At 69.9% G+C, this 53564-nt stretch carries 57 protein-coding genes and 1 pseudogene (2 of these 58 cut by a window edge); 24 read left to right on the top strand and 34 right to left on the bottom strand.

What is annotated here, in order from left to right:
• On the bottom strand, positions 1 to 331 hold the 5' portion of the coding sequence (locus QM782_RS01580; protein ID WP_415201188.1) for a hypothetical protein. Its footprint begins 89 nt before the window's first position; only the first 331 of its 420 coding nucleotides appear in the window; it begins with the start codon at positions 329 to 331; its stop codon lies beyond the left edge, outside the window.
• Between the two features lie 146 nt (positions 332 to 477).
• On the opposite strand from QM782_RS01580, the gene rlmB reads away from it, so the two are divergent.
• On the top strand, positions 478 to 1215 hold the full coding sequence (gene rlmB / locus QM782_RS01575) for a 23S rRNA (guanosine(2251)-2'-O)-methyltransferase RlmB (protein WP_415201187.1): 738 nt from the start codon (positions 478 to 480) through the stop codon (positions 1213 to 1215).
• A 245-nt stretch (positions 1216 to 1460) separates the two neighbouring features.
• On the opposite strand, the gene QM782_RS01570 is transcribed toward rlmB, so the two are convergent.
• Together QM782_RS01570 and QM782_RS01565 are read right to left on the bottom strand one after the other, a co-directional pair.
• Positions 1461 to 2702, bottom strand: a complete 1242-nt coding sequence (locus QM782_RS01570) for a CaiB/BaiF CoA transferase family protein (protein WP_415201186.1) — start codon at positions 2700 to 2702, stop codon at positions 1461 to 1463.
• Positions 2703 to 2704: 2 nt separating this feature from the next.
• Positions 2705 to 3901, bottom strand: a complete 1197-nt coding sequence (locus QM782_RS01565) for an acyl-CoA dehydrogenase (protein WP_415201185.1) — start codon at positions 3899 to 3901, stop codon at positions 2705 to 2707.
• 163 nt (positions 3902 to 4064) lie between these two features.
• Here QM782_RS01565 and QM782_RS01560 point away from each other — a divergent pair, with 163 nt between their 5' ends.
• Positions 4065 to 5006, top strand: coding sequence for a LysR family transcriptional regulator (locus tag QM782_RS01560; RefSeq protein WP_415201184.1), 942 nt, complete (start codon positions 4065 to 4067; stop codon positions 5004 to 5006).
• On the opposite strand, the gene QM782_RS01555 is transcribed toward QM782_RS01560, so the two are convergent.
• The 4 genes from QM782_RS01555 to QM782_RS01540 all read right to left on the bottom strand — a co-directional run bounded on the left by QM782_RS01555 (position 4969) and on the right by QM782_RS01540 (position 8131).
• Positions 4969 to 5790 carry a LytR/AlgR family response regulator transcription factor gene (locus tag QM782_RS01555; RefSeq protein WP_415201183.1) on the bottom strand — a complete coding sequence of 274 codons (822 nt, stop codon included), beginning with the start codon at positions 5788 to 5790 and terminating at the stop codon, positions 4969 to 4971. The genes QM782_RS01560 and QM782_RS01555 overlap by 38 nt on opposite strands.
• A 211-nt stretch (positions 5791 to 6001) precedes the next feature.
• The gene (locus QM782_RS01550; protein ID WP_415201182.1) at positions 6002 to 7057 is read right to left on the bottom strand and encodes a sensor histidine kinase; all 1056 of its coding nucleotides are present in this window, start codon (positions 7055 to 7057) and stop codon (positions 6002 to 6004) included.
• A gap of 63 nt (positions 7058 to 7120) precedes the next feature.
• On the bottom strand, positions 7121 to 7417 hold the full coding sequence (locus tag QM782_RS01545) for a 2TM domain-containing protein (protein WP_415201181.1): 297 nt from the start codon (positions 7415 to 7417) through the stop codon (positions 7121 to 7123).
• A 39-nt stretch (positions 7418 to 7456) separates the two neighbouring features.
• A complete protein-coding gene (locus QM782_RS01540) occupies positions 7457 to 8131 on the bottom strand; it encodes a DUF6622 family protein (protein ID WP_415201180.1) in 675 nt (224 codons plus the stop codon).
• Positions 8132 to 8187: 56 nt separating this feature from the next.
• Here QM782_RS01540 and tssJ point away from each other — a divergent pair, with 56 nt between their 5' ends.
• From tssJ to tagF, 5 genes are read left to right on the top strand one after another with little or no spacing between them, the layout of a single operon-like run.
• On the top strand, positions 8188 to 8673 hold the full coding sequence (gene tssJ / locus QM782_RS01535) for a type VI secretion system lipoprotein TssJ (protein WP_415201179.1): 486 nt from the start codon (positions 8188 to 8190) through the stop codon (positions 8671 to 8673).
• Positions 8670 to 10046, top strand: a complete 1377-nt coding sequence (gene tssK, locus QM782_RS01530) for a type VI secretion system baseplate subunit TssK (RefSeq protein WP_415201178.1) — start codon at positions 8670 to 8672, stop codon at positions 10044 to 10046. The genes tssJ and tssK overlap by 4 nt, the downstream gene beginning before the upstream one ends.
• Before the next feature lie 5 nt (positions 10047 to 10051).
• Positions 10052 to 11392 carry a DotU family type VI secretion system protein gene (locus tag QM782_RS01525; RefSeq protein ID WP_415201177.1) on the top strand — a complete coding sequence of 447 codons (1341 nt, stop codon included), beginning with the start codon at positions 10052 to 10054 and terminating at the stop codon, positions 11390 to 11392.
• A complete protein-coding gene (tssM, locus tag QM782_RS01520) occupies positions 11389 to 14961 on the top strand; it encodes a type VI secretion system membrane subunit TssM (RefSeq protein WP_415201176.1) in 3573 nt (1190 codons plus the stop codon). Before QM782_RS01525 ends, tssM begins: the two co-directional genes overlap by 4 nt.
• Complete coding sequence (gene tagF, locus QM782_RS01515) at positions 14943 to 15509, top strand: type VI secretion system-associated protein TagF (protein ID WP_415201175.1); 567 nt, start codon at positions 14943 to 14945, stop codon at positions 15507 to 15509. Before tssM ends, tagF begins: the two co-directional genes overlap by 19 nt.
• Positions 15510 to 15662: 153 nt before the next feature.
• On the opposite strand, the gene QM782_RS01510 is transcribed toward tagF, so the two are convergent.
• Together QM782_RS01510 and QM782_RS01505 are read right to left on the bottom strand one after the other, a co-directional pair.
• Positions 15663 to 16334, bottom strand: a complete 672-nt coding sequence (locus tag QM782_RS01510; protein ID WP_415201174.1) for a TetR/AcrR family transcriptional regulator — start codon at positions 16332 to 16334, stop codon at positions 15663 to 15665.
• A 339-nt stretch (positions 16335 to 16673) separates the two neighbouring features.
• The gene (locus QM782_RS01505) at positions 16674 to 17111 is read right to left on the bottom strand and encodes a hypothetical protein (protein WP_415201173.1); all 438 of its coding nucleotides are present in this window, start codon (positions 17109 to 17111) and stop codon (positions 16674 to 16676) included.
• A gap of 223 nt (positions 17112 to 17334) precedes the next feature.
• On the opposite strand from QM782_RS01505, the gene QM782_RS01500 reads away from it, so the two are divergent.
• The 3 genes from QM782_RS01500 to QM782_RS01490 all read left to right on the top strand — a co-directional run bounded on the left by QM782_RS01500 (position 17335) and on the right by QM782_RS01490 (position 20257).
• Positions 17335 to 17781, top strand: a complete 447-nt coding sequence (locus tag QM782_RS01500; protein ID WP_415201172.1) for a type II 3-dehydroquinate dehydratase — start codon at positions 17335 to 17337, stop codon at positions 17779 to 17781.
• Between the two features lie 232 nt (positions 17782 to 18013).
• The gene (locus QM782_RS01495; RefSeq protein ID WP_415201171.1) at positions 18014 to 19063 is read left to right on the top strand and encodes a Gfo/Idh/MocA family protein; all 1050 of its coding nucleotides are present in this window, start codon (positions 18014 to 18016) and stop codon (positions 19061 to 19063) included.
• 204 nt (positions 19064 to 19267) lie between these two features.
• A complete protein-coding gene (locus tag QM782_RS01490) occupies positions 19268 to 20257 on the top strand; it encodes a Bug family tripartite tricarboxylate transporter substrate binding protein (RefSeq protein ID WP_415201170.1) in 990 nt (329 codons plus the stop codon).
• Between the two features lie 16 nt (positions 20258 to 20273).
• Here the strand turns inward: QM782_RS01490 and QM782_RS01485 are convergent, their stop codons facing one another.
• The 4 genes from QM782_RS01485 to QM782_RS01470 are packed head-to-tail and all read right to left on the bottom strand — an operon-like array spanning position 20274 to position 24111.
• Positions 20274 to 21023 carry a PP2C family protein-serine/threonine phosphatase gene (locus QM782_RS01485; protein ID WP_415201169.1) on the bottom strand — a complete coding sequence of 250 codons (750 nt, stop codon included), beginning with the start codon at positions 21021 to 21023 and terminating at the stop codon, positions 20274 to 20276.
• Between the two features lie 8 nt (positions 21024 to 21031).
• Positions 21032 to 22543, bottom strand: coding sequence for a type VI secretion system-associated FHA domain protein TagH (tagH, locus tag QM782_RS01480; protein WP_415201168.1), 1512 nt, complete (start codon positions 22541 to 22543; stop codon positions 21032 to 21034).
• Between the two features lie 45 nt (positions 22544 to 22588).
• Entirely contained in the window at positions 22589 to 22756 is a 168-nt protein-coding gene (locus QM782_RS01475) for a hypothetical protein (RefSeq protein WP_415201167.1), read from the bottom strand.
• Complete coding sequence (locus QM782_RS01470; RefSeq protein ID WP_415201166.1) at positions 22756 to 24111, bottom strand: TIGR02270 family protein; 1356 nt, start codon at positions 24109 to 24111, stop codon at positions 22756 to 22758. The genes QM782_RS01475 and QM782_RS01470 overlap by 1 nt, the downstream gene beginning before the upstream one ends.
• Positions 24112 to 24204: 93 nt before the next feature.
• On the opposite strand from QM782_RS01470, the gene QM782_RS01465 reads away from it, so the two are divergent.
• A complete protein-coding gene (locus tag QM782_RS01465) occupies positions 24205 to 25206 on the top strand; it encodes a LysM peptidoglycan-binding domain-containing protein (RefSeq protein ID WP_415201165.1) in 1002 nt (333 codons plus the stop codon).
• Between the two features lie 118 nt (positions 25207 to 25324).
• On the opposite strand, the gene QM782_RS01460 is transcribed toward QM782_RS01465, so the two are convergent.
• The 3 genes from QM782_RS01460 to QM782_RS01450 all read right to left on the bottom strand — a co-directional run bounded on the left by QM782_RS01460 (position 25325) and on the right by QM782_RS01450 (position 27182).
• On the bottom strand, positions 25325 to 26122 hold the full coding sequence (locus QM782_RS01460) for a hypothetical protein (RefSeq protein WP_415201164.1): 798 nt from the start codon (positions 26120 to 26122) through the stop codon (positions 25325 to 25327).
• A gap of 44 nt (positions 26123 to 26166) precedes the next feature.
• Entirely contained in the window at positions 26167 to 26550 is a 384-nt protein-coding gene (locus tag QM782_RS01455; RefSeq protein WP_415201163.1) for a glyoxalase superfamily protein, read from the bottom strand.
• A 194-nt stretch (positions 26551 to 26744) separates the two neighbouring features.
• The gene (locus tag QM782_RS01450) at positions 26745 to 27182 is read right to left on the bottom strand and encodes a hypothetical protein (RefSeq protein WP_415201162.1); all 438 of its coding nucleotides are present in this window, start codon (positions 27180 to 27182) and stop codon (positions 26745 to 26747) included.
• Positions 27183 to 27499: 317 nt separating this feature from the next.
• On the opposite strand from QM782_RS01450, the gene QM782_RS01445 reads away from it, so the two are divergent.
• Positions 27500 to 27688 (top strand): hypothetical protein, encoded by a 189-nt coding sequence (locus QM782_RS01445; protein ID WP_415201161.1) that lies wholly within the window; start codon positions 27500 to 27502, stop codon positions 27686 to 27688.
• Positions 27689 to 27735: 47 nt separating this feature from the next.
• Here the strand turns inward: QM782_RS01445 and QM782_RS01440 are convergent, their stop codons facing one another.
• Both QM782_RS01440 and QM782_RS01435 read right to left on the bottom strand, forming a co-directional pair.
• The gene (locus QM782_RS01440; RefSeq protein WP_415201160.1) at positions 27736 to 28731 is read right to left on the bottom strand and encodes a toll/interleukin-1 receptor domain-containing protein; all 996 of its coding nucleotides are present in this window, start codon (positions 28729 to 28731) and stop codon (positions 27736 to 27738) included.
• A gap of 45 nt (positions 28732 to 28776) precedes the next feature.
• Entirely contained in the window at positions 28777 to 28875 is a 99-nt protein-coding gene (locus tag QM782_RS01435; RefSeq protein ID WP_415201159.1) for a hypothetical protein, read from the bottom strand.
• A 467-nt stretch (positions 28876 to 29342) separates the two neighbouring features.
• On the opposite strand from QM782_RS01435, the gene QM782_RS01430 reads away from it, so the two are divergent.
• Complete coding sequence (locus QM782_RS01430; protein ID WP_415201158.1) at positions 29343 to 30392, top strand: IS110 family transposase; 1050 nt, start codon at positions 29343 to 29345, stop codon at positions 30390 to 30392.
• Between the two features lie 330 nt (positions 30393 to 30722).
• On the opposite strand, the gene QM782_RS01425 is transcribed toward QM782_RS01430, so the two are convergent.
• Entirely contained in the window at positions 30723 to 32354 is a 1632-nt protein-coding gene (locus QM782_RS01425; RefSeq protein WP_415201157.1) for a hypothetical protein, read from the bottom strand.
• 26 nt (positions 32355 to 32380) lie between these two features.
• Positions 32381 to 32983, bottom strand: a complete 603-nt coding sequence (locus QM782_RS01420) for a hypothetical protein (RefSeq protein WP_415201156.1) — start codon at positions 32981 to 32983, stop codon at positions 32381 to 32383.
• Between the two features lie 425 nt (positions 32984 to 33408).
• On the opposite strand from QM782_RS01420, the gene QM782_RS01415 reads away from it, so the two are divergent.
• On the top strand, positions 33409 to 33699 hold the full coding sequence (locus tag QM782_RS01415) for a hypothetical protein (protein WP_415201155.1): 291 nt from the start codon (positions 33409 to 33411) through the stop codon (positions 33697 to 33699).
• A gap of 214 nt (positions 33700 to 33913) precedes the next feature.
• Here QM782_RS01415 and QM782_RS01410 read toward each other — a convergent pair whose 3' ends face one another.
• Genes QM782_RS01410 through QM782_RS01395 form a run of 4 tightly spaced genes read right to left on the bottom strand, consistent with a single transcriptional unit; the run spans position 33914 to position 37898 of the window.
• Positions 33914 to 34474 (bottom strand): hypothetical protein, encoded by a 561-nt coding sequence (locus tag QM782_RS01410; RefSeq protein ID WP_415201154.1) that lies wholly within the window; start codon positions 34472 to 34474, stop codon positions 33914 to 33916.
• The gene (locus tag QM782_RS01405; RefSeq protein WP_415201153.1) at positions 34471 to 35520 is read right to left on the bottom strand and encodes a polysaccharide deacetylase family protein; all 1050 of its coding nucleotides are present in this window, start codon (positions 35518 to 35520) and stop codon (positions 34471 to 34473) included. The genes QM782_RS01410 and QM782_RS01405 overlap by 4 nt, the downstream gene beginning before the upstream one ends.
• Positions 35517 to 37376 carry a protein kinase domain-containing protein gene (locus QM782_RS01400; protein ID WP_415201152.1) on the bottom strand — a complete coding sequence of 620 codons (1860 nt, stop codon included), beginning with the start codon at positions 37374 to 37376 and terminating at the stop codon, positions 35517 to 35519. The genes QM782_RS01405 and QM782_RS01400 overlap by 4 nt, the downstream gene beginning before the upstream one ends.
• 45 nt (positions 37377 to 37421) lie before the next feature.
• Positions 37422 to 37898: a GNAT family N-acetyltransferase gene (locus QM782_RS01395; RefSeq protein WP_415201151.1), complete on the bottom strand. Its 477-nt coding sequence runs from the start codon at positions 37896 to 37898 to the stop codon at positions 37422 to 37424.
• Positions 37899 to 38107: 209 nt separating this feature from the next.
• Between QM782_RS01395 and QM782_RS01390 the strand changes: the two genes are divergently transcribed.
• On the top strand, positions 38108 to 38851 hold the full coding sequence (locus tag QM782_RS01390) for an SDR family NAD(P)-dependent oxidoreductase (protein WP_415201150.1): 744 nt from the start codon (positions 38108 to 38110) through the stop codon (positions 38849 to 38851).
• On the opposite strand, the gene QM782_RS01385 is transcribed toward QM782_RS01390, so the two are convergent.
• Both QM782_RS01385 and QM782_RS01380 read right to left on the bottom strand, forming a co-directional pair.
• Positions 38836 to 39057 carry a hypothetical protein gene (locus tag QM782_RS01385; RefSeq protein WP_415201149.1) on the bottom strand — a complete coding sequence of 74 codons (222 nt, stop codon included), beginning with the start codon at positions 39055 to 39057 and terminating at the stop codon, positions 38836 to 38838. The two genes, QM782_RS01390 and QM782_RS01385, sit on opposite strands and share 16 nt — an antisense overlap.
• A gap of 51 nt (positions 39058 to 39108) precedes the next feature.
• Entirely contained in the window at positions 39109 to 39351 is a 243-nt protein-coding gene (locus QM782_RS01380) for a hypothetical protein (protein WP_415201148.1), read from the bottom strand.
• Between the two features lie 32 nt (positions 39352 to 39383).
• On the opposite strand from QM782_RS01380, the gene QM782_RS01375 reads away from it, so the two are divergent.
• Positions 39384 to 39818 carry a hypothetical protein gene (locus tag QM782_RS01375; RefSeq protein WP_415201147.1) on the top strand — a complete coding sequence of 145 codons (435 nt, stop codon included), beginning with the start codon at positions 39384 to 39386 and terminating at the stop codon, positions 39816 to 39818.
• Positions 39819 to 39912: 94 nt separating this feature from the next.
• Here the strand turns inward: QM782_RS01375 and QM782_RS01370 are convergent, their stop codons facing one another.
• Positions 39913 to 40332 carry a type II toxin-antitoxin system VapC family toxin gene (locus QM782_RS01370; RefSeq protein WP_415201146.1) on the bottom strand — a complete coding sequence of 140 codons (420 nt, stop codon included), beginning with the start codon at positions 40330 to 40332 and terminating at the stop codon, positions 39913 to 39915.
• Positions 40329 to 40583, bottom strand: coding sequence for a FitA-like ribbon-helix-helix domain-containing protein (locus tag QM782_RS01365; protein WP_415201145.1), 255 nt, complete (start codon positions 40581 to 40583; stop codon positions 40329 to 40331). Before QM782_RS01365 ends, QM782_RS01370 begins: the two co-directional genes overlap by 4 nt.
• 144 nt (positions 40584 to 40727) lie before the next feature.
• On the opposite strand from QM782_RS01365, the gene QM782_RS01360 reads away from it, so the two are divergent.
• Positions 40728 to 41585 (top strand): DUF2569 domain-containing protein, encoded by an 858-nt coding sequence (locus QM782_RS01360; RefSeq protein ID WP_415201144.1) that lies wholly within the window; start codon positions 40728 to 40730, stop codon positions 41583 to 41585.
• A gap of 495 nt (positions 41586 to 42080) precedes the next feature.
• Here QM782_RS01360 and QM782_RS01355 read toward each other — a convergent pair whose 3' ends face one another.
• Complete coding sequence (locus QM782_RS01355; RefSeq protein ID WP_415201143.1) at positions 42081 to 42383, bottom strand: hypothetical protein; 303 nt, start codon at positions 42381 to 42383, stop codon at positions 42081 to 42083.
• A 172-nt stretch (positions 42384 to 42555) separates the two neighbouring features.
• Positions 42556 to 44664 carry a hypothetical protein gene (locus QM782_RS01350; protein ID WP_415201142.1) on the bottom strand — a complete coding sequence of 703 codons (2109 nt, stop codon included), beginning with the start codon at positions 44662 to 44664 and terminating at the stop codon, positions 42556 to 42558.
• 222 nt (positions 44665 to 44886) lie between these two features.
• Between QM782_RS01350 and QM782_RS01345 the strand changes: the two genes are divergently transcribed.
• A complete protein-coding gene (locus QM782_RS01345; protein WP_415201141.1) occupies positions 44887 to 45522 on the top strand; it encodes a hypothetical protein in 636 nt (211 codons plus the stop codon).
• A 54-nt stretch (positions 45523 to 45576) separates the two neighbouring features.
• Here the strand turns inward: QM782_RS01345 and QM782_RS01340 are convergent, their stop codons facing one another.
• Complete coding sequence (locus QM782_RS01340) at positions 45577 to 46131, bottom strand: hypothetical protein (protein ID WP_415205718.1); 555 nt, start codon at positions 46129 to 46131, stop codon at positions 45577 to 45579.
• 179 nt (positions 46132 to 46310) lie between these two features.
• Positions 46311 to 46733, bottom strand: a pseudogene (locus QM782_RS01335) (type II toxin-antitoxin system VapC family toxin); the annotation flags it as partial.
• A 227-nt stretch (positions 46734 to 46960) separates the two neighbouring features.
• Between QM782_RS01335 and QM782_RS01330 the strand changes: the two are divergent.
• From QM782_RS01330 to QM782_RS01315, 4 genes are read left to right on the top strand one after another with little or no spacing between them, the layout of a single operon-like run.
• The gene (locus tag QM782_RS01330; RefSeq protein WP_415201140.1) at positions 46961 to 48769 is read left to right on the top strand and encodes a di-heme-cytochrome C peroxidase; all 1809 of its coding nucleotides are present in this window, start codon (positions 46961 to 46963) and stop codon (positions 48767 to 48769) included.
• A 5-nt stretch (positions 48770 to 48774) separates the two neighbouring features.
• Complete coding sequence (locus QM782_RS01325) at positions 48775 to 50280, top strand: SRPBCC family protein (protein ID WP_415201139.1); 1506 nt, start codon at positions 48775 to 48777, stop codon at positions 50278 to 50280.
• Complete coding sequence (locus QM782_RS01320; protein WP_415201138.1) at positions 50277 to 51338, top strand: hypothetical protein; 1062 nt, start codon at positions 50277 to 50279, stop codon at positions 51336 to 51338. The genes QM782_RS01325 and QM782_RS01320 overlap by 4 nt, the downstream gene beginning before the upstream one ends.
• Positions 51335 to 51577: a hypothetical protein gene (locus QM782_RS01315; RefSeq protein WP_415201137.1), complete on the top strand. Its 243-nt coding sequence runs from the start codon at positions 51335 to 51337 to the stop codon at positions 51575 to 51577. Before QM782_RS01320 ends, QM782_RS01315 begins: the two co-directional genes overlap by 4 nt.
• Before the next feature lie 180 nt (positions 51578 to 51757).
• Here QM782_RS01315 and QM782_RS01310 read toward each other — a convergent pair whose 3' ends face one another.
• Positions 51758 to 52060 carry a BrnA antitoxin family protein gene (locus QM782_RS01310; protein ID WP_415201136.1) on the bottom strand — a complete coding sequence of 101 codons (303 nt, stop codon included), beginning with the start codon at positions 52058 to 52060 and terminating at the stop codon, positions 51758 to 51760.
• A gap of 269 nt (positions 52061 to 52329) precedes the next feature.
• On the opposite strand from QM782_RS01310, the gene QM782_RS01305 reads away from it, so the two are divergent.
• Together QM782_RS01305 and QM782_RS01300 are read left to right on the top strand one after the other, a co-directional pair.
• Entirely contained in the window at positions 52330 to 52581 is a 252-nt protein-coding gene (locus tag QM782_RS01305) for a CopG family transcriptional regulator (RefSeq protein WP_415201135.1), read from the top strand.
• On the top strand, positions 52578 to 52988 hold the full coding sequence (locus tag QM782_RS01300; protein ID WP_415201134.1) for a type II toxin-antitoxin system VapC family toxin: 411 nt from the start codon (positions 52578 to 52580) through the stop codon (positions 52986 to 52988). Before QM782_RS01305 ends, QM782_RS01300 begins: the two co-directional genes overlap by 4 nt.
• Before the next feature lie 239 nt (positions 52989 to 53227).
• On the opposite strand, the gene QM782_RS01295 is transcribed toward QM782_RS01300, so the two are convergent.
• On the bottom strand, positions 53228 to 53564 hold the 3' portion of the coding sequence (locus QM782_RS01295; RefSeq protein WP_415201133.1) for a helix-turn-helix domain-containing protein. The gene runs 38 nt beyond the window's last position; the window shows 337 of its 375 coding nt (coding positions 39-375); its start codon lies off the right edge, out of view; its stop codon occupies positions 53228 to 53230.

Below are 53564 nucleotides of genomic sequence, written 5' to 3'. Positions count from 1 at the left end.
CCAGGAAATCCGGACGGTCCCAGTGCTGGTCGAGCACCAGCATGGCTTCGAACAGCGCCTGGCTGTCGCCGCCGGCCTCGAAGCGGTCGAGCAGGGCGGCCGTCAGCGCCATGGCGGCGTACGGCGCCTGGATGGCCGCGTCGCTGCGCAGCCAGTCCAGCGAATCACTGCCCGATGCCAGGGCGGCGACCGTCGGGCTGGGCGGCGCTGGCGGCCCCCACCAGGCGGGTGGCAGGCCAGCATGGGCGACCAGCGCGGCGGCGCATACAACCCATGGCCAGCGCGGCAGTGCCACCGGTCGTGGGAGCGTGAAGCGAGGGATGGAATGCATGGCGATCTCCGCAGTGGGTGACCGCTTGAACTTATGGCGTCGGCGTTTCATGCGCGTTTCGTCCAAGTGCCTGGGCCGCGCGGGGCGGGCGTCTTCATCCTCCATTTGACGGATGGCGTGCGGCTGGCGCCGATAATCCGCGCCCTATGTCAGCCCCCAAAGTCCTGTTCGGCTTCCACGCGGTCGGCGTGCGGCTGAAGACCGCGCCGCAGTCCATCGTCGAGATCTACTACGAGCCGACCCGGCGCGATGCCCGCATGCGCCAGTTCCTGGAGCGTGCGCGCGAGGCCGGCGCGCGGCTGATCGAGGCCGACGGCCTGCGCATCGCCCGGCTGGCCGGCAGCCACGGCCACCAGGGCGTGGCCGCGCGCGTGCAGCCGCTGCCGCAGCAGCATTCGCTGGACGAGTTCCTGGACGGCCTGCAGGGCCCGCCGCTGCTGCTGGTGCTCGACGGCGTGACCGATCCGCACAACCTGGGCGCCTGCCTGCGCGTGGCCGACGGCGCCGGCGCGCACGCGGTGATCGCGCCCAAGGACCACGCCGCCGGCATCAACGCCACGGTGGCCAAGGTGGCCAGCGGCGCGGCCGAGACGGTGCCGTACTTCATGGTCACCAACCTCGCGCGCACGCTCGGGGAGCTGAAGGAGCGGGGCATCTGGTGCCTGGGCACCAGCGACGATGCGGAGCGCACGCTCTACCAGGCCGATCTGGCCGCGCCGGTGGCGCTGGTGCTGGGCGCCGAGGGCGAGGGCATGCGCCAGCTCACGCGCAAGACCTGCGACGCGCTGGTGCGCATCCCCATGCGCGGCGCCGTGGAGAGCCTGAACGTGTCGGTGGCCAGCGGCGTGTGCCTGTACGAGGCGCTGCGCCAGCGCGGCGGCTGAAGCGGCACCGCCGCGTCAGAGAAGCCGTGGGCGAGTCGATCGTGCCCGCGACGGGGTGCGCCGGGCCCCAGGCGTAGGCGCAGGCCGCCGCCCTGGCTGTTTGTTGCCAGGGCCAGGACTGCAACGCCCGCATGGAATCTGGCGTGTCCCGGCCCGAAGGACGAGGCCCCGGGCGCGGCGATGGCGATGCACGTGCACGCTCACCGGAATCCCCGCGTGGGTGCGGGGGATGCGTTCACACGGCTTCAGACCGTCCCGGCCGCGCGCAGGGCGTCGATCTCCGCCTGCGACAGGCCCAGTTCCCGCAGCACCTCCTCGGTGTGCTGCCCCAGCGCCGGCGGCGCGTTGCGCAGCACCGGCGGGTGCTCGGACAGGCGCAGCGGGCTGGCCACGCCGGCGATGGACGCGATGCCGTCGCCGGCGTCGCGCGGCAGTTCCACGCGCAGGCCGCGCGCGATCACCTGGGGATCGGCGAAGGCCTGGCCGATGTCGTTGATCGGGCCGCAGGGCACGGCCTTGTCTTCCAGCAGCACGATCCAGTCGGCCGTGGTGCGACGGCGCGTCGCCTCTTCCATCAGCGGGATCAGCGTGCCGCGGTGGCGCACGCGGGCGGTGTTGGTGAGAAAGCGCGCGTCCTGCGCCCATTCCGGATGGCCGGCGGCCTCGCAGAAGCGCGCGAACTGGCCGTCGTTGCCGATCGCCAGCAGCATCGCGCCGTCGGCCGTCGGAAAGTCCTGGTACGGCGCGAGGCTGGGGTGGGTGTTGCCCTGGCGCTGCGGCACCTGGCCAGTGTTCAGGTAGCCGGTGGCCTGGTTGGCGAGGATGGCCATGCCGACGTCCAGCAGCGCCATGTCCACGTGCTGGCCGCGGCCGGTCGCGTCGCGCGCGCGCAGGGCGGCCAGGATCGCGGTGGAGGCGTAGACGCCGGTGAACAGGTCGGTCAGCGCCACGCCCACGCGCACGCCGCCGCCACCGGGCTCGCCGTCGGCGCGGCCGGTGATGCTCATCATGCCGCTGGAAGCCTGGATCAGCAGGTCGTAGCCGGCGCGCGCGGCGTACGGCCCGTCCTGGCCGAAGCCGGTGACCGAGCAATAGACCAGGCGCGGGTTCTCGGCCGCCAGGCTGGCGTAGTCCAGCCCGTATTTCCTCAGGCCGCCGACCTTGAAGTTCTCGACCAGCACGTCGGCCTCGCGCGCCATGCGGCGGATCAGCGCCTGGCCCTCGGGCCGCGCCATGTCGATCGTGACCGAGCGCTTGTTGCGGTTGCAGGCGGCGAAGTAGCTGGCCTGGGTGGTGTCGTGGCCCTGGGCGTCCTTCAGGAACGGCGGGCCCCAGTGGCGCGTGTCGTCGCCGGCGCGCGGCAGCTCGACCTTGACCACGTCGGCGCCCAGGTCCGCCAGGATCTGGGTGCACCAGGGGCCGGCCAGCACGCGCGAGAGGTCCAGCACCTTCAGGCCGGCCAGCGCGCCGGTAGCGGTGGTCGCCATGCTCAGTTCCCGAAGGCGGCGATGCCGGTCTGGGCGCGGCCCAGGATCAGCGCGTGCACGTCGTGCGTGCCCTCGTAGGTGTTCACGACTTCCAGGTTGACCAGGTGCCGCGCCACGCCGAACTCGTCGCTGATGCCGTTGCCGCCCATCATGTCGCGCGCCATGCGGGCGATGTCCAGCGCCTTGCCGCAGTTGTTGCGCTTGAGGATGGAGGTGACCTCCACCGAGGCGATGCCCTCGTCCTTCATGCGGCCCAGCCGCAGGCTGCCCTGCAGGCCCAGCGTGATCTCGGTCTGCATGTCCGCCAGCTTCTTCTGGATCAGCTGGTTGGCCGCCAGCGGACGGCCGAACTGGCGGCGGTCCAGCACGTACTGGCGGGCGCGGTGCCAGCAGTCCTCGGCCGCGCCCAGCGCGCCCCAGCTGATGCCGTAGCGTGCGCTGTTCAGGCAGGTGAACGGGCCCTTCAGGCCCTGGATCTCCGGAAAGGCGTTCTCCTCGGGCACGAACACGTCGTCCATGACGATCTCGCCGGTGATCGAGGCGCGCAGGCCGACCTTGCCGTGGATCGCCGGGGCGCTGAGGCCCTGCATGCCCTTCTCCAGCACGAAGCCGCGGATCGGGCCGACCGCGCCGCCCTCGCTGACCTCCTTGGCCCAGACCACGAACACGTCGGCGATCGGGCTGTTGGTGATCCACATCTTGCTGCCCTTGAGCCGGTAGCCGCCCGCCGTCCTGTGGGCGCGGGTGGCCATGCTGCCGGGGTCCGAGCCGTGGTCGGGCTCGGTCAGGCCGAAGCAGCCGATCCACTCGCCCCGGGCCAGTTTGGGCAGGTACTTCTGCTTCTGCGCCTCGGTGCCGAAGGCGTCGATCGGCACCATGACCAGGGAGGACTGCACGCTGGCCATGGAGCGGTAGCCCGAGTCCACGCGCTCGACCTCGCGCGCGATCAGGCCGTAGCAGACGTAGTTCAGCCCCGGACCGCCGTACTGCTCGGCGATGGTCGGGCCCAGCAGGCCCAGTTCGCCCATCTCGCGGAAGATCGTCACGTCGGTCTTCTCGTGGCGGAACTGCTCCAGCACGCGCGGCGCCAGCTTGCCCTGGCAGTAGGCATGGGCCGCGTCGCGCACGGCGCGCTCGTCGGCGCTCAGTTGCTGGTCCAGCAGCAGGGGGTCTTGCCAGTCGAATCGGGCCGTGGCCATGGCGTCTCCTTGGAGGGGGCAGGTGAAAGAAAGAGGCGCCATCCTAGCCGCAGGGCGTGCGCGCCGGCAAACGATGATTGCTGATCGAGATATGCGCTCCATGCACATCTGGGGCGGACAGTTGCTACGATCGGACGCCTGAAATGTGTGGATCGCGAATACCATGCGCCGCAAGCTGCCCACCACCCAGGCCCTGGTCTGCTTCGAGTCCGCGGCCCGGCACGAGAGCTACACCCGCGCCGGGCAGGAACTGGCGCTGACCCAGGGCGCCGTCTCGCGCCAGATCGCGGCGCTGGAGGCGTTTCTCGGCGTGGTGCTGTTCCGCCGCACGCGCCACGGCGTGGCGCTGACCGGCAGCGGGCGCGACTATGCGCGCCAGGTCGCGCGCCGGCTCGACGGGCTGGAGCTGGATACGCTGAACGCGATGGCCGGCCAGGCGGCCGGCGACTCGCTGGCGCTGGCGGCCGTGGCCACCTTCGCCACGCGCTGGCTGATCCCGCGCCTGCCGGACCTGGCGCGCCGCCACCCGCAGATCACCGTCAACATCGAGACGCGCACGCGCCCCTTCCTGTTCAGCGACCACGGCTTCGACGCCGCGCTGTACGCCGGCACGCCCGAGCAGGTGCGCAACTGGCCCGGCACCCGCGCCGTCCTGTTGATGAGCGAGGAGGTCGTGCCGGTCTGCAGCGCCGCGCTGCTGGCCGGCCGCAGGCGGCTGAGCCCGCAGCAGGTGGCGGCGCTGCCGCTGCTGCAGCAGAGCACCCGGCCCGACGCCTGGCGGCAGTGGTTCGAGGCCATGGGCGTGGCGGCCGCGCATTGGCAGAGCGGGCCGCGCTACGAGCTGTTCTCGATGTCGGCCACGGCCGCCGCGCACGGCCTGGGCGTGGCCCTGGTGCCGCGCCTGCTGGTGGAGGACGACCTGGCGCGCGGCACCCTGGTGGTGGCCTGCGACCGGCCGCTGCAGGGCAGCCGCGGCTACTACCTGGTCTGGCCGGAGCGCAGCGACCCGCCGGCGGCGCTGGCGCTGCTGCGCGACTGGCTGGTCGAATGCGCGCAGGCCGTGCCGCCTACATCGCCCGGAACAGGTGGGCGTACAGCCGGCTGACGGCGAAGCGTTCGTCTTGCAGGCCGCGCAGCGTCAGCTGCAGCCGGCCGTGCTCGTCGCGCACCACGGTGTCGATGGCGGCCGCCTGCACCACGGTGCCGCGGTGGATCTGCCAGAAGCGCTGCGCGTCCAGCCGCGGCAGCAGCTCCTTCAGCGGGGTGCGGATCAGGTACTCGCGGCCGGCCGTCAGCAGGCGCACGTACTTGTCGGCGGCCTCGAAGGCCAGCACCTGCTCGACCGGCACCAGGTGGATGGCGTTGCCCACGCCGGCCTGGATCTGCGCCAGCGGCGCAGCGCCGTCCGCTGCAGGCGCCGTGCCCAGCGGGCCGGCCTGCCGCGCCAGCCAGTCGCGCAGCTGCGCCAGCGTCTGCGCGTCCGTGTCCGCCTGGCTCTGCCGGCGTTGCGCCAGCCGCGCCTGCAGGCGCTGCACGGTGCGGGCCAGGCGCTCCGGCTGCACCGGCTTGACCAGGTAGTCCGCCGCCTGCGCGTCGAAGGCCTGCACCGCGTAGTGGTCGAACGCGGTCACGAACACCACGGCCGGCAGCGGCATGGCGGCCGGCCAGCGCTCGGCCAGCTCGACGGCGGCGTCCAGGCCGCTCTGGCCCGGCATCCGGATGTCCAGGAACACCACGTCCGGCAGCAGCGCCAGGGCCTGGCGCACGGCCGTTGCGCCGTCGGCCACGCTGTCCACGACATCGAGCGCCGGCCAGGCGCGGGCCAGCTCGCGGCGCAGCGCCTCGGCGAGCAGCGGTTCGTCCTCGGCGATCAGGGCGCGCGCATCCATGGAAACGCCATGTCGATTTGATTGACATGCTGCTGTGCACAAGTCAAGTGCCCCTGTGCACCATTTCGCGATCGAGATTGCAACATGTTGATTCTCTATGAAATATTTTGCAGTTTTTTGTCAGGCGCGGCATTTGCTACGTCGCGTACATGCTGGAAATCTTTCTTGTCTTGTATGTGATCCTGCTGGCCATTCTTCTGCGGCGCATTCCCTAGCCGGGCGCCGCAGGAAGCAATGGCAACCACAGCAGCGCCTGCATGCCGCCCTGCGGGCCCGCCTGGGTCCGCAGGCCGGCGAGGTCGCCGTAGCGCGTGGCCAGGCGCGCACGGATCTGCGACAGCCCGAAGCCCGTGCCCTGCGGCGCGCCGTCCGGCGCCGGGCCGGCGCCGTCGTCCGTCACTTCCAGCCACAGCCGGTCCCCGTCCTCCCAGGCACGCACGCTGACCGTGCCGCCGGCGACCTGCGGCTCCAGGCCGTGCCGCACCGCGTTCTCCACCAGCGGCTGCAGCAACAGCGCCGGCACCGGGCGCTGCGCCGACGGCGGCGGCAGTTCCAGCACGAAGCGCAGGCGCGGCCCCATGCGCACCGCCATCAGCTCCAGGTAGTCGCGCAGCCGCGAGAACTCCTGCTCCAGCGTGTGCTCGGTGCTGCGCGAGGCCTGCAGCGTCGCGCGCAGGAAGGCCACCAGGTGGTCCAGCATCCGCGTGGCGCGCGGCGGGTCCAGCGCGATCAGCACGCGCAGGTTGGCCAGCGTGTTGAACAGCATGTGCGGCTCCAGCTGCGCCTCCAGCAGCTTCAGCCGGGCCTCGCTGGCGTCGCGCTCCGCGGCGGCGATCCTGGCCGCCATGGCCGCCGCCTTGCCGCGGGCGTGGAAGTAGAAGGCGCCGGCGGCGCCGGCCAGGATGGTGATGTACAGGCCCACGTAGCTCTTGTTGGGGGCCGGCGCGTGCTGGCCGTCGCCCGGCCCCACGAGCTGCAGCGCCAGCCAGTCGCCCGCCAGGAAGCCCACCGCGATGCCGCAGGCCACCACCAGCGCGCCGCGCCAGCCCCGGGGCCAGCCCTTGCCGCCGTCGGCCGAGGGGTGGCAGTGGCGCGCGGGCACCAGGGCGCGCCCGGTCTCGATCACGCCCCAGCACAGGCTGCCGATGCACAGCGAATAGACGAGCTGGACGAGGTAGACGCGGGTCGGCCAGATCAGCGTGGTGAGCACGGCGACGATGCAGCACAGCGCCAGCACGTGCAGGTAGTGGCGCAGCAGGGTCGGCATGGCGGCGTTCGGCACGGTTCGGGTGTGGCGGATTCTTGACGAAGACGCAAGCGGGCGGGCGGCCTACCGCCGGCCGGTCCGGTCCTGCAGGCGCTCGCGTTCGCGCTCGACCATGCGGCCCATCAGCGGGCTGCCCGGCGCGAAGGCCCAGACCGCCAGGCCGTGGAAGAACAGCCCCAGGCCCCAGCCGAGCAGTGGGAACATGGCCCAGTGCCGCCCGCTGGCCAGCGACAGGGCGATCAGCCCGGCGTTGACCACCGCGTACACGGCGGCGTGGAGGTACCAGCCCAGCTTGGCCCGGGCGCGGCGGTGGGCCAACTGGTCGAGCTGGCGGGTGTCGAAGGCAGGCGTGGCGTTCATGTCGGGCTCCTGGTGAATCGGTGGGAAGAAAGGATTCGTTCAGGCCGCGGCCGGCGGCGGCGCATGCCGGCGCATCGCCAGCCGGACCAGCCGCAGCGCACGCCCCGCGAACACGCCGCTGAAAAGGCCGTACAGCGTGCCGATGCCGACGGCGAAGCCGGCCTGGTGCGCGACCCCCGGGTGGAGGGCCAGCGTGACGCCGATCGCGTACTTGGTCGCGAAGACGCCCATCATCAGCGCCAGCGGCACGGCGCTGCCGGGCTGGTGGAAGCGGCGGGTGCCGGCGTCGTAGCGCACGGCGGGGTGCAGCGGCATGCGGCCGGCGGCGGCCAGCGCCAGCGCGGCGGCGGCCGCCCAGCCCGCCAGCGCCGGCAGCCCCGCGCCGGACCGTCCGAAGGCGGTGGCCACGCCGTAGGCCGCCAGCACCGCCATCGCCAGCGGCAGGGCCGCGGCGCGCGCCAGCGGCGTGCTGCCGGGCCGCAGCTGGCGCCCGCCCAGCCAGGCGAGCAGCGCGAACACGGCGAACACCCAGGCGGGCGTATGGGTCAGGATCTGCAGCAGCATGGCGGTCCGGCGTGTGGCAGTGGCGATGGCCGCACTGTGCCCACGGGCTGCCGAGCGGGCCAGCGCGATGCGACGGAACGCCGCGCCGCCGGCGCGAAACGCGCCTGTGCCGGGCGAACGGCGGCGGCCACCGCCGATGACCTTCGTCACGCGCCGGCGCGCGGGCCGCTGGCTATGCTGGTTTCCGGGTTGCACAGGGGAAGCCGATGCGCATCGCAGGCCATGGATCGGGTTGTGTCGCACGCCGCGGCGTGCTGCTGGCGGCGCTGGCGCTGGCCGCCTGCGGCGGCCCGCCCAAGGTGCCGCCGACCACCGTGGCGGGCAGCGTGGCCGCCGCCGCCGGGCTCAACACCAGCGTCAGCGGCCGGCCGTCGCCGCTGCTGCTGCGCCTGTACGAACTCAAGGCCGACACCGCCTTCACGGCGGCCGATTTCGTCTCGCTCTACCAGCGCGACCAGGGCGAGCTCGGCGCCGAGCTCGTCGCCCGCGAAGACCTGACGCTGCAGCCCGGCCAGAGCCTGCCGCTGCGGCGTACGCTGGCGCCGGAGACGCGCTTCATCGGCGTGTTCGCGGCCTACCGCGACATCGAGCACGCGCGCTGGCGCGTGGTGCTGCCGGTGCGGCCGGGCCAGGCGCACCAGCTCACGGTCCGCGCCGGGGCGCTGGCGGTGTCGGCGGAGATGGCGCCGTGAACGCCGCGCGGCCGCCCGAGGCCGCTCCGGCCGCCGGCCCGGCGGCGGACAAGGTCGTCTGGACGCAGGGCATGTTCCTGCAGCCGCACCACTTCCAGCAGGAGACGCGCTACCTGGAAACGCTGCTGGACCGCCGCCTGCAGGCGCTGGCCGTGCACGGCTGGGGCTTCACCGTGCTGGCGCTGGACGAATCGCAGCTGGCGCAGGGCCGGATCGCGCTGGCGCGCGCGGCCGGCGTGCTGCCGGACGGCACGCCGTTCGACCTCGGCCCGGCCGACCGCATGCCGGCGCCGCTGGCGCTGCCGGACGACGCCCGCGACGACGTCGTCTGCTTGGCCGCGCCGCTGGCGCGCGAGGGCGTCGACGAGGTGGACTTCGACGCGGCCGACGGCGAGGCCGCCCGCGGCCGCTACCGCGTCGTCGACCGCGTGCTGCGCGACCGCACCAGCGTGGCCGACGAGCCCGAGCCGGTGCAGACCGCCGCGCTGCGCCTGCGCCTGGTGCGCGCGCGCGACCTGGGCGAGGCCGATGCCGCGCTGGGCGTGGCGCGCGTCGCCGAGCGCCGCGCCGACCGCCAGCTCGTGCTCGACCGCACCTACGTGGCGCCGCAGCTGCGCATCGACGCCAGCGGCCAGCTCTCCGCCATGGCCGCGCTGCTGCACGGCCTGGTGCGCCAGCGCGCCGAGGCGCTGGCCGGCCGCATGGGCCAGCTCGCGCACGGCGTGTCCGAGCTGGCGGACTTCCTGATGCTGCAGACGCTCAACCGCGCCGAGCCGCTGCTGCGCCAGCACGCGCTGGCCCCGCACGCGCACCCCGAGCTGCTGCACCGCGACTGCCTGCAGCTGGCCGGCGAGCTGGCCGCCTTCGCGCCCGGCGCGCGGCTGCCGCGCGAGTACCCGCTGTACCGCCACGACGACCTGCAGGCCAGCTTCGCGCCGCTGCTGGACGACCTGCGCGGCATGCTGTCCTTCGCCTTGCAGCGCCACGCCGAGCAGATCGCGCTGACCGACCGCAGCCACGGCGTGCGCACCGCCGTCGTGGCCGATGCCGAGCTGCTGCGCAGCGGCAGCCTGGTGCTGGCCGTGCATGCGCAGCTGCCGGCCGAGCAGCTGCGGCTGCGCTTTCCGGCGCAGTCCAAGCTCGGCCCGGTGGACCGCATCCGCGACCTGGTGAACCTGCAGCTGCCCGGCGTCGCGCTGCGCCCGCTGCCGGTGGCGCCGCGGCAGCTGCCGTTCCACGCCGGCTGCCACTATTTCGAGCTCGACCGCGGCGGCGAACTGTACAAGCAGCTCGAACGCAGCGGCAGCCTGGCGCTGCACGTGGCCGGCGAGTTCCCCGGCCTGGAGCTCGAGCTCTGGGCCATCCGCGCATGACCGCCATGGACCGCCCGGCCCTCGACGACCCCTTCGCCGCGTTCGACGAACAGCGCACCTTCGTCAAGCCGCGCCCCGGCGGCGGCGCGCGCGCCGCGGCGCCCGCCGCGGCCGCGCCGGCGGCGCCGGAATCCGACGCCCCCGCCGCCGACGCCGGCCTGAACCCGCTGCTGGCGCTGGCCAACCGGCTGCTGCTGCTGGTGCCGCCGCTGCGGGCCACGCAGCGCGTGGACGACCCGGCCGCGCTGCGCCAGGCGCTGGCCCAGGGCATCCGCGACTTCTCGGCCGCCGCCGCGGCCGCCGGCATCGCGCCCGAGCGCGCGATGGCCGCGCGCTACGTGCTGTGCACCATGCTCGACGAGGCCGCCGCCGACACGCCCTGGGGCGGTTCCGGCGCCTGGGCTCGGCACAGCCTGCTGGCCATGTTCCACAACGAGACGCGCGGCGGCGAGAAGGTGTTCCAGCTGATGGCCCGGCTGGCCCAGGAGCCGGCCGCCAACCGCGACCTGCTGGAGCTGATCTATTGCGCGCTGGCCCTGGGCTTCGAGGGCCGCTACCGCGTGATCGACAACGGCGCCGCGCAGCTGGAGGCCGTGCGCGACCGGCTCGCGCAGATCGTGCGCGGCGAGCGCGGCGACCATGCGCGCGCGCTGGCCGCGCACTGGCAGGTGGCGCCGCTGCCGCAGCGCCGCGTGCCGACCTGGCTGCCGCTGGCCGCCGGCGCGGCCGGGGCGGCGCTGCTGCTGGCGCTGGCCTACACGGGCTTCTCGCTGTCGCTGGCCGAGCGCTCGGACGCGGTGTTCGGCCAGATCCAGTCGCTGCGGCTCACGCCGCCGGTGGTCGCGCCGCCGCCGCCGGCGCCGATGCCGCGGCTGGCCCAGCTGCTGCAGCCCGACGTGAAGGGCGGCCTGCTGGCCGTGCGCGACGAGGTGGACCGCAGCGTCGTCACGCTGCGCGGCGACGGCCTGTTCGCGCCGGCCAGCGCGCAGCCGGCCGCCGGGCACGAGGCACTGTTCGGCCGCATCGCCGCCGCGCTGGCGCAGCTGCCCGGCACGGTGCTGGTCACCGGCCACAGCGACAGCAGCCCGATCCGCACGGCGCGCTTCCCGTCGAACTGGCACCTGTCGCAGGAGCGCGCCGACGCCGTGCGCGCGCTGCTGCTGGCCAAGGGCCTGCCGCCCGAGCGCGTGCGCGCCGAAGGCCGCGCCGACGCCGACCCGCTGGTGCCCAACGACAGCGCCGGCAACCGCGCGCTGAACCGGCGCGTGGAGATCACGCTGATGGTGCTGGGGCGCCCGCCGGCGGCGGCCGCGCCGGCGCCCGCGGCATCGGGAGCCGTACGATGATGAAGAAGCTGCTCGGCCTCGTCTTCAACCGCTGGCTGCTGCTGGCGCTGCTGCTCGCGGCGCTGTCGCTGCTGCTGTGGATCGCCGGGCCGCTGCTGGCCTTCGGCGAGGCGCGCCCGCTGGAGAGCGAGCGCCAGCGCTGGACCGCCATCGCCGCGCTGTGGGGCCTGGCCGCCGCGCTGGCCGCGTTCGGCCGCTGGCGCGCGCGCCGCGGCAACGCCGCCGTGGTGCAGCAGCTGGTGCAGGCCCCGGCCGAGGCCGGCCCGCGCGAGAGCGCCGACCTGGCCGCCGTGCGCCAGCAGTTCGAGCGCGCGCTGCAGGCGCTGGCCCGCATGCGCTTCGGCGCGCAGGGGCCGCTGAAGGGCTGGGCCGCGCGCCTGGGCGGCCGGCACCTGTACCAGCTGCCCTGGTACGTGATCATCGGCGCGCCCGGCGCTGGCAAGACCACGGCGCTGCGCCACAGCGGCCTGAACTTCCCGCTGGCCGACCTGCTCGGCGGGCAGGCGCCGCGCGGCATCGGCGGCGTGGGCGGCACGCGCCACTGCGACTGGTGGTTCACCGACCGCGCCGTGCTGGTCGACACCGCCGGCCGCTTCACCACGCAGGACAGCGACCCCGGCACCGACCAGGCCACCTGGGACGGCTTCCTGCAGCTGCTGCGCAGGAGCCGCCCGCGCCAGCCGATCAACGGCGTGCTGGTGGCCGTCTCGGCCAGCGACCTGCTGGCGCCCGCCGCGCAGCGCGCCGCGCATGCGCTGACGGTGCGCGCGCGGCTGCAGGAGCTGCACGAGCGGCTCGGCATCGCCTTCCCGGTCTACCTGCTGGTGACCAAGGCCGACCTGCTGGCCGGCTTCATGGACTACTTCGCCACGCTCGACAAGGCCGAGCGCGCCGCGCCCTGGGGCTTCACCTTCCCGCGCGAGGGCGCGGCCCCGCTGGCCGCGCTGCCGGCCGAGTTCGACGCCCTGCGCCAGCGCCTGCTCGACGGCCTGGTCGAGCGCCTGCAGGCCGAGCGCGACCCGGCCCGGCGCGCGCGCATCTACGGCTTCCCGGTCCAGTTCGCCGGCCTGCGCGAGGCGCTGCAGACGTTCGCCGAAGACGTGTTCGCGCCCTCGGCGCTGCAGGCGCAGCCGCTGCTGCGCGGCGTGTACTTCATCAGCGGCACGCAGGAGGGCGCGCCGATCGACCGCGTGCTCGGCAGCGTGGCGCGCCGCTACCGGCTGGAGCATGCCGTGCTGGCGCCGCAGCAGGCCAGCGGGCGCAGCTACTTCCTGCAGCGGCTGCTGGACGAGGTGGTCTTCGCCGAAGCCGGCCTGGCCGGCACGCGGCGCGGGTGGGCGCGGCGCCAGCGCCTGCTGCTGGGCGCCGGCTACGCGGCCGTCGGCCTGCTGGCGGTGGGGCTGGCCGCCACCTGGTGGCGCAGCTACGCCGACAACCGCCGCTACGTGGACGACGTGGCCGCGCGCGCCGGCCCGGTGCAGCAGCTGCTGGCGGCCACGCCGAACCGCGCCTCGCCCGACCTGCTGCCGCTGCTGCCGGCGCTGCAGGCCACGCGCGCGCTGGCGCAGCCGGCCGAGGGCGGGGCCGGCGGCTGGCGCGGGTTCGGCCTGTCGCAGCAGGGCAAGCTCGACAGCGCCGCCCAGGCCGCCTACCGGCGCATGCTGGCCGACGCGCTGCTGCCGCGGCTGGCGCTGCGCGTGGAGGAACAGTTGCGCCAGAGCGCCGGCAGCCCCGAGCCGCAGTACGAGGCGCTGAAGGTCTACGTGATGCTGCACGAGCCCGCGCATTTCTCGGCCGACGACCTGCGCCGCCACGTGCAGGACGACTGGGACACGACGCGCCGTGAATTGACGCCGGCCCAGCGCGAGCAGCTGCAGGACCACCTGGACAGCCTGCTGGAGCAGGGCGGCGTGGCCTCGCCGCTGCCGGCCGATGCGGCGCTGCTGAAGTCGGTGCGCGCGCAGCTGGCGGCCCAGCCGCTGGCCCAGCGGGTGTACGCGCGGCTGCGCAGCCAGGGCCTGGGCCAGGACTTCCCCGCGTTCAGCGTCGCGCGCGCAGCCGGCCCGGGCGCCGCGCTGGTGTTCACCCGCGCCAGCGGCGTGCCGTTGACGCAGGGCGTGCCCGGCCTGTACACGCGCGACGGCTACCTGAAGGGCTTCCAGAAGCAGGTCGGCCAGGTGGCGGACCAGCTCGCCGCCGAGCAGCCCTGGGTGCTGGCCGTCGCCGACGCGCCGCGCGACGCCGCGGCCCGGCTGCGCGCGCCCGCGCCGCTGGTGGACGAGGTGCGCCGCCTGTACCTCGCCGACTACGCCGCCACCTGGGAGGCCTTCATCGCCGACATCAAGCTGCAGCCCATGGGCCAGCTCGGCCAGTCGGTGCAGATGTCGCGCCTGCTGTCCGCGCCGGACAGCCCGCTGCCGCCCTTGCTCAAGGGCATCGCGCGCGAGACCACGCTGGGGGCCGGCGGCGGCGCCGTGGAGACGGCCGAGCAGCGCGCACAGCAGTTCGTGCGCGAATCGCAGAAGAAGCTGGCCGGCCTGGTCAGCGGTGCCGCCACCGGCGCGCCGGCCGGTCCGGCGCAGACGCTGGAGGAGCAACTGGTCGACAGCCGCTTCGCCGGCCTGCGCCACTTCGTCACGCCGCTGCCGGGCGGGCGCGCGCCGCTGGACGACACGCTGGCCCTGGTGGCCGAGGTCAACCTGCTGCTGACCGCCGTGCAGACCGCGCTGCAGGGCGGCGCGGCGCCGCCGCCCTCGCCGTTGCCCAACCGCGTGAAGGCCGAGGCCGCGCGCATGCCGCAGCCGCTGCGCACGATGATGGAGACGCTGTCGCAGGGCAGCGCGCAGATCGCCCAGGGCCTGATGCGCCAGAACCTCGCGCAGGAAGTGCGCTCGCAGGTCGGCGAGTTCTGCCAGCAGGCCGTGGCCGGCCGCTACCCGCTGGTGGCCGGCTCGCCGCGCGACGTGACGCAGGCCGACTTCGCCACGCTGTTCGGCCCCGGCGGCAAGATCGACCAGGTGTTCCAGAGCCGGCTCGCGCCCTACGTGGACACCAGCACGCGGCCCTGGCGCTTCCGCGCCGTGGAGGGCACGCCGCTGGGCGCGGACGCCGGCACGCTGCCGCAGTTCCAGCGCGCCGCGGCGATCCGCGAGACCTTCTTTCCCGGCGCCGGCGGGCCCGCGCTGCGGCTGGACTTCAAGCCGATCGAGATGGACGCCACGATCCAGCAGTTCATCCTCGACGTGGACGGCCAGATCGTGCGCTACGCCCACGGCCCGCAGATCCCGACGGCGGTGCAGTGGCCCGGCCCGCGCGGCAGCTCCGAGGTGCGCGTGCAGCTCAGCCCGCCCAGCGCCAGCGGCGCCTCGGGCCTGGTGGACAGCGGGCCGTGGGCGCTGTTACGGCTGTTCGACCGGGTGCAGATCGAGCCCACCGGCGCGCCCGAGCGCTTCCGCGCCACCTTCGACGTGGGCGGCCGCAAGGCCGTGTTCGAGGTCACGGCCAGCAGCGTGCGCAACCCGTTCCGGCTGCGCGAGCTGCGGGAGTTCGCGTGCCCGGCGGGGCTGTAGCCGCCGGGCCGCCGGGCTGGTTCGGCAAGCTCGCCATGCTGGGCGACTTCGCGCACCGGCGGCTGCCCGAGCCGGTGCTGCGCCAGCTCGACCGCTGGCTGTCCGCCACCATGCAGGCGCTGCCGCAGGCCCTGGGCGAACGCTGGCCCCAGGCCTACCTGGAGGCGCCGCTGCTGCGCTTCGCCTGGGCGCCGGGCGTGGTCGACGCGCAGTGGTGGTTCGGCGTGCTGATGCCCAGCTGCGACAAGGTGGGGCGGTACTTTCCGCTGGTGGTGCTGCAGGCGGGGGAGGGGGAGGGAGCGGCGATGCCGGAGGACTGGTACGCCGCGCTGGAGCGGGCGGCGCTGGGGACGCTGGAGCGCGGCGCGTCGCTGGCGGCGTTCGAGGCCACGGTAGCGGCGGCGCCGCCATGGCCCGGGGCCTGTCTCGCGCCGCAGGAGCGGCAAGAGGGGCGAACGCGGTGGTGGTCTGCCCGCATGGCCGACCCGTGCGACGTCGGTGGCTTGCCGGATGTGCATCAGGCTGTCCGGCTGCTGCTGAAGTTCTGATGCGCAGTACGCAGGTCTGCTTCGACGAAGGGCGGGCAGCGGGAAGCACGGGCTGCCTGGCGATGCGGGTTCTGGGAGCCGCTGCGCCGGCGGTTCAACGGCGTGCTGGAGGGGCGGCGAGGACAGGTTGCGGAATGGCTGGAGCAGCGCCCGTCACTCGCGCACCAAGTAGCCCAACGTGTACTCCACAACATGTGACAGACGCTCATTGAGGGCCTTGGTCGCCATCAGATTGCGTCCGAAGACGAGCGACAAAGTGTGCTGATTCGACAGGTAGAAGTAGGTCAGGCCGACGATGGAGATATACAGCTGAAGCGGGTCGACACCGCCACGGAAGACTCCTTGAGAACGGCCTTTCTCCAGAATCTTTCCAAGCGTGTCGATGAGGGGCGAGTTGATGTCCCGGATCAGCGTTGACTTCTCCAGGTGCCTTGCGCGGTGCAGGTTCTCGCTATTGATCAGCGTGACGAATTCCGGATGCGCAAGGTAGTAGCTCCAGGAGAACTCGACCAGCTTTCTGATGGCCTCGATTGGGCCCAGCGCGTCTAGGTCGAGCTTGGATTCCGCTTCGCGGATGCCACGGTAGGCATCCTCCAGCACGGCGAGGAACAGCCCTTCCTTGTTCTTGAAGTAGTAGTAGATGAGCCGCTTGTCGATCTTGGCCGCGTCGGCGATGTGGTCCAGCCGCGTGCCGGCAAAGCCGGTGGTCGCGAACGCTTGCAGCGCGGCATCGAGAATGGCACGCTGGGTGCGTTCGGCATTGCGTGAGCGGGACTCCACAGAAGTGACTTCCATGCCTGCCGCGACTTTGTTCAGGCTAGTCATTTCAAGACCGATACCCTCGGATGGCTGGTCGGGTTCGTCGGCAACTTGAGCCGGTGCAGAGAAGGGGATGCCGTTGATTGTGCACCACGGGTGATCCCGCGAGGACGTGGTTCACCACGGAGCGGCGACACGCTGCTGGCCGGCTTCGATGATTTCGTCGAGGAGGCGGGCAGGCCATCGCGCTGACAGGATCTCCGCCCCGATGGGGCCTGCGAACCTGGCCTCGGCCACCATATGCCGGATGCGGCGCACGTCGATCGCGCCATCGCCCATCGTGCCGATGGCCGAACGCCGGATCGGTCGCTGGAACGGGCCGGTCGGACACCTGAAAGCCGCTCATCAGGGGGCTGGCGATGGAGGCCTGCGGATCGCGTTGCGGTCCGCCGCATACATCGGATGCAGCGCATCGATGGCCAGGAGGGCGCCAGCCGCATGGACTGCCGGAAGAATCGCCTGGGCACCTTCAAGGATTCGCCACCGGGCACCGCTGGCATCTTTTCCAAGACCATCGATGCCGCCGCTCGTCAGGGCCACGGACTCAGTGTCCAAGGCGCTCTCCTCGACCATGCGGTGGGTACCGTCGACGGCCTTGCTCCATGCGCTGGACGGCGAAACCGGACCGGAGCCGATCTTCAGTGAACGGCCGCGCGGCGCTTGCGCAGTGCGCTGTACGCCGATGTCGGCATCGTGCTCTTGCCGAGGCGAGGCCACCCGGACGCCGCGTCGGACGCAGGCGTCCAGCACGGCACCGAGGGAATGCCCGGCTCCGATGGCCATCGGGTTGCGAGCGGGGTTCGAGCTTGATGCGGGCGACGTGGTTGTTGTACACAATGGCAATCTTTATTCACTCAATCGGGACTTATTGGTAGGTGTTTTCCCTGATTTTGGTGAAATTTTGACTTAAAGATATCTATCTATTCCCATTTGGGTGACTTAGAATTCCTCCATCAACGATGCGCCGTCGATACCGCGGCTCGCAGTCGAACCCGAGGAGCACGCCATGTCCCGCCTGATCTACATCCTCAACGGCCCCAACCTGAATCGCCTGGGAACCCGCGAGCCGCACATCTACGGGGCCGAAACCCTGGCGATGGTCAAGCAGCGGTGCGCTGACAGGGCCTTGTCACTGAACCTCGAGATCGACTTTCGCCAGTCGAACTTCGAGGGCGACCTCGTCGAGAGCGTCCACGACGCCGTGGACCGGAAAGCCGCCGGGATCATCATCAATCCGGCCGGCCTGACCTTTACGTCCGTCGTGCTGATGGACGCCCTCAAGATGTTCGAAGGTCTCAAACTCGAACTGCACATCTCCAACGTGCATGCACGCGAGGCCGTCTACCACAACTCCCTCATGAGCAAGGTCGTGACGGCCGTGGTCGCCGGCATGGGCACGGACGGCTACATCCACGCGCTGGACTGGCTGGCCAATCGCCTGACGGAGATCTGAGAGATGCGACCCTGGACGACGGTCGCCGGCAGGCCGCCCATGCGCTTGCGTCTTCTGCTTCGATGGCCGCGAGCGTCGGCGATGCGGGCGGCCTGCTGCGTCCGCCGACCGGTCGAAGGTGCCGATGGCAGCGCAGGCGTCCCTCCAAACACCGTCATACGCGGCGGCACGCAGCGCAGCCACCCGCTTTTCCAACCGGCCTTCGCACGCCGAGACCACACGAGATAGAACCATGACACCACTTCGCATCGTCCTGATGGGCGTTGGCCTGATTGGCAGAGAACACGCGACGCTCGTGCGCAACCACCCTCGCACGGAACTTGTGGCCATCGCCGATGTTTCCCCGGACGGGCAGGCCTATGCCAAAGAGCTGGGCATCCCGTGCTACGCCAGCTACGAACAGATGCTGGACGAGACGAAGCCGGACGGCGCCATCGTCGCACTGCCGAACCAGATGCACCTTGCAGCCGGCCTTGCCTGCATCGAGCGTGGTGTTCCGATGCTGATGGAGAAGCCCGTCGCCGATACCGTGACGGCTGCCTTGCAGTTGGCCAAGGCCAGTGAGGCCGCCAGTGTGCCGATCCTGATCGGCCACCATCGCCGGCACAGTCCCGACATCCGGGCGGCGCGCCGCGCGGTGCAGGACGGCGAGCTCGGCCAGATCGTTGCCGTGAACGGCATGTGGCTCGTCAACAAGCCCGACAACTACTTTGCTGCCGAATGGCGCCGGCGCGCCGGTGGCGGCCCGCTGCTCATCAACCTCATTCACGACATCGACTGCCTGCGCTTCATCTGCGGCGAAATCGACAGCGTGCAAGCCATCGCGTCGAACAGCATCCGGAAGTTCGAGGTCGAAGACACCGCGGCCGTGGTGATGCGCTTTGCAAGCGGCGCCGTGGGCACGTTCCTCATCAGCGACGCCGTGCCGTCACCGTATTCCTGGGACATCGCTTCCGGACAGGCCCTTTATTTCCCGCACCAGCCCGAGGACTGCTATTTCATCGGTGGACGCAAGGCTTCGCTGGCGGTGCCCACGATGAATCTGTGGCGCCATGAGGAGCAGGGAGGCCATTGGCAGCAGCCGCTGGTGCGCAAGCACATGCCGAAAGACCGCTCGCTGACATACGTGAATCAGCTCGAGCACTTCGCCGCAGTGATCCGTGGCGAACAACCGCCACTGGTTACGGCCCGCGATGGAACGATGACGCTCGCGGCGGTTCTCGCCGTCGACCTGGCTTCCAGAGAAGCCCGCAGCGTGCGCATCGCGGAGATGCTGGGCTGACCGGCCCACGCTCCAGGCAGCAACAGAAGACCGTGGATGAGCATCATGAAGATGCGACCGGAGTTCCCGTCCCACGCTGTCCCTGCGAAGGACGATGCCGCTGCGGCCTATGAGGCCGTAGCGCATGTCTCACGTGGCAGCGGCGTTGCTCGAACGTTCACTTCCTGACTACCGCCGGCATACCGCCATTTGAGAGGACACAACGTGACCCCATTGAATCGTCGACACTTCGCACTGGCACTGGCCTTCAGCGGTGCTGCAGGTCTTGCGACGTCGCCCGCCCAGGCCCAGGCCTATCCCTCCAAGCCGATCAAGATCGTCGTGGGGTTTGCTGCGGGAGGGCTGACCGACATCTTGGCGAGAACCATCGCGCCGGTGATGTCCGACAAGCTCGGGCAACCCGTCATCATCGACAACAAGCCTGGTGCGAACGGCAACATCAGTACCGCCTTCGTCGCCGGCTCGGAGCCCGACGGCCACACCCTGCTGTTTTCCTCGAGCGCGCAGATCGTCTACAGCCCGAACACGTACAAGAAACTGCCCGCGGACCCCATCAATGGACTGCGCCATCTCTCTCTGATTGGTGAAGGCGATTTCATCTTCGTCGCGAGCACCGGTACAGGCGTACATTCCCTTGCCGAGTTCGTCACGTTGGCGAAGTCCAAGCCGGGTGCGCTGAACTACGCGACCAGCGGTCCCGGGGGCAGCCTGCACGTCGTTCAGGAGATCTTTCTGCAGCACGCCGGTATTCAAATGGTGCCGGTCCACTACAAGGGAAGCAGCGCGGCGCTGACCGACCTCGTTGCCAACCAGGTGCAGTTGTTCTGCGATGGCCTGCCATCTCTCGAGCCTTACATCAAGACTGACAAGCTCAAGCCGCTCTTCGTCACTGCCAAGAAGCGGTTGCCGGCGCTGCCGAATGTGCCGACCGCCGCGGAAGTGAAGCTGGCGGATCTGTCGAACATCTCCAACTGGTTCGGCCTGCATGCGCCCAAGGGAACGTCTGACGCGACGGTGGCGAAGATTCAAGGTGCACTGGCGGCCGCGATGGCATCCGAAAGCGTCAAGGAGAAGATGAGGGGCCTCGCGATCGAACCCGTGTTCAGCACGCCGGCTGAATTCGTCGCGCGCATCGATGCGTCGAACAAGCTGATCGGCGCCGCGGCGAGAGCGGCCAACATCCAGATCGATTGATATTCCGACGAGGCGCTCAGCTCGCGTTTCCCACCCACACCGCCACCGCACTGAAATTGTCCTGGTCCTCGCGCTCCTGCGCGAGGATGGCCGCGCGCATCGCGTCCAGCCAGGCCGCGGGCGAGTCGGCGGCGTGCAGGCTGGCGGCGATCAGCGCGTCGCCGGCGCTGGCCCACCAGCCGTCGCTGGCGAGCAGGAACGCGTCGCCGTCGGCCAGCGGCTGCGGCGCCGTGGTGTGCGGCCGCAGTTCCTCGTCGATGCCCAGCGCGGCGGCCAGGTGGTGGCGGTGCGGGTGGCTGCCGGCCTGCTCGGGCGTCAGCACGCCGGCGTCGAGCAGGCCCTGCACCAGCGTGTCGTCGCGCGTGACCTGTTCGATGCGTGCGCCGCGCAGCCGGTACAGGCGCGAATCGCCCACGTGGCTCCACAGCGCGCAGCCGCGCTGCAGGTCGATGCACAGCGCGACGACCGTGGTGTGCATGGGCGCGCCGCCCTGGCGGTCCCGGCGCACCTGGGCGTGGGCCGCCAGCACCGCGCCGGTCAGCGTTTCCGGGCGCCAGGGCAGCGTGGCGTCGGCCAGGCCGGCCTGCAGGCTGGCGACCGCGCAGCGCGCGGCGCGCTGGCCGTCGGCGTGGCCGCCGGCGCCGTCGGCCAGCACGGCGAACCAGGCCGGGCCGTTGTCGTGCACCAGCAGCACGTCCTCGTTGACGGTGCGGGCGCCTGGCTCGGTGCAGGCCGCGGTGCGCAGGCACAGGGCGGGCGCGGGCATGGTGCGTCTCACGGGGTGGCGCCGGGGGCGGCGGGCGCGGGCGCGGGGGCGGGGCGGTCCAGCCGCGCGACCTGCTCCTCGTAGGCCTGGAGGAAGGCCTTGCCGAACAGCGTGTGGAAGTCCTCGTGCGCCTCGTCGCGCAGCGCCTCGAAGTGGCGCAGGTACAGCTCCCACAGCCGGGCCTTGCGGTTCTGCGGCAGCACGCTGTCCAGCAGCGAGCGGCTGCTGAGCCGGGATTCCAGCACCGCGGGCTCGAAGCGCGCCAGCATGCCGTCCAGCGCGGCGCGCGTGCCGGCCATGGTGCCGATGGTGTGGCCCACGAGGTCGCGCATGGCGTCGGCCATGGCCACCGGCGCCGGCAGGAAGCCGCGCAGCGGCGGGCGCAGCAGCTGTTCCAGCACCGACTGCGCGTCGGGCGAAAACTTCAGCGGGTTGTTGTCGCGCGCGCGGATCACGGTCACGGCCGCGCGCAGTTCCTGCCGGGTGGCGGCGCGCACGGCCATCATCTGCAGCGTGCCCTCGACCGCCGTGCGCAGCAGCTCGCCGGCCAGGCGCATGCGCTCGGCGGCCGCGCCCTCGGGCAGCTCGGGGCGGATGCCGGCGCCGGCGCAGAAGGCCTGCCAGAGCTCGCCGGCCGGGGGCGCTCCCGGTACTGCGGCAGGCGTGGTGGGCGCGGCAGGTGGTGGTGGTGCAGGGGAGGCGGCCGGCGGCGCGGGGACGGCGGCGGGCGGCGCTGCGGCGTGCGGCAGGAAGGGGGCATGCAGCGCCGGCGTGTGATCGGGCACGGCGGCCGGGGCGGCGGGCGCGGGGAGCGCAGGGGGTCCCCCGGCCATGAAGCCGGCCATCGCGTCGTGCGCGCCGGCGCCGCCCTGCAGGCCGAACAGCTCGTCGATCGAGCGCTCCTGCGCGGCCGGCAGCAGGTCGGCGAACGGGTCCGCGGCCGGGGCGGCGGGCCGGGCCGGGGCGGCCGGCGCCAGGGCCGCGAAGGGGTCGAAGTCGTCCGGCAGCAGCGCGGCCGGCGATGCCGCCGGTGCCGGCGGCGGCGCGGCGGTGCCCAGCAGGTCCGCGAACGGGTTGACCGATGCCGCGGGCGGCAGGGCAGCGGGAGCCAGGGCGGAGGCCGCCAGGGCGGAGGCCGGCAGGGCGGCGGGCGCGGTGGGCGCGCGCTGCACCTGCGTGGCGCCGGCATCGCCGGCCGGCGGATCGGCCACCACCTCCAGCCGGTAGCCGCCGATGCGCAGTTCGTCGTGCGCCTGCAGCGGTGCGGATTCGCCCTGGTGCAGCGGCTGGCCGGCCACGCTGATCGGGTTGGCGCTGCCGATGTTGCGGATGACGAAGCCGCCGCCCGCCTGCGCGCGGATCTCGGCCTGCTGGCGCGAGATGTGGCGCTCCGGGTCGGGCAGGGCCAGCGTGTTGTGGTCGGCCCGGCCGATGGTGCCGCCGCGCGCGTCGAACCGGGCGGTCAGGGGCTGGGTCAGCGGCAGCTCGTTCAGCGACACCGCGCGCAGGGTCAGGGTCATGGTGAGCGCTCCTTGCGCGGATGGTGTCGCTGCGCCGCGGCCGGTTCAACGTCCGAAAGTCACCGTGAGCCACAGCGCCACCGCGCCGAACACCAGCGCCAGCCAGCCCCAGGTATGGGCCGCCGTGTCCAGCCGCCGCAGCCGCCGTGCGCGGGCCAGCGCCAGGACCAGGAAGACCAGCGCCAGCGCGCCGAAGATCCAGCGCGCCGCCATCAGGCCCCCGTGCGCGCCAGGCCGAGCAGGCGCTTTTGCCGCCAGGCCGGCGCGGCCAGCGGGAACAGCGGCTGCCCCGGCTGCAGCAGCACCAGCTGCTGCGCGGCCAGCGCGCGCTGGCGCTGCGAGCCTTCGCGCAGCACCTGCTGCAGGTGTTCCGGCGCGGCCGGCCCGCCCACGCAGCAGCGCCGGCCGGCGGGGAAGCGCGGCGCCTGCGCCTGCCACCAGCGCTGCATGCGCGCCGGGTCGGGCCAGGGCAGGCTTTCGTCGTCGTCGAGCGCGACGTCCTCGTCGTCCGGGTCGTCGCTGGGGCCGGCGGCGAAGCCCTCGGGCTGCGCCCCCTCCAGGTCCAGCGCCGCGAGGTCGGCGCCGGTGATGGCGCTGAAGGCCTCGCCGGCCACGCGCGCCAGCCGCGGGTCGGCCATGCGTTCGAGCAGCCAGGGCACGAAGGCCGGGTCGCCGAGCCAGCCGACCGTGCGGACGGCCTCGCGCAGCGCGCCGCCGCCGGCCTGGGCGAAGCCGCGCAGGTGCTCGCGCGTGCGTGCGGGCGGCAGCAGCTGCACCGCCAGCGGGCGCAGCCGGTCGCAGGCCGCCGGCGTGGCGAAGGCCAGGCGCTCGACCGCCTGCAGCGCTGCGCCGCGGTCGCCCAGCAGGCAGGCGGCGTGGGCTGCATGCGCGGCCAGGGGCAGGGCGCCGGCCTGCTCGGCCTCGGGCAGCGCGGCCAGCACCAGCGGCGCCAGCGCGTGCCGGCCGAGCTCGGCGGCGCAGCGCACCGCGGCCTGGCGCAGCAGCGGCGATGTGCTGCGCAGGGCGGCGGCCAGTGGCGGACCCGGGTCCACGCGGTGCAGGCGGCAGGCTTCCAGGCCGAGCGCGCGCTGCCAGTCGGCCGGCGCCGCGAGCAGCGAGCGCACGGCGTCGCGCAGCAGGCCGGGCGTGGACCAGCCGAAGGCCGAGACCACGCCGCGCCAGGCCTCGGGCGCGGCCGGTGCCAGCGCCAGCAGCTGTTGCTGCAGGGCCGTGTCGCGCGCCGCCAGCGCGGCCGCCAGCGCCGCGAAGACCTCGCCGCAGCCCAGCCGTTCCAGCGCGGCCTGCGCGCGCGCCAGGCCGTAGGCGCCGGCCACGGCCAGGCCGTCCAGGTGCGCCTCGATCCGGTCGTCCAGCCGCTGCAGCTGCAGCAGCCGCACGTGGGGCGCGCGCAGCAGCACGCTGCGCACGTGGCGCAGGTGGGCGGCCTCTTCCGCGTGCTGCTGCACGATGGCCGGGATCGGCGGGCGCTGCAGCGGCGCGCGCGCCGGCGGTGGCGGCGCGGGGGCGGGCGCGGCAGTGGAGAAGAAGGATCCGGTTTCGGCGTGCATGGCGGTCGGCTGCCATGCTGCGCCGCGCCGGGCCGCGGCGCGCATGCCCAAAGTCATGTGCGCGGAGCGCGGGCGGCTTCCATACTTGCCGGCATGGCCCCGCCTTCCCCGTTGCTGCGTACCGTCCCTGCCGCCGTGGCGCTGGCGCTGCTGGCGGCCTGCGCCGGGCCGGCCAAGCCGCCGGCATCCGCGCCGGAGCCGGTGGCCGTGGCGCCGCCCTTGCCCGCGCTGCCGCCCGTGGCGCTGCCTCCACCGCAGCCGGCCACCGTGGCCGAGCGCACGCAGGCGCAGAAGATCGCGAAGGCCGTGGTCGAGTTGCTGGAAGCCGGCCGCGAGGACGAGGCCCGTGCCGAGCTGGAGCGGGCGCTGCAGTTGGACGCCGCCAACAAGCTCGCCCAGAACCTGATGCGCCAGATCACCGTCGACCCGGTGCAGGAGCTGGGCAGCGAGTCCTTCCCCTACCAGGTGCGGCCCAGCGACACGCTGTCGCGCATCGCCGGCAACTTCCTGGGCGACATCTACGCCTTCTACATCCTGGCGCGCTACAACGGCATCAAGGTGCCGCGCCAGCTTAGCGGCGGACAGGTGCTGCGCATCCCGGGCAAGCCGCGCACGGCGCCGCCCGTTCCCGCGCCGCCGCCGAAGCCCGTGCCGCCTGCGCCTGCGCCGCAGCATCCGCCGCCTGCGCCGGTGCCGGTGCCCGTGCCCGTTCCGGAGCCCCCGCCGGTGCCGGCCCCGCCGCCCGAGCCGCCACCGCCGCCCCCTCCGCCGCCGGAACCCACGCCCGGCGAGCGCGCGATGCGCAGCGCCGAGGCGGCCGAGCGCGCCGGCCGGCCGGAGCAGGCGCTGGCCGAGTACCAGCGCGCCGCCGGCCTGGAACAGCCCGGCGCCCAGGCGCGTGCCGACGCGCTGCGCCGGCGCCTGGTGGAGCGCCACGGCCTGGAGGCGCGCACCGCGTTCGCGCGGCAGGACCTGGACGGCGCCATCGCCGCATGGGACAGGGTGCTGGCGATCGACCCCGGCAACAGCGGCGCCCGCCTCGAACGCCAGCGCGCCGTGGACCTGAAGCGGCGCGCCGACCAGTTGCCGAAGTGAGGGCGCATCCCGTGCCGGCGGCGCCGCCGCCGTCACGCGCTCACTGATCAGGCGGGGCCGTGCAGGTCCGCCCGGCCCGCTGCATGGGCGGCGACGGGCGCCAGCGACCGGTCCGGCGTCACCGCGCCGGCCCCGTGGCGCCGGCGTGCCCGAACACCTGCCCGATGGAACTGGCGCCCGGCGCATAGGCCGACAGGCCGGCGCCGAGGAGGGCGACGAAGACCGCCGTGGCGGCGAACGGCACCGCGGTGCGCCGGACCGCGCTGGCCAGCCAGTGCCGGGGATCGCGGCCGCGCAGGTAGCGGAACAGCGCATAGGAGAGTGCGCCATCCACGAGGACTTCCGCGAAGACGAGCGGCGCGATGTAGATGACGTAGAACGACGCGACGGCGAGGCCGGCCGCCAGCGCCAGGGCCGCGAGCGGCACCGCGAACTCGTCCGCATCGGCGGCCGCGCCGAGCGCATCCCCGATGGGCGAGCCGGCGTCCGCGGGTGCGGGAACGGCGGCATCGGCCACACCGGCCGGCGCATCGAAGGAGGCCGCCGCGCCGCCGCCGCCGAAGTCGCCGCCCGCGCCGCTGCGGAACGCCGGCGCCGCGGCCGTCCCGCCGCCGCCCGGGCTGCCGGAACCCGGCAGGAGATCGGCCGCGCCGGCGTAGTCCGCAGCGTTGGTGCGCAGCCAGAGCCAGATGAGGAACAGGAAGAACAGGTAGGCGCAGCCGACCGCCAGCGGGTAGCGGACGGTCATGCTGTCCAGCCCGAGCTGGAGCAGCGCGAAGGAGCTCAGCAGCCCGAAGCCCCCGGTCAGCGCCGAGATCAGCGTCATCTGCGCGCGCGGGAACGCATGGTCGAGCAGCCGCTGCCGGACCCGCGAGACGGCCAGCGCATGGAGGAAGGCCGGGGAGCGTCGCTGCATCGGATGGTGGCTCGGGCTGGAGGAGGAGGGGGCGGTCGGCGCTGCTACAGGCCTTGGCCGACGTCGATCCGGTTCCCGTCCGGATCGGCGAAGACGAAGCACCGCAGGCCGAAGTCCGCATCGCGCATCGTCTTGATGATCCGCACCTTGCTCCGCGCTAGATGGTCGTACAGCGCGGCGGCATCTTCCACCATCAGGTGCGCCACGTTGCACGCGCTGGCCTGGTGGCCCCGGTGCAGGGCGAGATGCAGTTCGGCCCCGTCCTTCTGGAGGATGGCGAATCCCACCGGGTTGCCGTTCTCGAAGACCTTCGTGAACCCGAGGATGGAACCATAGAAATCGATGGCCTTCGCCATGTCCGAGACAGATACCGTCGGGGCCATCCGGCCGAAGCGGACGGCAGCACCCCGCGGGGAAGATTCGCGCATGGCGCTCTCCAGAAGTGGATGGCGATTGTCGGGGCGGTTGCGCCGGCTGCGGCAGGAAGCCGTGGAGACCGGGAGGTGGTAGAAACACCCGCTGCCGATAGGGGCGCGCACGCGTATCCATCTGATCCGATGAGATGCCCCACGCAAGGCCGCGGCATTGCACCGGCGCGGCGATCCGCCCGCCGCGTGCCGAGTCAGGCTGTACTTCGCCCCGGCTCCCAGCGGACGGTGAGAATGGTCGCCGGCTCATGGCCGAACGCGCGATGGTAGATACCGGCCCCCCAGATGGCATAGTCGCCGGCGTGCTTCAGCCAATATGTGAGCGTGGCGCTTGGCGCGAATGAGGGATCCGCACTGAAGTCGAGTCGGAACCGGCTCTGCGTGGAGACCAACAGGGAGATCGTGCGGCCAGTACTCACGGGCTTCTCTTCGCCATTCGGATCGCCTGCTGGATGTGCATACCATTTGACGCACAGATTCGAGGATGCAAGATCCTTGGGCATGTGCCGCAGATCGTGGGGTGCCGACTTGCTCCAATCACTGAACCCGATGAACCAGCCGGTTCCGTTGGTGGCAGCGGAACCGGCATTGCCGAACTCCACTGGAAGGGATGCCAGGAGGGGTGAAGACATTCTTGTGTTGCTCGGTGCTTGAATCTATCCGCGCTGCGAAGCAGCGTTGGCTTGAATGAATTATGGGGTCGCTCCATTCTTTGCTGGCTGGGTATCAATCGTAGTGCCGTGATCCGGCAGCAGCAACTCTCCGGCCAGTAATAGGACGGCGAAGAACTCGTCGTGCAAGCCCGCTTGTCGAATCCTCTACGGAAGACTCGCGCGGTTGGTGGCGTGGGAGGTGAGGATTGGAAAAACTCGATTTTCCAATTAAGAGTTGGTTATCCAGGCCAGTACTTTTCTTGACGCCAGCACGGCAATGACTAGAAGCGCCAGGCTTGCCCAAAAACACAAATGCTCAATTTGAGCCAAAACTCTGCCTGGCCACCATTTTCATCGGCCTGGGCCTTGTGATTCATTCCAGATTTTTTCAAACGACAGTCTGTCCTTTTGCGGTAGCTTGTGGCTTCATCGTGCGTCAGCGGTCAATGAATATGAATACCGTTGATCAGGAAGAAAACCTATGAGGTGGTGTTGACTGAGTGGGAAGTTCCTGTAGAGAGGCGTCAACACGCTACTCCGACTTTTCGATTTTGTTGCGCTGCAACCGAGACCAGGCAGGTTCTGACGCCGCGGGGTCAGTTTCAGGTTCAGGCTCGAAATTGAGAAGATGATCCAAGTCTCGGATCATCATATGTATCATCTTCGTGTCGAATCCGAAATCCTCGGGTCCGAATGGTCCACGCCTCATGAGGTCTGCGGCCCGAAGGAACCGTCGGCGAGCCGCAGTAGCCTCTTCAGGGCTGCCGTCCTTGGAGAGTCGATACGCCTCCATACCGAGTTCATACATCCAAGGCATCTCTTCACGAAACATACTGGCGACAATTAACAAGGCTACAGGGTCGCCGCGCTTCGAACCGAGGGATCGGATGATCTCGTGAACCATCATCGGATGAAACCTACGCCCCCGATGTCGCAGCGCGCGAGGCCCGTCTTCCGTGATTTCACGGAACTTACCGTCTAAGGTTCGAACACTTGCCACCAATTCTTCCAGAATCTCTGGCTGAGGCCGAGCATGTTTGGCTGGAGTGGCTAGGTTCGGAATGGCCGTAACCTTCTTCTCAAGTTCTGGCCACAAAGCATCGAAAAGCTGTTTTACCCGCGCCTCCGGTACAGGGTGCTGCGAGGACTGATTGAGTGACTGGATGACTTCGAGCAATCCGGTTCGGTCGATCTTCTTTGCTTGAAATTGGGCTAATGGCCCGGTGATGTCTCGAAACTCCAAGCCGAGCAGCAGCGGTATGACTCGGCTGCCCTGCATTGACTTCGCCAACGCACCGGCTTCAAACAGAACCCAAGGCGATCCCACGTTCTCGCGTGTGATGCACAAAATGCCGAAGTTGCAGGCTTCAAGTTCCTTAGCTACTTGGTCAGCCCAGCGTTGGCCAGCTTCGATATCCGCCTGTGACAACCACGGCTCGACGTAGTGGAGTACCAGCGGCATCCAATCATGAAGCGCGTCGGCAAGCGCGTGGCTCCGATCTCCGCTCCAACTTATGAAGACTTTCAAGTGCGACCCTCCCGATGTGGTTGATTTTGACGCCTAACGAATGAATTAGGCCGCCTTGCGAAGCAAGGTCGGCTTGAATGAATTGTTAGACCGCGTCCTCAAGAAAGTGCGGCCAGAACTCGTGAAGATGGCGAATGAATACATGGCCGTCCTGATCTTGGATAGTGAGGTCGGTAGTATCCGACAGGGAAGATCCCCCGCTGAACGATGCCAATGTTGTATGGATGACGCCACCAAGTAAGTCCGTGACAGCTACGCGGAAGGCCTGTCTGGACTCCGGACTTTTCAGGTTAGTGGAAAGAGTGGCCCAAGCATCAGCATGCTCCATGCTGCTTGGATCATCTAGGCTGGTAGTCCCTGCCAAGGCCCAGGTGCTAACGGCCTCTGCTAGGTGCTCCAAGAAAGCGGCTTCAGACTTCTGAATGTTCATTGGCGGACTAACGAATAAGCTCAGCGGGCGGCGAAGCCGTCCGCTGGAGCGAATACGAAGGGACTCCCCCAGTCCCAAGACGGTGTCCAGGCACCAAGATTGACTCGCGGAAGTTCAATCTGAAACGGAAAAAGGGGAAGTCCATGACGGAGATTACACGGGCGCCGGTGGCGCGGGTAGGGTGGACCTGTCCAAGCGGGTCTACCAAGTGCATGCGGTCGATGCGCAGGGCCGCGTGGCGCTGGCCAAGGCCATGCCGGTGGATCGGTTCTTTGCCTGGTGCGCGCAGTTGCCGGCCGGTTGCATCGTGGCCATGGAAACCTGTGGCGGCGCCCACCATGTGGCCCGCCGGCTGCGCCTGCTGGGCCTGGAGGCCCGGCTGATCGCGGGCCACTTCGTCACGCCTTACCGCATGGCCGGCAGGAGCGGCAAGAACGACGCCAACGATGCCGCCGCCATCTGCGAGGCCGCAGGCCGACCGCACATGCGCTGCGTGCCGGTCAAGACGGCCGAGCAGCAGGGCCAGCTGGCCGTGCACCGCCTGCGGGAAGGCTTCAAGGAAGAGCGCACCGCGCTGATCAACCGCATCCGCGGCCTGCTCACCGAGTTCGGGCTGGTGTTCGCGCAAGGCCCCGATGCGTTGCGTCTGGTGCTGGCCGGGGTGATCGAAGATGCCAGCAACGAAATCCCCGGCGTGGCACGGCTGGCCTTGCAACGTGCGCATCTGCACTGGATCGACATCGACCTGCAGATCGCCTGGTGCGACGAGCGCATCGCCGTCCATGTACACGCGGATGCGCGGGCCACCAAGGCCGCTGCGCTGCTGGGCATGGGCCCGACCACGGCATCGGCCTTGGTGGCCAGCATCGGCGAGTTCGGCCCGTTCGCCCATGCGCGCCAGTTCGGTGCCTGGCTCGGCCTGGTGCCCAGCCAGAACTCCACCGGCGGCAAAGCCAGGCTCGGGGGCATCACCAAACGCGGCGACGACGACCTGCGCACGCTGCTGATCCAGGGCGCCAAGTCGGCTGTGATGAGCGCAGCCAAACGCAGCGATCGCATCAGCTGCTGGCTGGTACAACTCAAAGAACGCGTGGGCTGGCAAAAGGCCGTCGTGGCGCTGGCCAACAAGAACGCCCGCATCTTGTGGGCGGTGCTTACGCGCGATGGCGCGTTCGACCCCGACCATGTGCCCGCGATACCAGCGGTGCGGCAAAAGCCGGCGCCGACCTGAAGAGTTGTTCTGAATTGGAAGTGCGACAAGCAGATACCCACCACAGGTCAGACCGGCGGCAGGTGAGCTCGGTAACCCTGGCGTGCTTCAAGCACGACGAACGAATGGAGTCCTGCCGAGCGGTTCGTATCTGGGGCCTCGGACCAATTGGCCGACACAAGCCCGCCTGTAGATGTGCAGTCTGTCCTTTCGCGGTGGCTTCTGGCTTCATCGTGCGTCAGCGATCAATGAATGCGAATACCGTTGATCAGGAAGAAAGCCTATGAGGTGGTGTTGACGGAGTGGGAAGTCCCTGTAGAGGGGTTAGGCAGCAATGTGGCGCTCTGGGAGTCAGGCTGTTGAACTCACGCCCTCGTCTGCAAAAACAATATTGAGTCGCAGCCGCACCAGTTTGGATTCAGACTCCGAAGCATGGGCAGAAATATTTATGACTCCGGAAAAGGCTCGGTTGATATAGGATGATGTGTCGAAAACCTGAATGGGTTGTAGTTGGATAGGCGGTGGATGCAGGCTAGATGCTTCCAGTTCTGCACTAAAGCCTTTCAAGAACTCTGCATCCACGTCGTTCAGGTTCTCAAAGGAGTTCGAAATCTTCATACTTAGATCAATGGGATCCCCCAGATTTGTGATGGAGAAGCCAACTATGCGCGATGACTTTCTGACTAGATTGTCGTTATCCCTCTCACTAAGGTTTATCGCTCGCTTAAGATCCCCGTTCGCATCGAGATTTCCATCTACGCGAATCGTTTGAGTTTTGTATCGTCGCCGCTGGATGATCTGGCGATATCGAGCCTCCGCTTGCGACAGATATAAACCGAGGCGATCAAGAGATATCCAAGTTTCATCAAGGGAAGGTAGGTCTGCTGTCGGCTGTATCTGACTCATGTCTGTGAAGATGTAGCGATTGCTTCTTGTTTGGGAGCCGGCATCGAAGCCATCGATGTGGCATCCAAAAATTAGGGCCTGCCCATACTCTACGGCAAATAATGTCTGGCGAAGCGTGCCCAATAGATCGTCATACAGAACCAGTGAGTCTTGCAATCGACGCTTCAGATTGAAGGTTCCATTTTCCGAGAACTGAGCTCGCTTACGACGGATGATCTCCTCGTCGGTCGCGTGCGACTTCTTGAGTCCCGCAATTTGTAGCTCCAGGCCAGCTCTGGTGCTCTCGAGGGCCTGGTGCTCGGCTTTCAGCGCCGATAGATTGTTGATAGCCAATTGCACGCTTTGCTGAATCGCATCGACTTCGCTCTTGGCGGCAAAAATCGCCTCCGCGCTAAGAGCGTTAAATGTTGACGAAAAGGGAAGGTCGGCGGCGAGGCCTGCATCAGATCTTCGTTGCGCATCAGCATTGGTGTATGCCGAAAGCGTCGGTTGTCCTCCCGTTGTAGATCCGAATACCAAGGGCCAGAACTGAAGCGTCACCTTATCTGCCGACCTTTTAGTGACGGATTGCGTTGCGGAATCGGGGCCATAGTCCTTTAGCCTTGCCTCTACTCGTCGTACCTCGTTCTCCGCACGCCCAATGTCTTCTGTTCGCAGGGTTATCGTCGACTCGGTGCGGCTTAAAGAATCCTCCAATCTTTTTATGTCATTCGTTCTGCAAAGGGCCTTCTCTTCAAATTCAAACAACGTTTGATCTAAGTTGAATATATCTATCTGCAGCGATTCGATCCGCTTTCTCAGTTCCACGCAGTCGTTGTATACGAGGCGGCCGAGGCTAAGATTTTCGGTCTGTAGATAGGGATTCAGTGTTGGCGGTCGGATCCCACTCGCAGGTAGCATGCTGACGCCGTGAGTCGTCGCCTTGGCGATCGGGGGGAATCCTTTGTTGCCCTGCAGTGCTCTCAAAAAAGAGTCTGGGTCTGGAAGATTCCATTTTCCTAGAGCTTTGAGTGGAGAGTCACCCTCGATCCAATGCTGATTGGACAGTAATACGTCCGGTGAGAATATGCGTTTCATTGGATATTCCTCGATCTGCTGGGTGATTAAAACCGATTGGCGCGTATGGAGTTCTCGAGATTGCGCAGCAGATCTTGCGACGCTCTGATTGAGCCTGGGCCCATTCGGACTGCTCCTTCATACTTAAAGGATAGGGGTCCTGCCTTGGCCTTTGCGCCGAAGTCGTAGCACTTTCCTTCATCTGGGCACCTAAGATTTGCAGAGACTTCGACTCCTGCAACGCTGTAGTCTGTCAGCGGGACTTTTAGATCCCAGCCTACGGCGGCATTCAGGCTCCCATCCGCGCCAATGGACAACTTGCCCGATCCTAGGGGAATGTCGATGGATAGGCGATCCTGCAGAGGCCTATTCGACTGGTCTAGTGACACGCTGACTGCAGGAATGCCTTCGATCGAAAGTGAACTACTCAGCTCCAGTGAGATGTTGTCGTCATACGTTAACCAATCCATGCCTTCATACTTAAATATGCTGTCGAAAGACGTGAGTTGGGTTTTTGGATCGATCGATTTGTCTGATCGATCCGGCGTGTGTCTATCTGGGGGATCGTAGTGACCTGATTCGGTGCGGTTTCGCGAGCCAGAGTTGGACGAGCCACCTTGCGCAGGATTGCTATCTTCGTGACTTCTCATGGCGTACAGTCTCTGTTGACTTTCGGGCGGGAGTGCGATTGGGCGCTGTGCTTGCTGCCTAACTAGTTTTAGGCCTCGCTATCTTACGCATGCTCTACGGCCTAAGTCAACGCTTGATGGATGAAATCTCCAAGTCCCTCATCAACTTGGTAAAGGTGCAGCCGATTTAGGCCGCCTAAATTTTCGATGACGGCGCTGGCTTGCGCTTTCATCTGATTTCGTTGTGTTCAGAGACCCTGCATTGGGTGCTGTAGATCGGCTTCAGCAGCGACAATGAAATACGTAAGCCGATACTTGGTCGGCGGCGGTGCGTCCATGGTTGATGCAAGCCTCGCGATCCGAGCAATCCGACCGAACTGCACGCCAGCGTAGTGCAAAAGAGAGTTCCATCATCGGGACCGTGGCTGGTGATTTTTGGGAAATTGATGAGAAGCGAGCTGCCTCTTTGTCCGTGTACGGCGCGAAAACATGCCGAGTACCCAGCCAAACAGTGTACCGAGCAAGGCTATGGGCGCATTGAACACCTGCTGCAAAGGTTCTTGATTTTCCAAGAAGCACAACCGCCCGATTCCTCCTGCAAATACGAAGGCGAACAGATTCATGAAGATGACGGAGAAGGGCTGGCTGCTGAATGTTCTTTCGAACTATTGAATGAAGCGTTCCACGATAGTCTTCTTGTTGAACTCAAGCTGGATGTGGTGCGGTGCATTTTGTGATTCCAAATGGATTTTGGAAACCTAATATTCTGTGGGTGTATCCGCTGTAGGGGATTGGCGCGGCTGTCACTATGAGGCAGTCGTTGAGCCAATAGGTACTTTCTGAACTACATGCCCGGGATGCCATCCATTTCCAAGACAATTCGCCTCGGCGCACGAGGTCAATTGCCGGTTCGTCCGTTCCGCGGGTGCAGCCTCTCGCACCTTCTGCCCGTTACGGTTCTTCCATCCCTTCCCCAATAGCCGGCATCGTCGCCTGTGCCCGCACCGGCGTCACCAACGCCCCGCGCAAGCTCATCGTGAGCCGCGAAAGCCGCCCCAGGTACAGCCGCTGGTTGCGCTCGCGTTCGAGTGCGCGCAGCGCGTCGGCCGCCTCGGGCTGGTCGGGCTGCAGCGCCAGCGCGTGCAGGTAGTGGTTGGCGGCCTGGTCGGTCGCGCCGCGCCGGCGGGCTGCCTGGCCGCGCGCCAGCTGTTCGGCCACGGCGGCGTCGATGCGCCGGCGCAGTGCGGCGGCGCGTTCGCGGTAGGGGGCGTGGCCGGGCCGCAGCACGATCAGCACCTCCCAGGCCCAGGCGGCCTCGGCCCAGCGCTGCTCGTCCTCCAGCACCAGCGCGCGCACGCGCTGGCGGGTTTCGAACGGGCTGAGCCCGTCCGCGTGCGGGCTGGGCGGCGGGGCGGCCACGGCGTCGGCGGGCGGTGCCGGCGGCGCGCCGGCGCAGCCGGCCAATGCCAGCGCGGCGGCGAGCGCCAGGGCCGGCACGGCCGCCGGCCTCATGGCGCGGTCCCGATCGGCCGGCTGGTCTGCAAGCGCGCCTTGAACGCTTCCAGGTCGTGGTCGCCGTAGATCATGGTGCGGCGCAGCATCAGCGGCTGCGCGAAGAAGGGGTTGCCGCCCGGCGTGACGGTGAAGGCGAGCTGGTAGTGCTGGCGCGCCAGCAGGTCCAGCACCTGGGCGTTGGCGTCGCCATAGGGGAAGGCGTAGTGCCGCACCGGCGTGCCCAGGTGCTGCTCCAGCAGCTCTCGCGGCACGCGCGTTTCCTGCTCCAGGCTCTGGCGGTAGCGTTCGTCGCTCTCGCCGGCGCCGCGCTCGATCAGGTTGCGGTGCGTCTTGGAGTGCGCCTGCACGTCGACCAGGCCGGAGGCCGCCAGCTCCTGCAGCTGCGGCCAGCTCAGCGCCTGGCCGGAGCCGATGAAGTCGGTGTAGACGAACAGCGTGGCCGGCAGGCCGAGCCGGCGCAGCACCGGCCAGGCGTACTGGTGGAAGGAGGCGTGGCCGTCGTCCACCGTGATGGCCACGGCGCGCGGTGGCAGCGGCGCGCGGCCGGCCAGGTAGTCCGCCAGCCGGTCGAGCCGGACCACGCGGTAGCCGTTGTCGACCAGCCACTGCATCTGCGCGGCGAAGTGGGCCGGCGACACCACCATGCGCCCGCCGCCGGCGCCGAAGCGGTGGTAGCACAGCACCGGCACGGTCTGGTAGGCGCCGGCCGCCACGCCGCCGGGGTTCATGGGCTGCAGCGGCACGACCAGCGGCTGGCCGGGCTGCAGCGCGTCCGGGCCGCCGTTGGCCTGGGCGATCTGCCAGTCTTCGTCCGCGCTGCCGAGCCAGCGCGCGGCGATGCTGCGCAGCGTGTCGCCGGGGCGCGGCTGCACGACCAGCAGCCGCGTGCCGCGGGCCAGCACACCGTCGCCGGCGGTGGCCGGGGCCGCGGCGGCCTCGGGCATGCGGGCCGGTGGCAGGGGCGGCGGTGCCGTGCAGGCACTGAGCAGCAGCAGCGCCGCGAGCAGCAGCAGCGCGGCCAGCCGCGGCGGGGCGGGGGTCATGGCTCGGCCGTGGTGGTGGGGACCGGGGCGGCCGCGGCGTCGGCAGTGGCGGGTGCCGCCGCGCGCTGCTGCAGCGCCTGGGCCATGCGGTCGAAGGCCGCGTAGAGCTGGCCGAACTCGTCGTTGCGCTGTTCGGCGATGCGGAAGTCCAGCCGGCCCGCGGCGATCTCGTCCATGGCCTCGCCGACCAGGCGGACCGGCCGCGCGAACCAGGTCGCCACGAGGTACATGGCCAGCGCCACGGCCAGCACCGTGACCACGGCCAGCACCGCCATCAGCCCCATCGACAGCCGCGCCACGGCGGCCAGCGGCTTTTCCGGCAGGCCGAGCGCGACCTGCCCGACCGGCTTGCCCTGGAACAGGATCGGCGCCGTGAAGCCGAGCACCGGCTCGCCGCCGGCGAGGTAGCGCGTGCGCTGCACGCCGCGGGCCGCGCCCAGGGCCTCGCCGGCCGGCGCGTGCCAGGGCTGGCCGACCAGCTCGGGCCGGCTGGCGGCGCGCACGGTGCCGCTGCGGTCCACCACGGTCAGGCTGTCGAAGTCGCGCGTCTGCATCACCTGCTGCAGCGCCACGTCCACCACCACCCAGTCCTCGCCCAGCGCCGCCACGGCGTTCTGCGCGGCGATGAAGCGCGCCAGCGCCGCGCCGGTGTCGCCGACCTGGGCCATCAGCGCGGCCTGCTGGCGCTGCACGATGACGGCCGAGGCGATGCCCATCACCACCGCGACGATCAGCGCCATCAGCCCGGCCCACTTGAGCCGCAGCGGCACGCCGCCGCGGGCCTGCGCGCCCTCGCGCGCCTGCTCGTCGATCTCGGCCAGCACCTTCTGCAGCGCCTCGGCCAGCGCGGCGCCGCTCTGGTGGCGCTTGCCGGGCGCCTTGGCCAGGCAGCGGTCGATCACGCGGCGCAGCGAGGCCGGGGCGTCCGGCCGCAGCTTCTCGATCGGCGCCGGGTCTTCCTTGGCGATCTTCAGGGCCAGCGTCACCACGCTGTCGCCGTTGAAGGGCCGCTGGCCCGTCAGCGCCTGGTACAGCACGATGCCGGCGGAGAACAGGTCGGACCGGCCGTCCACCTTGCCGCCCTCCATCTGCTCGGGCGACATGTACTGCGGCGTGCCCAGCACGTCGCCCACGCGGGTGCGCTGCTCGCCGGCCGCGGCGGCCATGTGGGCGATGCCGAAGTCCATGACCTTGATGCCCTGCGCGCCGCGCAGCCGCGCGATGTTGCCGGGCTTGATGTCTCGGTGCACGATGCCGCGGCCGTGCGCGTAGTCCAGCGCCTGTGCGAGCTGGATGCCCATGACCACCACGTCGCGCACCGGCAGCGGGCGGCCGTGCTGCAGCAGGTCGGCCAGCGGCTCGCCGTCCAGCAGCTCCATGGCCATGTAGGGCCGGCCGTCGATCTCGCCGACGTCGTGCACGGTCACGATGTGCGGGTGCGACAGACCGCCGGCCGCGCGCGCCTCGCGCAGGAAGCGGGCGCGGTATTCCTCGTCCTCGCACAGCGAGGCGTGCAGGAACTTGATCGCCACGTCGCGGCCGATGTCCGGGTCGTGCGCCTTGAACACCGTGGCCATGCCGCCGCGGCCGAGCTTGTCGAGGATGCGGTAGCGGCCGACCTGGCGGACCTCGGGCTCGGCGCCCGGGCCGCCGCCGGGCAGCGTGAGGCCGGTGCCGCGGGTGGCGGTGCGCGTGTGCGTCAGTGGCGCGTGGGGGGCCGGGCTGGCGGGGGCGATGCGGGTGGCGTCGAGGTCGGGGGCGGCAGGCGCCGCAGGGGCGCCGGTGGCGTCGCGCGCGTCATGCGTGTCGCGCGTGGTCGGCGTCAGCAGGGTTTCGTCGCGGGCGGCTTCGGGCATGGGGGCATGCTGGACGCGGCCGGGGGCCGCGGCAATGAACGAAAGTCATGGCGCTGCCGGCGGCGCGCGCAGCAGGCCGGCGTAGAGGCCGGGCGTGGAGCCGGGGATGTCGATGGCACCGGCGACGCGGCGGAAGAACCCCGGCGCGCCGACCGCGCCGGCGACCGCGTAGCCGTAGCCCGTGGCGCGCATGTCGTGCAGGCAGGCCAGCAGCAGCGCGGCGCCCAGGCCCTGGCCGCGGGCGTCGCCCTGCACGCCGATCGGGCCGACGAAGCCGCGGGCGGTGGCGTCGTAGCCGCAGAAGCCCCGCAGTTCCGCCGGCTCGCCGCACGTGGCGACGAACAGGCTGGCCGGGCGGTTGGCCAGCGCGGCGCGCGCCTCGCTGGCCCAGGCGGGGGAGAAGCAGCGCGCGACCCAGGCGGCGACCAGGTCGTGCTCGGGGCCGATGGGCTTGCGCAGGCGAAAGCCGGCGGGTGCCGCCGGCCTGGCGGGCAGGGCGGACAGGGCGATCAGCATGTCCATGGGGCCGTCTCCTCGCAGCATGTGGCGCTGCGCCGCATGATGGGCCGGCCGCGGGCGGCGGCGCAGGTCCGAAAGTCATCCGGCGGCGCGGCCCGGCGGGGCACGGGGCCCGGCAGGTGGTGGCGGGTATTCCCTGATCGAGGTCAAGGTCCGGCCGGCGGCCGCTGCCGAGAATGAACCTATCTGCTTCCATGATTGAAAGGCACGTGATGAGTACAGCAGCATTCGCGGACAAGGTGGCGATCGTCACCGGCGGCGCCTCGGGCATCGGCGAGGCGGTGTGCCGCCGGCTGTCGGCGGGCGGCGCCAAGGTGGTCGTGGCCGACTTCAACGGCGAGGCGGCGCAGGCGCTGGCCGACACGCTGGGCAACGCCATCGCCGTCCAGCTGGACGTGGCCGACGCCGAGGCCGTGCGGCGCATGGTGGAGCGCAGCGTCGAAGCCTTCGGCGCGCTGCACCTGGCGGTGAACAACGCCGGCATCGGCGGGCCCTCGCATCCGACCGCGGACTACCCGCTGGAGGACTGGCACCGCGTCATCGGCGTGAACCTGCACAGCGTCATGTATTCGATGAAGTACGAGATCCCGGCGATGCTGGCCGCCGGCGGCGGGGCCATCGTCAACATGGCCTCGATCCTGGGCAGCGTGGGCTGGAGCGGCTCCATCCCCTACGTGGCCGCCAAGCACGCGCTGCTGGGCATGACCAAGACCGCGGCGATGGAATACGCGCCCAAGGGCATCCGCATCAACGCCGTGGGCCCGGGCTTCATCGACACGCCGCTGCTGTCCAACCTCGATCCCCAGGTCTACGCCAGCCTGGTGGGCCTGCATCCGATCGGCCGCCTGGGCACGGCCGACGAGGTGGCGGCGCTGACCTGCTTCCTGCTCTCGGGGGACGCCGGCTTCATCACCGGCAGCTACCACCTGGTGGACGGGGGCTACACCACGCGGTGAGGGGCGGTACCGGGCCGGGCCGGTTGCGGTAGCCGCGCGCAGTCCGCGGCCGCGCGGTCGGTCATCTCCCAGGTGTCGTCGAAGCGCACCTCGTGGCGCTGCGACTGCACTTCGCAGCAGTCGCGCAGGCCCGGGCCGCTGTGGTCGAAGCGGCCGGGCTGCGCCTTCCGCACGCTGCGGCCGCGCACATCACGGGAAGCTGCCACCGGGCGGGGGGCCATGCGGCGCGCTGCAGCGCCGTCGTCCCCATGTCCCGGTCAGCGCGGCTTGCGCTTGCGGCCCACGTTGCCGCGCGCCGGTGGCGGGTCGGCGAGCAGTTCGTCGAGCGCGGCGTCGAACATCATCGACTCCATCGGGCTCAAGCCGTCGTCGGGATCTTCGACCTCGACGACGCGCAGGAACTGTGCCCGGGTGCGCGCATCGCGCAGCAGCTGGACGTCCTCGCGGATCGCCTGCAGCGCGCTGCCCGCGTCGTCCAGCGCATGTTCGAAGGCCTGCACCAGCAGTTTCGCGGGCCAGTGCAGCAGGCCCGGTGCGGTGGCTGCTGCAGCGTGGCGGACAGCGGGGCCTGCAGCAGCGCCAGCTCGTCTTCCAGCGACTGCTGCTGCTCCTTCGGCACGCGGTCGTAGTGGCGCAGCTTGTCGTCGGGCGGCCTGGCCAGGTGGTCCGCGTCGATCTGTTCCAGCTCCAGCCGCCCGGCGGCGGATGCCGCAGGTGGGCGTCGATCCACGGCGCGGCGTCGCGCTGCGCGGCACGCAGCGCCTGCTGCTGGGGCACCAGCTGGGTCAGCCGGCGCCGGTCCAGCGCCTCACCGGTGGCCTGCCAGGCGGCGAGCTGCTCGTGCAGCCGCGCCAGGCGCTGGTTCAGGCGGTTGAATTCCTTCTGCGCCTTCGACAGCGAGGCGGCGCTGCCGGGCACCTTCCGCAGCGCCTGGCCGGGCGGGGAGAGGGGAGGGGGGCGCCGCTGAACAGGCCTCGCTGGAACGGGAGCGGCATCGCGGCCTGTCGCCGTGCGGATCGACTGCCGGGTGGCGGCTGGCGTGCCGAGGGCAACGGTCGGCGCTACGCCTTCCAGGGGTCGATCACGGCCAGGCCGGTGGTCTGGAAAGGGCCCGTGTCCCGGGTCGCAACGGTGAAGCCATTGGCGAGCGCGACCGCTGCGTTGCGGGCATCAGCCGTTCCGATTCCCTGGCCCGCCTTGCGAACCCTGGCCAGCAGGTTGGCGTATGCGTTCGTGCAAGCCATGTCGAAGGGCAGTACGCGCCCGGCGAACATGGGCAGTACCCGTGTTTCCAGGGATGCATGCAGGCTGGAGCGACGCTTGCCGGCCGGCAGCAGCGCCACGCCGGCGCGCAGTTCGGCCACGGTCATGGCCGACAGGCAGAGCGTTTCCAGGGGTTGTGCATCGATCCACTCGATGACGCGTGCTTCGGGCGCTGGCCGCAGAGGCTCCGACACCACGTTGGTGTCGAGCAGGATCATTCGGAACGCGCGGAACGCGCCGGCGCTGCGTCAGGTGCGCTCTCGAAGATGGCGAACTCCTCGTCGGTCAGCTTGACCTTGCGGCCGATCTCGGCCAGCAATGAACCGAGCTTGACTCTGCTTTGCGGCTTGACCGCGGATTCCAGGATTTCTCGTATTTCGGCCTCGATGCTGCGGCCGTGGCGAGCGGCTCGCACACGGATGGCACGATGGACTTCGTCGGGCAGGTTCCGAACGGTGACCGATGGCATCTTTCAAAGCCTCCTGTTGATGGAGATGCTTGCATCTCCGAGTTGCAAGTCACCGAGGAGCAGGCCGAGCCGATTCCCGGGATAGCATCGGCCGCCCTGGCGCGCGGTCGTGGCGCAGCGCCGCAACCGAGAAGCTCCCATCCGATGCGCAAGACGGCTCTCGCCTCGTCCCTGTCGATCCTCGCGCTGCTGGCGCTGGGGGGCGCTGGCATCCACAGCGTCGAGCAGGGGGCCGCCCAGGCCGGGACGATCAGTCTCGCGCTCGTCCTGCTCGCTCTGCCGTATCTCGCGTTCTGCCTGGCGCGGCCCGCTGCGCGCAGGGGCTGGACCATCGCCGCCTGGGCGCTGAACGGGAGCATGGCGGTGCTGATGGGCGTGCTCGCCGCCTTCGTCCTGCTGACCGGATTCGCCGTTGGCTTAGGGCTGTTCGTGCCGTTCCTGGTGATTGTGGCGACGACCGGCATCAACCTGGCCGCGCTCTGGCGTGCCCGTCCGGCAGGCGGCGAAGGAGGCGCCGACGGCGATGCCGGCACACCCGGCGGGCCCGTGGGCCTGCGCGGCTGGCTGCTGCCACTCGGCGCCATCGTCGTCGTCGCACCGGTGCGCCTCGCCATGCAGCTCTATCCATGGTGCCGCGACCTGTTCCTGGACGGTACCTGGCAGGCCGTGGGCGATCCGGGCCACCCGGCCTACAACCCGCTGTGGCAACCGGTCATCGCCGGGGAACTCATGGCGAACATCGGCCTGCTCGCCCTGTGGGTGTTCGTCGCCTACCTGTTCCTGTCGAAGAAGAAAGCATTCAGGCGGTGCTTCATCGCGCTGCTGGTGGCCACGCCGCTGCTGCTGGCCGTGGACGGCGCGCTGACGCACGCGGTCTTGCCGGACGAGCCCGTGCCGGACCCGGACCTGCTCAAGGAATTCTTCGGCGCCGTGGCCGCGGCGCTGATCTGGGGGCCTTACGTGCTGGTGTCCAGGCGGGTGAAGGCGACGTTCGTGAACTGAACGGCCGGCCTGCGGGCACGGCGTCGGGCCAGCAGTGGCGCCCTGCATGCGTTGCCACCACGCGGAGCAGGGCCGGCGCCGGCTCGGCGCCATGGCCGCCTCGTCTCATGACCAACTGCACGAGCCGGCCTGCGTGGTGGGGGTGTGGGGAAGCTGGCCGATGCGTTCGCGCACCACCGGCGTGCCGGGGTGCATGATCGACGAGGCGTGCGTGCGCATTCACGCCAGCACCACCAGGTGCTTGGACGCTACGCCTTCTACGGCAGCCCCGTTTACCCGGGCGTCGAAGGTCACAACCGCCCCCCCGCCGCACGGCCAGGGCCTCGATCGAGCGGGAGGACCGGGAATGGTGTTGCACCATATGGCAGATCCCTGGTGCCTTCGCATCAGGGATCTGCGTATCCGGCGCGCGGGACGCGCTCGCGGCGGTGGGCGTGGCGGCCACGCCGGCGGTCCCGCGCCGTCCCACCACCGCGCCGGCGATGCAGGGCCGCTTCAGTTCTCGCGCTCGTAGCGGATCACGCAGCCCTGGGCGTCGGTCACCGTGAGCCGCGTCGCGTCGAGCTCGAAGCCGTAGCGCTCGACCGCGTCGTTGGCCACCGACAAGGCCAGCTCGCCGGCCTGGGACTGCTGCCAGGTGCCGCTGTCCCACCAGGTGAACTGGCCGGCCGTCTCGGCTTGGCCGGCATAGAGGCCGTTGGCGTCGAAACGCAGCGCAGCGGGGTAGCGCGCAGCGCAGGCCTCGCGCGAGACTTTGCGCCAGGTGCCGACGAACCGCGGGTCGTGCGTGGTAGTCATGGCGACTGCTCCTGTCGTGAACGGGGCATCAAGCATAGGCCCGGGTGCCGCCGCCCGGGGTGGGGCGAAGACGGTGCAGCCGCAGGCGGTCACCGCGGCCAGTGCGGCTGCGCCGCCAGCCACGACGGCCGCACCGCCTCTCACCACGGCGCGGCCGTCGCCACGCGGTGCCTCACAGCGCGTCGAGCGCGGCGCGCGCGTCCGCCGGCATCGGCACGTTCCTGGCCTTGGACTTGAGCGTCTTGGCCATGTCCTTGGCGACCGCGGCGGTGCCGCCGGCGGCAATGGCCGCCAGCTTGCCGACCTCGGCGCCGCTCATCACCGTGTTGCTGTCGATCAGGTCGGCGGCGCCCTTCACATCGGCCTTGCGCGCGCCGAACCGGCGGCCCACGCGCTTGGCCTCGATGGCCGCGAAGTGCGGGCGCAGCACCGGCGAATCCAGCGCCGCCTGGATCGCCGCCATGCCTTCGGCGAGGTGGTCGCCGCCGATCGCCAGCACCAGGTGCGCGTCGGGTGTCGAGAGCACCCGGTGCGCCGCCGCGCCGTGCTTGGCGTCGACCACGTCGCTGACCAGCACGCTGGCTTCGCCGTGCGTGGCGATGACCACGCCGTTGGCGTCCCAGTGCGCTTCGAGCGTGATCTTGTGCAGGCCCGGGCTGGCGAACAGCGCACCTTCGGCACCGCGCATGAGCGTGGCCGATTCGGTGGCCTCCTCGCCCGGCGCGAGCATCCGGAAGGCGTCGTCCTCGACGCAGCGCACGACGGTGCGGAAGCTGCGAACGGTGCCCGCCGGGTCCTCGACGCTGCCGCTGATCGCCTCGCTCTTCAGGCTCAAGTGCACCGGCACCGCGATCGGCTGCGTGCTGCGGTTGACGAGCCGGTAGTCGATGCGCACCGGCGCGCCGATCGGCACCTCGTCGAGCAGCGGACGCACTTCGAGCTCGAGACCGTCGATGCCGGTTTCCAGATCGGTGGGCGTGATCGGCGGCGTCGTCTGCGAGGCCACGCCGAAGGCCACGCCGCCCGGCCGCACGAACGGATCGGGGTAGTGGCGCAAGCGCTTCAGCTCGGTGGCGTGGAAGGCCCAGCGGATGTTTCCGGGGAAGGGGTTGACCGGCGTGGCACCGGCGGCAATCACGTCGCTGGTGCACAGGAAGCCGAAATCGGCGCTGTTGTGGTACTGCCCCATCGCATGGCCGAGTTCGTGCACCGCGGTGCGGAAATAAGGTGCCTTGGCGGTGCCGAAGCGTTGGCCGCTGACGCTGCCCCAGCCCGGGTCGATGATCCAGTGCGAAGCGATGCCCACGCCTTCGCGCGGCACGTTGTTCGAGTCGGTGCCACCGACGTCGTACATGATGCCGCGCGGCGTCGAGTCGATGTTCTTCACCGCCAGGATGTGGTAGCGCCACTCGTTGTCCAGGTTGACGGCGTCGCGTCGCTGCAGCATCGCCGCGTGCATCTCGGCGTCGGACCACGACGCGCCGCTGGGCTGCGCGACGTTGGTGTCGCTGAGCACCACGTTCATCTGCCAGCCGAGCTCGTCCATTACGGTGGCCCAGGTGTGGCCGGCGCCGCTGTCCAGCGGGCGTTCGGAACCGGAGACGGTGTCGATCTCCAGCGAGGCGCGGCGGAAGTACTTCGACAGCCAGCCCATCGTGAAGCGCCCCACGACGACGCCGCTGGCGTTCTTCACGTCGCCCTCGGCGTAGTCCGAGCTCGACGGGAAGCCGGCCGGCGCGGCCATGCGCGTCATCGTCGCGGTCAGCATGCTGTCCAGCGCCCAGCTGTTCGGCGCCGTGAAGCGGTAGAGCTGGAAGCCGAGCGTGAAGGTGTTGCCGAAGTAGAAGTGCTCGGGCAGCGCGGTGACGCGGATGTAGAAGCGGTACCTGTTGCGCGGCAGGATCGGAATGCCGTTGGCCGGGTTGGGCGGATTGCCGAGGAGGGAGATCGGCGGCCGCACGATCGGCAGTGGCCGCCCGGCCACCGGCACGGCGGGCGATGGTTGCAGCACCAGCAGCGGGCGCTGGTAGAGATCCCCGCTGGCCGTGCGGCCGGCGTCGTGGCATTCGACGCGCAGCGTGCCGTCGTAGGCCACGAAGGGCGAGCCGGCCGGGCGGTACGACACCAGCCAGCAGCCGCAGCGCACGCTGCGCAGCCGCAGGATCGGTGGCTTCGGAAATGGCTGCGGCGCAAGTGGCAGGGCCTCGTCGGCCTGGCTGCCCTCGGGCGGCAGGTAGTCGGGAAGCGGCGGCATCGCAAGGGCGGCGGCGGTTGCGCGCATGGTCGTTCTCCTCAGCGGTTTCGAGGTCGGCGAACGGGCGTGGTGAACACCCGGAGTGCCGTCGGGCGACGGCGTGGGTGCATGGTCACCAGAACCCCGCGCCGCCGACAGCGACCTAAGTCATGCCTCCGCGCCCGGCGTCTTCAGTCTTCAGCCGGTGCCGGGAAGTCCGCAGGGGCACGGCGGCCAGGTCGCGCTATACATCGCATCGACGAACTGGAAATGGAAACCCGGGAGGAAACGAACATGACCAGAACGCGGCGCGCTGCATTCCGCATCGCCCTGTCGATCGCCGGCGCTGCCCTGCTGCCGGCCGGCCTGCCCTCCGTCGCGGCGGCAGCACAGGCCGTCGATCACCTGGGCGTGCCCGGCCCCATCCGGTTCGACGGGAAGTCCTTCGTGCTGGCCTGGAGCGCTCAGCCCAGCGCCGGCTACGTCAAGCAGGAGTACGTGCCGGCGGGCCAGGCGGTGGAACGCTACGAGCAGATGCTGCTGCTCGAACGGGTGCCGGGCAAGCTGAAAGCGATCGACGCGGCGAACATGCAGGTGCAGGCACTGAAACAGCGCAAGGCTTCCGACCCGATCGTGAACATGGACCTGGTCCAGAACCCGAAGAGCGGCGAGGTGCTGCTGGATTTCGTCGTCAGCGCGAAGGACCGGGCCGGCCACGTCATCGTCGAGTGGAACGCGTACCGCTACGCCACGATCGCGGGCGGCGAGCCGGGCGTCATGCTGTTCGGCGTCAGCCATCGCGCCTACGGGGCCGAGAACGCCAAGGCGTTCATGGGCCGCCTGAAGACGCTCCGCGCCGCCCAGATGAACGCCCTGGCCAAGGCCGACATGCCCAGGCTGCGCTGAAGGAAGAACCGGCCGATGGCCGGCCGGCGACGACCGGTTGCGGCGCCCCCGCGATCAAGCCAGCGCCGACACCTCCACCGGCTGCTGGAACACCGTGCGGTACAGCGGCCCGCCATCGGAAGCCGCGGCCAGGCCCGGCACGTAGAGCTGGCGCACCGCCACATGCTGCGTGGGGATCCAGCGCGTGCCGCGGTCAGCGCCGGTGGCCGCACCCTGCGCCGGCTTGCCCAGGCCGGTGTAGGCCCGCAGCGGCTGGCGCAGCAACGCGCGCACCAACTGGTCGACGTGCGTCCAGGCATGGGGCAAGGCCAGCATCAACCTGGCCGCGTCACGCAGCGAATAGCCATGCTCGGCCGCAAAGCGGCGGACGAGTACGAAGTTGTCGTGGTCCAGCCACCAGCCGCCGCCGAAGCGGGCATCGTCAGGCGACGAACTGCTGGCGAAGCGGTAGTAGTACTGGCCGCTGGGCAGCCGCGTGGGCTGGGGGTTAAGGATGCCCCCGGTGCCCACGGCCTGGCCATCTTGGAGCCAGCGCTCGGTGTCGAAACCGGCGGCGATGACGCGCCATTCCGGCTGGGCGAAGTGGTGGGCGTTGGCGGCAGTGACCATGGGATGTACCTGGATGCCGGATGTGGACCGGCGCAGGCATGTTCATGCCGCCGACCCGGAAAGGGCAATGTCCGAAAGTCATCTGCTGCCGAGCCGCCCGGCGTACCGGCCGGGCGCTGAACCCGGGATCTCGACGGCGCCGGACCCGGGTTTGCCGATGCCGCTGACTCCGGCTTCTGCCACGGAGTGACAGTGGCCACCCCCGTGGGCTCGAAATCGGCCATGCGACGCGTCGCCACCGCCATGCCAGGCGCCAGCGCCGTCGCCGCGATGAGCGCGTCACGCTCGCCGCGCTTGCCGGGCAGGCGCAGCCGGGCGCAGCGTTGCGCCACAGCGGTGCCGACCGGCAGCGTGCGCGCGGAGAACTCGGGCAGTAGTGACGGCCGTTCCAGCCATGCACGCAGCACGGCCCTGTGCGCGGCGTCCTTGCGTTGATCGGCAGAACGCCGAGCTTCAGTTCCATGATGGTGATGGCCGACACGAAGAGGTCGACGGTGTCGGCGCTATCCGCCCATGCCGCCATGGTTCGCATCGGCCTTGCCGGGCCGCACCTCGTGCAGCTCGGACGGCACGTCGGTGCCCGGAACGTACGTCGCGAGCAATCAGCCGGCCGGGCCTCGACGCTCACCCGTGGCGGCTCGAACTCGAGCCGTGCGGCTGGCGGTGATGCTGCCGGCGCCCAGGCGCTCCGAGCAGCGCCCGGACTCCGCCTACATCAATTCACGCACCGCGACCATCAGGGCACGCATGGGGGCGGCGCAGCCGCCTGGAGACACCTGAGTGGATACCATCAATCGCATCGACCCACGATGACGATCCGGAGGTTCGGATGCGCAAACTCACCAGCCGCTCGCTGAGGGCCGCCGCATTGGCGACATCGTTCGGCGCCATCACCTTGTTCCCGGCGCAGCCCGCTGCCGCGCAAGCGGCGCCGGCGTCCGTGATCTACCTCGACCAGGCGTGGTCGCAGGACGATCGGGACTGGTACTACAACTTTTCCCAGGGCTCGACGGTGATGTCGTACGACATCTTCCTCCACCTCGAGCTGGCCGACAGCCAGGAGCTGTTCCGCTCGGACGCGAATAGCGAGCGCCATGGCGTGATCCCGCAGCCCAGGAGTCCGGCCAACCCGGACGGCCTGCCGATCGGCATCAGCAAGACCGTGATCTCGAAGCCGGCGTGGAAGGGCGCCGCCACCGGCGAGTTCGCGGGCGTGACCTGCGCGATGTGCCACACGTCGGAGCTCCGGGTCCAGGGCAAGCGCATCCGCATCGACGGCGGCAACAACAACGCGCTGGACTACCAAGCCTATATCCAGTCGCTCGACGCCGCGATGCAGGCGACGCTGAAGGATCCCGCGAAGTTCGATCGGCTGGCGTCGCGCCTCAACGCGACCAGCGCGGATGCGAAGGCGGCGTTGCGCAAGCGCTTCGAAGCGCAGGCCGCGGGCACCCATCACTACGCGACGCGCACGCTGCCTTCGGCCTCCCCCTGGGGACCGGCGCGCCTCGACGCGCTCACGCTGATCCAGAACCGCCTGACCTCGAACGTTCCCAGGATTCCGGAGAACACGTCCACGCCGAACGCGCCCGTCAAGCCGCCGTTCCTGTGGAACGCCACGCAGGGCCTGTGGACGCAGTGGGCTGCGATCCTGCAGGATCCGCTGATGCGCAACCTCGGCGAGACGATGGGCGTGTACCTGGACATCAACCTGCATGCCGAGTCTCCGGCCGAGGGCTTGTTCGCGTCCAACGCCGCCATCCACAACCTGGACCGGGTCGAGGTCCAGCTGTGGCGCCTGGCGCCGCCGAGCTGGCCGGAAGACCTGCTCGGCAAGATCGACCGCGACAAGGCGAAGATCGGCAAGGCGCTGTTCGCCACGCACTGCGCCAGCTGCCACAACATGTGGCCCTACCGCTGGACCGAGCCCAACAAGTACGGCAAGAGCTTCGTCCTCGTCGGCCTGGTCCCGCAGAGTTACGTGGGAACCGACAACACGCAGGCGCAGACGATCCGGCCGTACGCGCTCACCGGGGATCTCATCGACAAACTCCCGGGGCGGTTCCGCGGCAAGCCCGTGCTGACGTCGGAGGACTTCAAGGGCAGCCTCGTGGCGCCGATCTACGCACGCGCGATCGCCGACGCCAAGCTGACCCAGGAGCAGCTCGTGCCGATCAACGGCTTCCGCGAGCTTCCGCCGCCGCCGACGCCGAATGCCGTCTACAAGGCGGCGCCGCGCGACGGCGTGTGGGCGACTCCGCCCTTCATGCACAACGGGTCGGTCCCCAACCTGTATGAAATGCTGGTCCCGGCCAGCGAACGCACGAAGAAGTTCTATGTCGGGCGCGAGTTCGACCCGGTGAAGCTGGGCGTGGACACCAGCGGCAACTCCGGCCGCTTCCTGTTCGATACGGCGCTGCTGGGCAACTCGAACGCCGGCCACTCGTTCGAAAACGCGCCGCTCGGCAACGGCGTCATCGGCCCGCTGCTGACCGACGAGCAGCGCTGGGCGCTGATCGAGTACCTGAAATCGATTCCCGAGACGCCCGGCCGCGTCACGCCGTTCGGCGGCCCGCAACAGGCCGCGACCGGCGCAGCGGCGGCGCCATCGGGTGCGCAGCAGCCGGCCTGGAAGTAGCGTCCATGTCGGACCACATCGACGGGCCCCGAACGCTCAGCGATCCTCCCGCCGACATCTCGGACCTGTTCGCCTTCACGAGCCCGGAGGATCCGTCGCGCACCGTCGTGGCGCTGGACGTCTTCCCTGGCGCGGGCGCCGACGCCGTCTTCTCCAATGCGATCGACCATGCGATCGCGATTCGCCGGGTGACGGTCGCCGGCACGGGCGACGCGGCGAAGTTCCAGGCCGGCGACCAGGACCTCGTGCGCTTCTCGTGCCGCTTCGGCGGCCTCGAGCGGGCCGGCCCGGGTGCGAAGCCGGTGCAGCGGGGCACCTGCACGCTGCCGGACGGACGCACGCTCACGGTCACCGTCAACGACGAGAAGGGGACGGCGACCCCCGACGGCGTCTTCCGCATCTTCGCCGGCTTGCGGTCCGACCCGTTCTACCTGGCGGTGAACGTCGGGACCCTGCAGAAGCTGCCGAACCTGCTGCTGCACGACAACGTGCTGGCGATCGTGATCGAGTTCGACACGCGCCGTGTGCTCGATCCCGACAAGGGTTCGCTGTTCGGGGTCGTCGCGGAGACCGTGCCGCTGCCGCGCCCCGGCATTCCCGTCGGGCCCATACCGGCGCGCATCGACTGGATCGGCCGCCCCGAGCAGACGAACATCCGCCTCAACCCCATTGCGAAGGGCGGGCTCGACCTGCGCGACCTGTGGAACCAGCAGACGCCGTTCGCGATCGCGCCGGAGGTCGCGCCGCTCTTCCGGCAGCGGCTGAAAGAGAGCTTCGAGCGCTACGACATGATGGATGGACGCGCCGACTGGAGCCCGGCCGCCCTGGCCGCGAACGTCAACGTCTTCTTCGACGATTTCCTGCTCTTCGACGTGAGCAAGCCCATCACCGATGCGAGCCATCTGGAGATCGAGAAGAGCACGATCAACGGCCAGGCCTACAGGACCGGCGGCGGCCGCACCGTCGACGCGAACTGCATCGACATCCTGATGACGTGGCTGGTCAACAAGGACCGCGAGTTCCTGCAGGGCGGCGCGACCAGCGCGACCAAGCCCGGCATGCAGGTGTTTCCCTATCTCGCCACGCCCAACACGGAGCTGCAGGTGGTGGTCGAAAGCGTCGATCTGGCAGCGCCTCCCGGCCAGGTATGGGCGCTGCTCGGCCGGTTTGACGCCGCATGGCATCCGCTGGTCGCGCAGGTTCGGCTGGCGGGGTCGGGCGTCGGGCAGCTGCGCACCGTGGAGACCATCGACGGCAAGACCATCGTCGAGCGTCTCGAAGCCATGGATGACGCCAGGCGGTCCTACCGCTACGCCGGCATCTCCGGCGTGCCGGCTTCCGACTACACCGGCACGCTGACCGTCAGCCCCAAGGGCGCGGGCAGCACCGTCGAATGGCGTGCGCAGTTCCGGGCCAACGACCAGGCCACGCTCATCGTCCGGCTGATGGTGGCCACGCTGCTGAAGGTCGGGGTCGACAGCCTGCCGTCACGCTTCGGAGCGATGGAGTGATCGAGGCCGTGGCGCTCGACGGCGGTCGTTTCGCGGTGACCGACGCGGAAATCGCCGTCGTCAACCTGCAGAACGCGCGGCGCCGCTCCTGGGACCGGTTCGCGCGCGACCCGCTGCGCGCAGGCTCTGCCGAGCGCATCGTCGAGGAGGAGCAGCTCACGCTGCAGTTCACCGGCGACGTCACGGCACTCGACCGGCTCGAGGCGCTCGCGCAGACGCTTGCGCTGTGCGATCCGGCGTCGGCGCGCACGGCGCTGGTCCAGGCCCAGATCGCGTCGGCGGCGCACCGCTTCGCCGACGCGCGGCGCCATCTCGCGCAGGCTCGGCGGCACGGTGCACCGGCGGATGAGATCGAGCGCCAGGCGCTGGCCGTCGACCAGGCCTGCGGCGCGCGGCTGGCGTCGGCGCTGGCCGCGCGGCGCCGCAGGGCCGTGGCCAGCGGCCGCCTCGAGGACCTGGTCCCGCTCGGCGCCTTGCTGGCGGACATGGACCGTTTCGACGAAGCCGATGAGGTCTATCGGCGGGCGCTCGCCGCTTACGACGATGTGTCGCCGTTTCCGCTGGCCTGGACCTGTTTTCAGCTCGGCATGCTGTGGGGCGAACTGGTGCCGGAGCCCGACCCGCCGCGCGCCGCTTGCTGGTATCGCCACGCGCTCGAGTACCTGCCCGGGTATGTGAAGGCGCGCGTGCATCTGGCCGAGATCGTCGCGGAAGACGGCGACCTCACACAAGCGCAAGTGCTGCTGGAGCCCGCCGTGGAAAGCGGCGACCCTGAAGTCGCCTGGCGACTCGCCGATGTGCTCGCGCTGCAGGGCAGGGCCGAGGAGGCCGCTGCGCAGCTCTGCGCCGCGCGCGCCGGCTTCGAGGCGCTGCTCGCCCGCCATCCACTGGCCTTCGCCGACCACGCCGCGGAGTTCCATGCCGGCAGCGGCGGCAACCTTGCGCGCGCGCTGGAGCTTGCGCGCGCCAACGCCGCCAACCGGCCGACGCGGCGCGCCGTCGCGCAGGCGGACTCGCTGGCCTCGCTGCTCGCGATGGCGCAAGGTGCCCCCACATGAAGACGACGCGCCGAACATTCCTGCTCGAGACCGGTGCCTTCGTCGCCGGGCCGGCACTGGCCGATCTTCCGGCGCCGGAGGTCGACCCCGCGCACGCATTTGCGGCAACGGCCGTGCCGGATGTCGAGCGTCCGGGCGAGCCCGTCTTCAAGATCGACGGATGGAGCGTGCGCGAGCCGGGTGCATGCGACGAGATCTGGCTCACGCTCGGTCGCTCGTGGCGCGGCGCCTGGCGTTGAGCCGTCCGCCCACGGCCGCCACGCCCCGGCTGACCGTCAACGCAGTGCCCCCGCGTGTCAGCCATGCTTCGACTCGGCGGTCGTCGTCGCTCAGGTAGATGGCGTCGCGGCGGTCGTGGCAGGAAGTGACCCGGGGGGCGGCGCCGGCAGGCGCGATGCGGAGGAGCGGGACATGGGGTATCAGAGGCGCCGTAGTTCCTCGCGGATCGTCTTGCGGATCACGCTTTCGAGGCTCTCGGCCTGGATGGCCTGCTTCAGCGCTTCGTTGATCAGCGTCTGGTAACCCCGGTCGCCGGCTTTCGCCTTGAAGTGCTCGATCACAGCGCCGTCGAGGAAGATGTTCACACGCTGCTTGTTGGGTAGCACGACCCCTGCGGCGTTGCGCTTGCGCAGCACCAGCGTGCCGGCAGCGATGTCCGCTTGCCGCAGGGGCGCGTCCTCGCGCGCTTCAGCTGAGGTTTTCGCGGCAGATGCCTTGCTCATGTCATCCGCTTTGCGCATCGAGATGGATGCGAATGTGGTCCTCGGACTCCGCCGTCACGATCACGACGAGCATGTCGCCCAGTGGCCCCAGCGTCACGCATCGCTCCTCGCCGTAGTCGAAGCGGCGGACCTAGAACCTGACCCCGACTCCCGTGGCGTGGTGCGCCGTACGACGATGGGCAATGCCCGAAGGTCATGCGTCGCAGCACCCGTTGACGGCATCTCGACGATCTGGGTAATATCACCAGGCAATCGGTAATACGCCTGCTATGAACACGCTGACCATCAAGATCCCGCCTGCGCTGGAAGAACAGTTGCTGGAGGCGGCGCAACGCGCCCATCTGAGCAAGTCTGAACTGGTGCGCCGGGCGCTGGCGGCCTACGTTGCACGCCCGGCGGATGCGGTGCAGCCGTTCGTCTCGGCGCTGGACAAGGCCGGTGACCTGGTCGGCTGTTTCGAAGGTGGCCCGTCTGACCTGGCCTCGAACCCCCGGCATCTGGACGGGTTCGGCCAGACGTGACCACCCTGCTGCTCGACACCGGCCCCTGGGTGGCGCTGCATTGCCGCAACGACGGCCACCATGCCTGGGCCAAGGCGCAGTTCGCCCAGCACCCCGGCCCCTTTCTGACCTGCGAAGCCGTGGTCGCCGAGACCTGCTTCCTGCTGGCGCGCGCCGGCTTCGACCCCGCCGTGGCACTGGCCCTGATCGAACGTGGCGCCGTTCGCATCGGCATGGCGCTGGGCGAGGAATTGGGGGCGGTCAAGGCATTGTTTGAGCGCTACGAGAACGTTCCGGCCTCGCTGGCCGATGCCTGCCTGGTGCGCATGTCGGAGCTCTACGACCCCTGCCGCGTGCTGACGCTGGATGGCGATTTCCACATCTACCGGCGGCATGGGCGCAAGGTGATCCCGGTGATCCGGCCGTGAAATCGGCCTGGACGCGCTCGCGACTCGCCCCCTCCGGCTTGACATTTCGCTCCTTGCAGTAGGCCAGGTAGTCGCCAACTGCCGACTCGAACCGTGGACTGCGGCGCAGATCAGCGTCTGGTAGCCCCGGTCGCCGGCCTTTGCCTTGAAGTGCTCGATCACGGCGCCGTCGAGGAACATGTTCACGCGCTGCTTGTTGGACATGTGGTTCCTCGACCCGAGTTGGCTCTAGATGTCTCTCATGCCGCCACGGGTTCGGGCTGGCCCACCAGGCTTTCGGCCGGGATGCCCAGCGTCATCAGGCGCCGGATCATCGGCATGGTCAGGGGACGCTTGCCATTGAGGATCTCGGAAACCCGGGCGCGCGTGCCGATGTAGGGCACCAGGTCGGCCGGCGTCATGCCGGTGTTGTCCATGTGGAACTTGATGGCCGCCACCGGGGTAGGTGGCCGCATGGGGTAATGCTCGTCCTCGTAGGCTTCGACCAGCAGCGACAGCACTTCCAGGCGGTCGCCTTCGGGCGTGTCGCGACGGGGGGCCAGGTCGACCAGTCTGGAGACTTCGGCCAGCATGGCC

Source organism: Pseudorhodoferax sp., assembly GCF_047601025.1.
Lineage (GTDB): Bacteria > Pseudomonadota > Gammaproteobacteria > Burkholderiales > Burkholderiaceae_C > Pseudorhodoferax.
The sequence above is the reverse complement of the archived record's forward strand: the minus strand, read 5'-3'. Positions and strand labels throughout refer to the sequence as shown.

Bases quoted from the DNA above. Each gene is read 5' to 3' on its own strand.
- QM782_RS01525 (WP_415201177.1), top strand. From the start codon at position 10,052: ATGGACCGCCCGGCCCTCGACGACCCCTTCGCCGCGTTCGACGAACAG.
- QM782_RS01365 (WP_415201145.1), bottom strand. From the start codon at position 40,583: ATGCCATCGGTCACCGTTCGGAACCTGCCCGACGAAGTCCATCGTGCC.
- QM782_RS01460 (WP_415201164.1), bottom strand. From the start codon at position 26,122: ATGCAGCGACGCTCCCCGGCCTTCCTCCATGCGCTGGCCGTCTCGCGG.
- tagH (WP_415201168.1), bottom strand. From the start codon at position 22,543: ATGACCCTGACCCTGCGCGCGGTGTCGCTGAACGAGCTGCCGCTGACC.
- QM782_RS01470 (WP_415201166.1), bottom strand. From the start codon at position 24,111: ATGCACGCCGAAACCGGATCCTTCTTCTCCACTGCCGCGCCCGCCCCC.
- QM782_RS01500 (WP_415201172.1), top strand. From the start codon at position 17,335: ATGTCCCGCCTGATCTACATCCTCAACGGCCCCAACCTGAATCGCCTG.
- rlmB (WP_415201187.1), top strand. From the start codon at position 478: ATGTCAGCCCCCAAAGTCCTGTTCGGCTTCCACGCGGTCGGCGTGCGG.
- QM782_RS01415 (WP_415201155.1), top strand. From the start codon at position 33,409: ATGAGAAGCGAGCTGCCTCTTTGTCCGTGTACGGCGCGAAAACATGCC.
- QM782_RS01485 (WP_415201169.1), bottom strand. From the start codon at position 21,023: ATGCCCGCGCCCGCCCTGTGCCTGCGCACCGCGGCCTGCACCGAGCCA.
- QM782_RS01420 (WP_415201156.1), bottom strand. From the start codon at position 32,983: ATGAGAAGTCACGAAGATAGCAATCCTGCGCAAGGTGGCTCGTCCAAC.
- QM782_RS01390 (WP_415201150.1), top strand. From the start codon at position 38,108: ATGAGTACAGCAGCATTCGCGGACAAGGTGGCGATCGTCACCGGCGGC.
- QM782_RS01395 (WP_415201151.1), bottom strand. From the start codon at position 37,898: ATGGACATGCTGATCGCCCTGTCCGCCCTGCCCGCCAGGCCGGCGGCA.
- QM782_RS01310 (WP_415201136.1), bottom strand. From the start codon at position 52,060: ATGAGCAAGGCATCTGCCGCGAAAACCTCAGCTGAAGCGCGCGAGGAC.
- QM782_RS01435 (WP_415201159.1), bottom strand. From the start codon at position 28,875: ATGTATTCATTCGCCATCTTCACGAGTTCTGGCCGCACTTTCTTGAGG.
- QM782_RS01550 (WP_415201182.1), bottom strand. From the start codon at position 7,057: ATGCCGACCCTGCTGCGCCACTACCTGCACGTGCTGGCGCTGTGCTGC.
- QM782_RS01425 (WP_415201157.1), bottom strand. From the start codon at position 32,354: ATGAAACGCATATTCTCACCGGACGTATTACTGTCCAATCAGCATTGG.
- QM782_RS01560 (WP_415201184.1), top strand. From the start codon at position 4,065: ATGCGCCGCAAGCTGCCCACCACCCAGGCCCTGGTCTGCTTCGAGTCC.
- QM782_RS01505 (WP_415201173.1), bottom strand. From the start codon at position 17,111: ATGGCCATCGGAGCCGGGCATTCCCTCGGTGCCGTGCTGGACGCCTGC.
- tssJ (WP_415201179.1), top strand. From the start codon at position 8,188: ATGCGCATCGCAGGCCATGGATCGGGTTGTGTCGCACGCCGCGGCGTG.
- QM782_RS01370 (WP_415201146.1), bottom strand. From the start codon at position 40,332: ATGATCCTGCTCGACACCAACGTGGTGTCGGAGCCTCTGCGGCCAGCG.
- QM782_RS01475 (WP_415201167.1), bottom strand. From the start codon at position 22,756: ATGGCGGCGCGCTGGATCTTCGGCGCGCTGGCGCTGGTCTTCCTGGTC.
- QM782_RS01405 (WP_415201153.1), bottom strand. From the start codon at position 35,520: ATGACCCCCGCCCCGCCGCGGCTGGCCGCGCTGCTGCTGCTCGCGGCG.
- QM782_RS01345 (WP_415201141.1), top strand. From the start codon at position 44,887: ATGGAAACCCGGGAGGAAACGAACATGACCAGAACGCGGCGCGCTGCA.
- QM782_RS01565 (WP_415201185.1), bottom strand. From the start codon at position 3,901: ATGGCCACGGCCCGATTCGACTGGCAAGACCCCCTGCTGCTGGACCAG.
- QM782_RS01570 (WP_415201186.1), bottom strand. From the start codon at position 2,702: ATGGCGACCACCGCTACCGGCGCGCTGGCCGGCCTGAAGGTGCTGGAC.
- QM782_RS01360 (WP_415201144.1), top strand. From the start codon at position 40,728: ATGCGCAAGACGGCTCTCGCCTCGTCCCTGTCGATCCTCGCGCTGCTG.
- QM782_RS01325 (WP_415201139.1), top strand. From the start codon at position 48,775: ATGTCGGACCACATCGACGGGCCCCGAACGCTCAGCGATCCTCCCGCC.
- QM782_RS01305 (WP_415201135.1), top strand. From the start codon at position 52,330: ATGAACACGCTGACCATCAAGATCCCGCCTGCGCTGGAAGAACAGTTG.
- QM782_RS01465 (WP_415201165.1), top strand. From the start codon at position 24,205: ATGGCCCCGCCTTCCCCGTTGCTGCGTACCGTCCCTGCCGCCGTGGCG.
- QM782_RS01350 (WP_415201142.1), bottom strand. From the start codon at position 44,664: ATGCGCGCAACCGCCGCCGCCCTTGCGATGCCGCCGCTTCCCGACTAC.
- QM782_RS01450 (WP_415201162.1), bottom strand. From the start codon at position 27,182: ATGTCTTCACCCCTCCTGGCATCCCTTCCAGTGGAGTTCGGCAATGCC.
- QM782_RS01315 (WP_415201137.1), top strand. From the start codon at position 51,335: ATGAAGACGACGCGCCGAACATTCCTGCTCGAGACCGGTGCCTTCGTC.
- tssM (WP_415201176.1), top strand. From the start codon at position 11,389: ATGATGAAGAAGCTGCTCGGCCTCGTCTTCAACCGCTGGCTGCTGCTG.
- QM782_RS01400 (WP_415201152.1), bottom strand. From the start codon at position 37,376: ATGCCCGAAGCCGCCCGCGACGAAACCCTGCTGACGCCGACCACGCGC.
- QM782_RS01455 (WP_415201163.1), bottom strand. From the start codon at position 26,550: ATGCGCGAATCTTCCCCGCGGGGTGCTGCCGTCCGCTTCGGCCGGATG.
- QM782_RS01545 (WP_415201181.1), bottom strand. From the start codon at position 7,417: ATGAACGCCACGCCTGCCTTCGACACCCGCCAGCTCGACCAGTTGGCC.
- QM782_RS01510 (WP_415201174.1), bottom strand. From the start codon at position 16,334: ATGACTAGCCTGAACAAAGTCGCGGCAGGCATGGAAGTCACTTCTGTG.
- QM782_RS01355 (WP_415201143.1), bottom strand. From the start codon at position 42,383: ATGACTACCACGCACGACCCGCGGTTCGTCGGCACCTGGCGCAAAGTC.
- QM782_RS01555 (WP_415201183.1), bottom strand. From the start codon at position 5,790: ATGGATGCGCGCGCCCTGATCGCCGAGGACGAACCGCTGCTCGCCGAG.
- QM782_RS01340 (WP_415205718.1), bottom strand. From the start codon at position 46,131: ATGGTCACTGCCGCCAACGCCCACCACTTCGCCCAGCCGGAATGGCGC.
- QM782_RS01495 (WP_415201171.1), top strand. From the start codon at position 18,014: ATGACACCACTTCGCATCGTCCTGATGGGCGTTGGCCTGATTGGCAGA.
- QM782_RS01410 (WP_415201154.1), bottom strand. From the start codon at position 34,474: ATGAGGCCGGCGGCCGTGCCGGCCCTGGCGCTCGCCGCCGCGCTGGCA.
- QM782_RS01330 (WP_415201140.1), top strand. From the start codon at position 46,961: ATGCGCAAACTCACCAGCCGCTCGCTGAGGGCCGCCGCATTGGCGACA.